General features: G+C 73.4%; 41 protein-coding genes, 2 pseudogenes and 1 riboswitch (1 of these 44 cut by a window edge). Of the genes and pseudogenes, 21 read left to right on the top strand and 22 right to left on the bottom strand.

Annotated features, from left to right (window positions below; translation table 11 throughout):
• Positions 1–163: 163 nt before the first annotated feature.
• A complete protein-coding gene (locus ACFY9V_RS10290) occupies positions 164–805 on the bottom strand; it encodes an LAETG motif-containing sortase-dependent surface protein (protein WP_355347210.1) in 642 nt (213 codons plus the stop codon).
• A 281-nt stretch (positions 806–1,086) separates the two neighbouring features.
• Between ACFY9V_RS10290 and ACFY9V_RS10295 the strand changes: the two genes are divergently transcribed.
• The gene (locus ACFY9V_RS10295; protein ID WP_391160700.1) at positions 1,087–1,767 is read left to right on the top strand and encodes a hypothetical protein; all 681 of its coding nucleotides are present in this window, start codon (positions 1,087–1,089) and stop codon (positions 1,765–1,767) included.
• Positions 1,768–1,775: 8 nt separating this feature from the next.
• Here the strand turns inward: ACFY9V_RS10295 and ACFY9V_RS10300 are convergent, their stop codons facing one another.
• From ACFY9V_RS10300 to ACFY9V_RS10310, 3 genes and pseudogenes are all read right to left on the bottom strand, one after another.
• Positions 1,776–3,008: a VWA-like domain-containing protein gene (locus ACFY9V_RS10300; protein ID WP_391161367.1), complete on the bottom strand. Its 1,233-nt coding sequence runs from the start codon at positions 3,006–3,008 to the stop codon at positions 1,776–1,778.
• Positions 3,009–3,229: 221 nt separating this feature from the next.
• Entirely contained in the window at positions 3,230–4,537 is a 1,308-nt protein-coding gene (locus ACFY9V_RS10305) for an AAA family ATPase (RefSeq protein WP_391160702.1), read from the bottom strand.
• Between the two features lie 122 nt (positions 4,538–4,659).
• Positions 4,660–6,020: pseudogene (locus tag ACFY9V_RS10310) on the bottom strand (hypothetical protein).
• A 458-nt stretch (positions 6,021–6,478) separates the two neighbouring features.
• On the opposite strand from ACFY9V_RS10310, the pseudogene ACFY9V_RS10315 reads away from it, so the two are divergent.
• The 4 genes and pseudogenes from ACFY9V_RS10315 to ACFY9V_RS10330 form a co-directional block, all read left to right on the top strand.
• A pseudogene (locus ACFY9V_RS10315) lies at positions 6,479–8,872 on the top strand (discoidin domain-containing protein); the annotation flags it as partial.
• Between the two features lie 150 nt (positions 8,873–9,022).
• Complete coding sequence (locus ACFY9V_RS10320) at positions 9,023–9,382, top strand: discoidin domain-containing protein (protein WP_366823767.1); 360 nt, start codon at positions 9,023–9,025, stop codon at positions 9,380–9,382.
• Between the two features lie 111 nt (positions 9,383–9,493).
• Complete coding sequence (locus ACFY9V_RS10325; protein WP_355347198.1) at positions 9,494–10,498, top strand: aldo/keto reductase family protein; 1,005 nt, start codon at positions 9,494–9,496, stop codon at positions 10,496–10,498.
• A 159-nt stretch (positions 10,499–10,657) separates the two neighbouring features.
• On the top strand, positions 10,658–11,365 hold the full coding sequence (locus ACFY9V_RS10330; protein WP_391160704.1) for a phosphatase PAP2 family protein: 708 nt from the start codon (positions 10,658–10,660) through the stop codon (positions 11,363–11,365).
• Here ACFY9V_RS10330 and ACFY9V_RS10335 read toward each other — a convergent pair.
• Positions 11,347–12,666: a transglycosylase family protein gene (locus ACFY9V_RS10335; RefSeq protein WP_391160706.1), complete on the bottom strand. Its 1,320-nt coding sequence runs from the start codon at positions 12,664–12,666 to the stop codon at positions 11,347–11,349. The two genes, ACFY9V_RS10330 and ACFY9V_RS10335, sit on opposite strands and share 19 nt — an antisense overlap.
• A gap of 163 nt (positions 12,667–12,829) precedes the next feature.
• Here ACFY9V_RS10335 and ACFY9V_RS10340 point away from each other — a divergent pair, with 163 nt between their 5' ends.
• The 8 genes from ACFY9V_RS10340 (at position 12,830) to ACFY9V_RS10375 (ending at position 25,211) form a co-directional block, all read left to right on the top strand.
• Positions 12,830–13,855, top strand: a complete 1,026-nt coding sequence (locus tag ACFY9V_RS10340) for an MsnO8 family LLM class oxidoreductase (protein WP_391160708.1) — start codon at positions 12,830–12,832, stop codon at positions 13,853–13,855.
• Between the two features lie 23 nt (positions 13,856–13,878).
• Complete coding sequence (locus ACFY9V_RS10345) at positions 13,879–14,775, top strand: MBL fold metallo-hydrolase (protein ID WP_391160710.1); 897 nt, start codon at positions 13,879–13,881, stop codon at positions 14,773–14,775.
• The gene (locus ACFY9V_RS10350; RefSeq protein WP_391160712.1) at positions 14,772–15,845 is read left to right on the top strand and encodes an inositol-3-phosphate synthase; all 1,074 of its coding nucleotides are present in this window, start codon (positions 14,772–14,774) and stop codon (positions 15,843–15,845) included. Before ACFY9V_RS10345 ends, ACFY9V_RS10350 begins: the two co-directional genes overlap by 4 nt.
• Before the next feature lie 170 nt (positions 15,846–16,015).
• Positions 16,016–17,362 carry a D-alanyl-D-alanine carboxypeptidase gene (locus tag ACFY9V_RS10355; protein ID WP_391160714.1) on the top strand — a complete coding sequence of 449 codons (1,347 nt, stop codon included), beginning with the start codon at positions 16,016–16,018 and terminating at the stop codon, positions 17,360–17,362.
• 135 nt (positions 17,363–17,497) lie between these two features.
• Complete coding sequence (locus tag ACFY9V_RS10360; protein ID WP_391160716.1) at positions 17,498–19,621, top strand: restriction endonuclease; 2,124 nt, start codon at positions 17,498–17,500, stop codon at positions 19,619–19,621.
• Between the two features lie 376 nt (positions 19,622–19,997).
• Complete coding sequence (rho, locus tag ACFY9V_RS10365; RefSeq protein WP_355347174.1) at positions 19,998–21,152, top strand: transcription termination factor Rho; 1,155 nt, start codon at positions 19,998–20,000, stop codon at positions 21,150–21,152.
• Between the two features lie 134 nt (positions 21,153–21,286).
• Positions 21,287–22,129, top strand: coding sequence for a phytanoyl-CoA dioxygenase family protein (locus tag ACFY9V_RS10370; RefSeq protein WP_391160718.1), 843 nt, complete (start codon positions 21,287–21,289; stop codon positions 22,127–22,129).
• Positions 22,130–22,139: 10 nt separating this feature from the next.
• Positions 22,140–25,211 (top strand): AAA family ATPase, encoded by a 3,072-nt coding sequence (locus tag ACFY9V_RS10375; RefSeq protein WP_391160720.1) that lies wholly within the window; start codon positions 22,140–22,142, stop codon positions 25,209–25,211.
• Between the two features lie 180 nt (positions 25,212–25,391).
• Here ACFY9V_RS10375 and ACFY9V_RS10380 read toward each other — a convergent pair whose 3' ends face one another.
• The 3 genes from ACFY9V_RS10380 to ACFY9V_RS10390 form a co-directional block, all read right to left on the bottom strand.
• Positions 25,392–26,363, bottom strand: a complete 972-nt coding sequence (locus ACFY9V_RS10380) for a peptidoglycan DD-metalloendopeptidase family protein (RefSeq protein ID WP_355347168.1) — start codon at positions 26,361–26,363, stop codon at positions 25,392–25,394.
• Positions 26,364–26,366: 3 nt separating this feature from the next.
• Positions 26,367–26,582, bottom strand: a riboswitch (cyclic di-AMP (ydaO/yuaA leader).
• A 325-nt stretch (positions 26,583–26,907) separates the two neighbouring features.
• Positions 26,908–27,924 carry a GNAT family N-acetyltransferase gene (locus ACFY9V_RS10385; RefSeq protein WP_391050649.1) on the bottom strand — a complete coding sequence of 339 codons (1,017 nt, stop codon included), beginning with the start codon at positions 27,922–27,924 and terminating at the stop codon, positions 26,908–26,910.
• A gap of 97 nt (positions 27,925–28,021) precedes the next feature.
• Positions 28,022–28,666, bottom strand: a complete 645-nt coding sequence (locus ACFY9V_RS10390; RefSeq protein WP_391160722.1) for a uridine kinase — start codon at positions 28,664–28,666, stop codon at positions 28,022–28,024.
• Between the two features lie 247 nt (positions 28,667–28,913).
• Here ACFY9V_RS10390 and ACFY9V_RS10395 point away from each other — a divergent pair, with 247 nt between their 5' ends.
• Together ACFY9V_RS10395 and ACFY9V_RS10400 are read left to right on the top strand one after the other, a co-directional pair.
• On the top strand, positions 28,914–29,108 hold the full coding sequence (locus tag ACFY9V_RS10395) for a hypothetical protein (RefSeq protein WP_188279792.1): 195 nt from the start codon (positions 28,914–28,916) through the stop codon (positions 29,106–29,108).
• Between the two features lie 192 nt (positions 29,109–29,300).
• Positions 29,301–30,929, top strand: a complete 1,629-nt coding sequence (locus ACFY9V_RS10400; protein ID WP_391160724.1) for a hypothetical protein — start codon at positions 29,301–29,303, stop codon at positions 30,927–30,929.
• Between the two features lie 213 nt (positions 30,930–31,142).
• Here ACFY9V_RS10400 and ACFY9V_RS10405 read toward each other — a convergent pair whose 3' ends face one another.
• Positions 31,143–32,654, bottom strand: coding sequence for a PLP-dependent aminotransferase family protein (locus tag ACFY9V_RS10405; RefSeq protein WP_355347155.1), 1,512 nt, complete (start codon positions 32,652–32,654; stop codon positions 31,143–31,145).
• 64 nt (positions 32,655–32,718) lie between these two features.
• Between ACFY9V_RS10405 and ACFY9V_RS10410 the strand changes: the two genes are divergently transcribed.
• Complete coding sequence (locus ACFY9V_RS10410; protein ID WP_391160727.1) at positions 32,719–33,549, top strand: YitT family protein; 831 nt, start codon at positions 32,719–32,721, stop codon at positions 33,547–33,549.
• 256 nt (positions 33,550–33,805) lie between these two features.
• Entirely contained in the window at positions 33,806–34,180 is a 375-nt protein-coding gene (locus ACFY9V_RS10415) for an RNA polymerase-binding protein RbpA (protein WP_093713023.1), read from the top strand.
• Between the two features lie 173 nt (positions 34,181–34,353).
• Here the strand turns inward: ACFY9V_RS10415 and fxsA are convergent, their stop codons facing one another.
• The 6 genes from fxsA to ACFY9V_RS10445 all read right to left on the bottom strand — a co-directional run bounded on the left by fxsA (position 34,354) and on the right by ACFY9V_RS10445 (position 41,952).
• Positions 34,354–34,956: an FxsA family membrane protein gene (fxsA, locus tag ACFY9V_RS10420; RefSeq protein ID WP_355347151.1), complete on the bottom strand. Its 603-nt coding sequence runs from the start codon at positions 34,954–34,956 to the stop codon at positions 34,354–34,356.
• 152 nt (positions 34,957–35,108) lie between these two features.
• A complete protein-coding gene (locus tag ACFY9V_RS10425; RefSeq protein ID WP_355347148.1) occupies positions 35,109–35,873 on the bottom strand; it encodes a polyprenol monophosphomannose synthase in 765 nt (254 codons plus the stop codon).
• A complete protein-coding gene (lnt, locus tag ACFY9V_RS10430) occupies positions 35,873–37,486 on the bottom strand; it encodes an apolipoprotein N-acyltransferase (RefSeq protein ID WP_355347145.1) in 1,614 nt (537 codons plus the stop codon). Before lnt ends, ACFY9V_RS10425 begins: the two co-directional genes overlap by 1 nt.
• Positions 37,487–38,402: 916 nt before the next feature.
• Positions 38,403–40,058, bottom strand: a complete 1,656-nt coding sequence (locus ACFY9V_RS10435; protein ID WP_391160731.1) for an amidohydrolase family protein — start codon at positions 40,056–40,058, stop codon at positions 38,403–38,405.
• Between the two features lie 106 nt (positions 40,059–40,164).
• Positions 40,165–40,605: an Lrp/AsnC family transcriptional regulator gene (locus tag ACFY9V_RS10440; RefSeq protein WP_355347139.1), complete on the bottom strand. Its 441-nt coding sequence runs from the start codon at positions 40,603–40,605 to the stop codon at positions 40,165–40,167.
• Between the two features lie 90 nt (positions 40,606–40,695).
• A complete protein-coding gene (locus ACFY9V_RS10445; RefSeq protein WP_391160732.1) occupies positions 40,696–41,952 on the bottom strand; it encodes an FAD-binding protein in 1,257 nt (418 codons plus the stop codon).
• A gap of 332 nt (positions 41,953–42,284) precedes the next feature.
• Here ACFY9V_RS10445 and ACFY9V_RS10450 point away from each other — a divergent pair, with 332 nt between their 5' ends.
• On the top strand, positions 42,285–42,737 hold the full coding sequence (locus ACFY9V_RS10450; protein ID WP_391160734.1) for a hypothetical protein: 453 nt from the start codon (positions 42,285–42,287) through the stop codon (positions 42,735–42,737).
• Positions 42,738–42,788: 51 nt separating this feature from the next.
• Here the strand turns inward: ACFY9V_RS10450 and ACFY9V_RS10455 are convergent, their stop codons facing one another.
• Complete coding sequence (locus ACFY9V_RS10455) at positions 42,789–44,000, bottom strand: acyl-CoA dehydrogenase family protein (RefSeq protein ID WP_391160736.1); 1,212 nt, start codon at positions 43,998–44,000, stop codon at positions 42,789–42,791.
• 1,043 nt (positions 44,001–45,043) lie between these two features.
• On the opposite strand from ACFY9V_RS10455, the gene ACFY9V_RS10460 reads away from it, so the two are divergent.
• Entirely contained in the window at positions 45,044–46,717 is a 1,674-nt protein-coding gene (locus ACFY9V_RS10460) for a protein kinase (RefSeq protein ID WP_391160738.1), read from the top strand.
• A 15-nt stretch (positions 46,718–46,732) separates the two neighbouring features.
• On the opposite strand, the gene ACFY9V_RS10465 is transcribed toward ACFY9V_RS10460, so the two are convergent.
• The 6 genes from ACFY9V_RS10465 to ACFY9V_RS10490 all read right to left on the bottom strand — a co-directional run bounded on the left by ACFY9V_RS10465 (position 46,733) and on the right by ACFY9V_RS10490 (position 55,709).
• Positions 46,733–47,989, bottom strand: coding sequence for an SLC13 family permease (locus tag ACFY9V_RS10465; RefSeq protein ID WP_391161368.1), 1,257 nt, complete (start codon positions 47,987–47,989; stop codon positions 46,733–46,735).
• Positions 47,990–48,141: 152 nt separating this feature from the next.
• Positions 48,142–50,331, bottom strand: coding sequence for an EAL domain-containing protein (locus tag ACFY9V_RS10470; protein ID WP_391050625.1), 2,190 nt, complete (start codon positions 50,329–50,331; stop codon positions 48,142–48,144).
• A complete protein-coding gene (locus ACFY9V_RS10475; protein ID WP_391050623.1) occupies positions 50,328–51,143 on the bottom strand; it encodes an SAM-dependent methyltransferase in 816 nt (271 codons plus the stop codon). The genes ACFY9V_RS10470 and ACFY9V_RS10475 overlap by 4 nt, the downstream gene beginning before the upstream one ends.
• A 353-nt stretch (positions 51,144–51,496) precedes the next feature.
• A complete protein-coding gene (locus ACFY9V_RS10480; protein WP_355347117.1) occupies positions 51,497–52,747 on the bottom strand; it encodes a carbohydrate-binding protein in 1,251 nt (416 codons plus the stop codon).
• Positions 52,748–53,009: 262 nt separating this feature from the next.
• On the bottom strand, positions 53,010–54,419 hold the full coding sequence (locus ACFY9V_RS10485; protein ID WP_391160740.1) for a C39 family peptidase: 1,410 nt from the start codon (positions 54,417–54,419) through the stop codon (positions 53,010–53,012).
• A gap of 147 nt (positions 54,420–54,566) precedes the next feature.
• Positions 54,567–55,709 carry a Xaa-Pro peptidase family protein gene (locus tag ACFY9V_RS10490; protein ID WP_355347111.1) on the bottom strand — a complete coding sequence of 381 codons (1,143 nt, stop codon included), beginning with the start codon at positions 55,707–55,709 and terminating at the stop codon, positions 54,567–54,569.
• Between the two features lie 121 nt (positions 55,710–55,830).
• Here ACFY9V_RS10490 and ACFY9V_RS10495 point away from each other — a divergent pair, with 121 nt between their 5' ends.
• Both ACFY9V_RS10495 and ACFY9V_RS10500 read left to right on the top strand, forming a co-directional pair.
• Positions 55,831–56,430 (top strand): uridine kinase, encoded by a 600-nt coding sequence (locus tag ACFY9V_RS10495; protein WP_391160742.1) that lies wholly within the window; start codon positions 55,831–55,833, stop codon positions 56,428–56,430.
• Positions 56,431–56,877: 447 nt separating this feature from the next.
• Positions 56,878–57,671: the start of an AAA family ATPase gene (locus ACFY9V_RS10500; protein ID WP_391160744.1), read on the top strand. 1,099 nt of this gene lie beyond the right edge of the window; 794 of the gene's 1,893 nt are visible here — the first part of the coding sequence; it begins with the start codon at positions 56,878–56,880; its stop codon lies beyond the right edge, outside the window.

The following is a 57,671-nucleotide window of genomic DNA, read 5'->3' on the forward strand; positions in this document are numbered from 1 at the left end:
CCGGGGGGCGGGGCGCCGCCCTGGGTGGGCCGCCGGCCCGGGGGGGGCCCGGCCCGGGCGGGGGGGGGGCCCCCCCCCCCCGGGGGGGGGGGGGCGGGGGGGGGGCCGGCCCCCCCCGCGCCGGGACGCCGCCCGTGGGACGGGCGGCCGGTGGTGCGGCGGATCAGCGGTGTGCCGCGCCGCGCCTGCGGTTGAAGACGAGCAGGCCCGCGCCCGCGGCGACGACGGCCGCGGCGATGCCCGCGATCATCGGCGTCGAACTGGAGCTTCCGGTCTCGGCCAGGTCACCGGAGGCCGGGGAGGTGCTGGCCTGCACGACCGGGGCGTTCGAGGTCGCGGTCGTCTCGGGGGTGGTCGGCGGGGCGGTGGGCGTCTCGGACGCCGGGGTGGTCGGCGGCGCGGTGGGCGGCGGCGTCTCGGGCGTGGTGGGCGGCGGCGTGGTCGGCGGCTTCTCGCACGGCTCGGACGTCTTGTACTCGTCCCTGCCGTACTGCTTGCCGTCGCCCGCCTTCACGACCAGGTGCACCTTGATCGCGGTGCTGTGGTCGGGCAGCGCACCCGTGAAGTCGTAGCTGCCGCCGAACGACTCATTGCTCGCGAGCACGGCGCCGCCGTCCACGGAGACGGTCACCGAGTTGGTGACCCGGGCGTTGTAGGCGGTGAGGTGGACCGAGACCGAGTCGCAGTCCACCGACCAGTTGGGGGTGTGTGCCGATGCGGGCGCGGCCAGTACGGCCGACCCGATGAGCGCCGCCATTCCGGCGCCCGCTATGACACCGGAGCGCCTGCGGCTCTGGCGCGTCATTTGCATGAATCCTCCCTGAATTTCGCTGTGTTCTCCGACTCCCTGGCGACGCCCCCGTCCGCCATAACTACGGGGACCGGGACCCTACACCCGGCGGAATTCCGCCCGGCGACCGCCCCCCACCATTACGGAGGCCGTATCAATTCACCTGCAATTCCAGGGGATTCGATCACCGGGCGCCGGTCCGGGGCCCGCTGGTCGCGGCGCGCGGGGAGTGTCGGCCGCGGGCGGTACCGTGCGGCAGACAGCACGGGCACGTCAGGCGGAAGGAGGCAGGTCGCGTGGCCAAGGCACTGACCCCCGCTCAGCGGAAGGCGGTCGCCGGCTCCGATCCGTCGACCGGCCGGCTCTCGGCGCGCGCCGACGTCTGCGCGGCGCTGGTGGCGGCGGGTCTCGCGGTGCCGCACGGCCGCAGCGGCCACCCCGCCTACTACCTGTCCCAGGAGGGTCTGCGGCAGCGCGCCGCGCTGGCGGCGGCCGAAGCGGCACGGCAGGCGGCGCGGGAGGCGGAAGCCGCCGCGGAGCCGCCCGCGGTCCCCGTCGGCACCTTCACGGCCGACGACGGTACGGGGACGGTGACGCCCGGCCGCGGTCCCGCCCGCGCGGCCGAGGTGGCCGCCGCGTGGGAGGGCCTGCTGGGCATCCGGGCGGTGCTCCTCGACGGCGTGACCGACGTGCCCGCGCCGTGGGAGCGCGAACGGCTCGTGCACGCCGTGTCGTTGGCCCTCGAAGCGGCGGGCTGTCCGCCCGCCCCTGACGGTTATACGGTCACGCCTTCCGCGCAGGACGGCGCCGTCGAGGTGTCCTGGCGGGGCGCTGCCGCCCCGGACGAGGCCGCCGGCCACCTCGGCCGGTGCGCGGCGCTGCTCGAAGCCCGCGGCTGGCAGTCCACCCGGCACCGCGACCGCGCCGCCCGCCCCTTCCTTCTCACCTCCCCCCGGCGGTCGGCGCCCCGCCGCTGAGGTGCCGCTCAGCCGATGGTGACCACACGCGCCCAGGACGGCGGGGAGTCCGGGACGTACTCGGCGTCGTCCTCGCGCACGGCGCGCGAGGGGCGGGGGAAGAGGCCGACGACGGTACGGCAGGGCGGCTGCTCGGACGGCCACGGTGTCTGACCGTCCGTCAGGGCGACGACGACGTCCGGGCGGGGCCGGGAGCGCAGGGCGCGGGCGAAGCCGGAGCGCAGATCCGTACCGCCGCCGCCGATCAGCTCGATGCCCTCGGCGCGGCAGATCGGTACGGCCACACCGGCCGCGACATCGCAGGAGATCACCGAGACCAGGTCGCGCCGCCCGCCCACCGCCCGCGAGATCGCGGCCACCTCCAGCAGCGCGGCGCCCAGTTCGGCGTCGCTCACGGAGCCGGACGTGTCGATGACGACGCAGACCCGCGGCGGTGTACGGCGCAGGCTCGGCAGCAGCACTCCGGGGACGGCGGCCGAGCGCCGTGAGGGACGCCGGTAGCTGTGGTTCTCGCCCGCACCCGGCGCGCCCGCCGCCGAGCGGACCGCGGCGCCGAGCAACTGCCGCCACGGCTGCGGGGGATGGAACGCCTCCTCGGCCCATCTGCGCCAGCCCTCGGGCGCCTCCCCCGGCCGCCCCTTGATCCCCTCGGCGACCCGGAAGCGGACCGCGTCCCGCTGCTGCCTGCTCAGGGCGTGCGCCCCGTCCGGTCCCAGCTCCCACGACCTGGCCTGCCCGTCGGCGCCGCTGCCGCAGTCCAGCCAGGCCAGGTCCCCGACGAGCCCGGACATCGACGCCGTCCGCAGATACTCCTCCATCAGCAGGCCGTCGGGCAGCCGCAGCAGCGACGGCAGCACGGCCCCGGCGGGCCGGGGCAGACCGTCCCCGTAGATGTCGTCGTTGATCTCGAAGTCGGCGGCGATGTTGCGCCGCAGCCTCTCCCGACCCTCGGACGGGGGCGTTCCCGCCCCCTCCCGCCCGCCCGGACCGGGCTCTTCGTGCTCCCTGGCGTACCGCTCGCCCCGCGCGTGGTGGTCCCTGAGCAGGTGGGAGACCTCGTGCACCCAGACGCCGGCCAGTTCCTCCGTCGGGGTGCGCGCGACGAAACCGGGCGAGACGTAGCAGCGCCAGTACGCGTCGACCGCCATCGTCGGCACCGACCGGTCCTCCACCACGTGCAGGGCGAAGAGGGCGCTGGCGAGGTAGGGGCGGACCGTGACCGCGTGGAGCCGGGCCGCCATCAACTTCTCGGTGTCGAGGGGCAGTCCGGGAGCGTACGGCTGGTCGGCGGGGCGCTGCCGCCTCGGCGCGAGAGGCCGTACCGGGCGCGGCGGCGCAGGCGGAGGCATCGGGCGCGGTCGCGCGGTGACCGGCCGTTTCCCGGTGACCGCCACCGGCTCCTTCGCGGTGACCGCCACGGGCCCCTTGGCGGTGTCCGTCATCCGTCGCTTCGCCGTGTCCTTCATCGGCCCGTCCTCTTCGTCCGGGCCGCCTCGGCGTCCGCGACCCGCGCCACCGACTGCTCGGCGCGGCGGGCGAGGCCGATGACCGAGACCAGCCGCTCCACCGCGGCGGGCACCTCCCAGTCGTCGCGCCGCAGTCCGGCCAGCGCGGTGGCCGGGGCGACCAGCAGGTCGGGGGCGCCGGACTCCAGCGCCCTGACCAGCACCGCCCAGCCCGCCTCCCACCGCGCCCGCTCCGGCCGCGCGCCGACCGCGGCCACCACGCCCTCCAGCGCCGCCTGCCGCAGGTCGCCGCGCTCGGGCAGTTCCGCGGTCGGCGGGTCGGCCATCAGCGCCTCGGGGTCGGGCAGGTCCATCCGGTCCAGGTGGGCGAGGAGTTCAAGTCCCGGCCCGTCCCCCACCGCGCCCCGCACCAGCAGGGCCAGCACCTCGCGGGACGCGGAGGCCGCCGTACCGAACGCCAGCAAGGTCAGCGCGGCCTCCCAGCTCCGGGGCGAGGGCCACGCGCCGCCGCGCCGCGTCTCCGTGCTCGGCAGCCGGTGGATCAGCGTCGGCCTGGCTTCGAGGAAGCCGCAGACGGCGCGCCGCGCGAGGGCCACGGCCTCGGGCAGCGACTCCGGTACGAGCCTGGGCAGTTCCGGGCGCGGCCAGACGCCGCCGAGGCCGCGTACCACCACCTCACGGTCGTGCACCCAGAACAGATGGACGAAACGGTTGGCCAGCGGCGGGCTCAGCTCCCACCCGTCGGCCGCGGACGCGCGCGGGTTGGCGGCGGCCACGATCCGTACGCCGGGCGGCAGTTGCAGGGCGCCGACCCGGCGCTCCAGCACGACCCGGAGCAGCGCCGCCTGAACGGCCGGTGTGGCCGTGGACAGTTCGTCGAGGAAGAGCAGTCCGCGCCCGGCGCGGACCAGTTCCACGGCCCACTGAGGCGGCGCCATCGGCACACCGCGTACCGCGGGGTCGTCACCCAGGACGGGCAGCCCGGAGAAGTCGGTCGGCTCGTGGACGCTGGCGATCACGGTCGTCAGCGGCAGGTCGAGGGAGGCGGCGAGCTGGGTCAGCGCCGCGGTCTTCCCGATGCCGGGCTCCCCCCACAGCAGTACGGGCAGGTCGGCCGCGACGGCCAGGGCGAGCGCTTCGAGCTGTTCGTCGGGGCGCGGTTCCGTGGTGCTGGTCCGAAGGAGCGTCAGAAGGTCGTCGGCGACGGCGAGTTGGGGGTCGCTCACGGGGGCGGAGGCAGAGGTCAAGGCGGTCGTGGGAGCGGTCGTGAAGGCGGTCGTGGGCAGGAGGGTGCTGGACGTCATGGGCATCACCTGGGGTTGGTCAGGGGAACGGGACGGCCCGCTCCGAAGGGTTTGTGAGGCAGGGCGGCGCTCAACGCGCCGTGCAAAAAAGGGACCTGACGGTTGATCAGACGACGGAGGGGTCAGCGGGCCGTTCCGGTGCGGGGCCTGGCCCGGCTGCTGCGCTTGGCGCGAATGTGCCGCGGCGTATGGCGGACGAGGCGCGGACGGCGCTGCGCCGAGGCCGGGTGTTCCGCGACGAGTCCCGCGCGGAAGACGCCGTGGTCGACGCGGCGGACGGCGGCCCGCTCCAACTCCTCGCGGAGCGGCCGTCGCGGAGTACCGCGCGCGGCCCGAGCAGTCCTTCGACGACGGCCAGCGCCCCGGCCATGTCGCCGTGGCGCAGCCGTTCCCGTACCGCGGGCAGTGCCTCGGGGTCGCGGTGCACGGCGTCGATCGCCCGCAGGCAGGGCAGCGCCGGTCCGCCGAGGGCCACCAGCAGGTCCTCGCGGCGCAGTTCGGCCGGGTCGTGGTCGACCGCCGTCAGCACCCCGTCCCGCGGCGCGATCCGGTGGATCTCGCCGCGGCACTCCACCCGGTGCGGATCACCGGGCTCGGGGCCGTGACCTGCGGCCGGGGCGGTGTCGTACGACGCCAGCGCCGCGGCGACCAGCGGGTGCAGCCGGTCGGCCGTGATCAGCCCGGCCCGTAGCAGTTCCAGGTCCGGCAGGACGCGGGCCGCCGCTTCCGGCAGTACGGGCAGCGCCGCGATGTCGTGCGGTCGCAGCGGTTCGCGCAGCGGCCGGCAGGTCGGGGCATGGCTGTCGTCGGGGGCGACGAGTTCGAACGCGGCGCGGTCGCGCGCGCCCAGCCGTACGGCGAAGGCGCCGCGCGGGCGGCCTTCGGCTCGCAGCAGCAGTTCGGCCTCCGCGGCCCACCGCCCCGACGCCCACGGACCCTCGTCCGCGCCGCAGCGCCGCGCCAGTTCGCCGCTCCGCCCGGCGTCCCAGAGATGCCGGTGCAGGTCGAGCCGGAAGCGCCGCTCGGGATACGGGTGCGGGTGGATTCCGGCGGCGCCGTGCCCCGGCTCCTGCCACAGCGCCAGCGCCATCCGCTGCCCCGCGTCGGCTCTGGCCGGCGGTGTCCGTACGACCAGGTCGACCGGCGGACCGGCCGAAGCGCCGTACCGCGCGAGGAGGATGGTCACACCGGGCCGCAAGCGGCCGTCCGGCGCGATCCTCGGCATGTGCCAGCGCAGCAGATCGGGTGCCAACCGGCGCAGATCCGCCCGGAGTCGGGCGGCCAGTTCGGTGCCGTGCCGCGTGCGCACGGCTCGCAGATCGAGATCCGCGTCGACCCGGGCCGCGGCGCACGCCCCGGCCCAGTCGCCGACGGCGCGCCGCGCGGTGGCGGTCTCGATCATGGACGGTGGCACGGCGTACTCGCGTACGCGGCGCCACATCAACACATGGGCGGGAATCTCGTCCGTGAGGTGAGGTGCCATCAGCACTCACCCTGGTCGAACGATTCCCCCATTCCGTACGAGAAGGAGTTCGTCATCACGCCCATCATAGGCACAGCCGCCGCCCGGACTCCATCAACGGGTGAGCCTCCGTCAGACGGCCGGGGAGCCGGCGGCTCCGACGGACGGAGAGCGGACGGCGAGCGCACGGCGAGCAGACGGCTCCGGCGGACGGAGAGCCGGTGACGCCGACCGCCGGGCGTGACGGCCTCGGATGTGTGGAGCATCGGGAATTATCGGATTTTGGAGCCGTCTATGACGGTCAGGTGTCGTGAATATTGCGAGGAGCCATCGCATTTTTGCGCAGACTCATGGACTTACTGCGACCCGCCTCGTAGTCTCTCCACGCCTGGCCGGGTGTTCCCCCCTAGTTCCACCCCCTCACCCCCCTCGACGCGCAAGGACGTGTGCCTGTGTCGCACTCATTGCAGAGCCATGAGTTGAGTCCTCAAAGAAGCCGCAGAGTCAGACAGCGCGGCGCCGCCGCGGTGCTGTCGTTCGCCGTGGCCGCGGCAGCCGCGCTGACCGCCGTGACCTTGGCGAACGCCCCCGCCGCCCACGCGGCAGGCGTACCCGCCCCTTCACCCGTCGGCATATCGGGCCGCGGCGCGAACGTGCCGTTCAAGGAGCTCGAGGCCGAGTACGCCAACACCAACGGCGCGCTGATCGGCCCCGACCGCTACTACGGCCACCTGCCGTCCGAGGCGTCGGGCCGTCAGGCCGTCACCCTGAGCGCCGCCGGACAGTACGTGGAGTTCACGCTGACGGCGCCCGCGAACGCGATGTCGCTGCGCTACAGCCTCCCGGACACCGCGGACGGCAAGGGCAGGGACGCCACGCTGGACGTGCAGGCCAACGGGACCTCGATCAAGACCCTGCCGGTGACCTCGAAGTACAGTTGGTACTACGGCGGTTACCCGTTCAACAACAACCCGGGCGACACCAACCCGCACCACTTCTACGACGAGTCGCGGACGATGTTCGGGACCACGTACCCGGCCGGCACCAAGATCCGCGTGCAGGTGACGTCCACGGCGCAGTCCCCGACGTTCACCATCGACCTGGCGGACTTCGAGACGGTCGCGGCCCCGATCGCCAAGCCCGCGGGCGCGCTCGACGTGGTGACGGACTTCGGCGCGGACCCGACGGGTGCCACGGACTCCACCGCCAAGTTCCAGGCGGCCGTGGACGCGGGCAAGGCGCAGGGCAAGACCGTATACATCCCGCAGGGCAACTTCACGCTGTACAGCCACGTCATCGTCGACAAGGTCACCCTCGTCGGCGCCGGCCCCTGGTACAGCGTGCTCGGCGGCCGTGACCCGGTGAACCGCTCCAACGCGGCCGGTATCTACGGCAAGTACACCAACCAGGGCGGGCCGAGCACCAACGTCAACCTCAAGGACTTCGCCATCATCGGCGACATCCGCGAGCGCGAGGACAACGACCAGGTCAACGGCCTCGGTGGCGCGATGTCCAACTCCACCGTCGACAACCTGTGGTTGCAGCACGTCAAGTGCGGTGCGTGGATGGACGGTCCGATGGACCACTTCACCATCAAGAACAGCCGCATCCTGGACACGACGGCCGACGGTGTGAACTTCCACATCGGCGTCACCAACTCCACGGTCACCAACACCTTTGTGCGCAACACCGGTGACGACGGTCTGGCGGGCTGGCCGGAGAACGTGCCGAACGTCAACGACAGCTTCGACCACAACACGGTCGTGCTGCCGATCCTGGCGAACAACATCGTCACGTACGGCGGCAAGGACTTCAACATCTCCGACAACGTGATGGCCGACACCATCTCCAACGGCGGCGGCCTGCACATCGCCAACCGCTACCCGGGGGTCAACGCCGGTTCCGGCACCGCGGTCGCGGGCACCATCACGGCGGCGCGCAACACGCTGATCAGAACCGGTAACAGCGACTTCAACTGGCAGTTCGGCGTCGGCGCCATCTGGTTCGACGGCCTCCAGGGCAAGGTCGACGCCAACATCCAGATCACCGACACGGACATCCTCGACAGCTCCTACGAGGCGATCCAGTCGATCGAGAGCGGCGTCACGGGCGTCACGTTCAAGAACGTCAACATCGACGGCGCGGGCACCTACGCGATCCAGGCGCAGGCACCGGCCGACATGACGTTCATCAACGTCAAGGCGAAGAACATCGCCCAGTCCGCCACCCCGATCCACAACTGCGTCGGCACCGGCCTGAACATCATCGACGGCGGCGGCAACTCCGGTATCACCGGGCAGACCTGCACCGGCACCTGGCCGACCCCGATCTGGACCAACGGCGGCGTTCCGACCGGCGGTGGCGGCGGTACGACCACGCCTCCCACCACCCCGCCGACCACGCCCCCGACCACTCCGCCCACCACTCCCCCGACGACCCCGCCGACGACTCCGGCCAACGGCAACCTGGCGCAGGGCCACCCCGCGACCGCCTCGTCCGCGGTGCAGAGCTACTCGGCGGCCAACGCCGTCGACGGCAACGCGTCCTCGTACTGGGAGAGCAACAGCAACGCCTTCCCGCAGACGCTGACCGTCGACCTCGGCGCGGCCAAGTCGATCGGCAAGGTCACGCTCAAGCTTCCGCCGTCGGCGGACTGGGCGACCCGTACCGAGACCCTGTCGGTGCTGGGTTCGACGGACAACAGCTCCTGGAGCACGCTGAAGGCTTCGGGCGGCGTCTCCTTCAACCCGTCGTCGGGCAACACGGCCACGCTGACCTTCAACGCGGCCACCGCGCGGTACGTCCGGCTGAACATCACCGGCAACACCGGCTGGACCGCGGGCCAGATCTCGGAGTTCGAGGTCTACGCGGCCGACGGCACGCCGACCACGCCGCCCACGACTCCCCCGACCACCCCGCCGACGACCCCGCCGACGACTCCTCCCACCACGCCTCCCACGACCCCGCCCGCCAACCCGAACCTGGCGCAGGGCCGTACGGCCACCGACACCGGTCACTCCGACATCTACGTCGCGGCCAACGCGGTGGACGGCAACGTCAACTCCTACTGGGAGAGCGCCAACAGCGCCTTCCCGCAGTCCCTGACGGTCGACCTCGGCTCCGCCAAGACCGTCGGCCGGCTGGTGCTGAAGCTGCCGACCAACTGGGGCACCAGGACCGAGACGCTGAGCGTCCTCGGCTCCACCGACAACAACACGTACAGCACGCTCAAGGCGTCCGCGGGCTACACCTTCACCCTTGGTACCGACACCGCGACCGTCACCCTGACCCCGACCACCACCCGCTACCTGCGGCTCACCTTCACCGGGAACACCGGCTGGCCGGCGGGCCAGCTCTCCGAGCTGGAGGCCTACGCCTCCTGATCCGGTGACCGCACCGACTCCCCGCCCCGGCGGCCCCGTAGCTCAGGGCCCCCGGGGCGGGGCATTCGCGCCGGTCGCGGCGGTACGGGCGGGCGATCTAGAGTCGGTCCCATGGAATACCGTCACCTTGGCCGCAGCGGCCTGATCATCAGCGAAATCGCCTACGGAAACTGGCTCACCCACGGCTCCCAGGTGGAGGAGGACGCGGCGACCGCGTGTGTGCGGGCGGCGCTGGACACGGGGATCACGACCTTCGACACCGCGGACACGTACGCGCAGACCCGCGCGGAGTCGGTGCTCGGCCGGGCGCTGAAGGGCGAGCGCCGGGAGGGTCTGGAGATCCTCACCAAGGTCTTCTGGCCGACCGGTCCCGGACGCAACGACCGGGGTCTGTCCCGCAAGCACATCATGGAGTCGATCGACGGCTCGCTGCGACGGCTCCAGACGGACTACGTCGACCTCTACCAGGCGCACCGGTTCGACCGGTTCACGCCGCTGGAGGAGACGATGGAGGCGTTCGCCGACGTCGTGCACTCCGGCAAGGCGCACTACATCGGCGTCTCGGAGTGGACGGCCGACCAGATCCGCCGCGGGCACGCGCTCGCCCGCGAGCTGCGCATCCCGCTGGTCTCCAACCAGCCGCAGTACTCCGCGCTCTGGCGCGTCATCGAGGCCGAAGTGGTGCCCGCCTGCGAGGAGTTGGGCATCGGTCAGATCGTGTTCTCACCGATCGCGCAGGGTGTGCTGACCGGCAAGTACGTGCCGGGGCAGCAGCCGCCCGCCGGTTCGCGCGCCACCGACGCCAAGGGCGGCGCGAACATGATCGACCGCTGGATGAACGACGAGGTGCTGGGGCGGGTGCAGCAGCTCCACGCGCTCGCCGCCGACGCCGGTCTGACGATGGCTCAGCTCGCGGTCGCCTGGGTGCTCCAGAACCCGAACGTCTCGGCCGCGATCGTCGGCGCGTCCCGCCCCGAGCAGGTCGCGGAGAACGTGAAGGCGGCCGGCGTGACCCTGGACGCGGGTCTGCTGGCGAAGCTGGACGCCGTCCTGGAGCCGGTCGCGGTCACCGACCCGCTGAAGACACCGCAGATCACGCCCGCCGCGCGGCCGTAGGGCCCGAGGCACACACCCGCGGAACACGGTCCGATCCATCGCGCCGAGGGGAAGCCCGCCCGGCCGCCGCGTACAGTATGTCTACGTGCCTGTAGACGAAGCTGACGCCCGCGGCCGGGCGGACCTTTCGCGTACCGAGCGAGAAGGGCCGCTCCCCCGGTGACCGCCCGCGCGCCATGGCGCCGCGCACTGCTCCCGGCCGCCTTCGCCGCCGCCTTCGCGGTGCTCGCCTGGGTGGTGCTGGCCAGGCACGGCACGCCGTACGCGGTGGACACCGGGCCGCACCGCTGGTCGGTGGAGCACCGGCCGCACGCCATGGTGACCGTGGCCCGTACCGTCACCGACCTCGGCACCGGCCCGTTCCCGTATCTCGCCGCCGTGCTGGGCGGCTGGCTGGCGGGCGGCGGCGGTGTGGGGCGCGGCGCGCTGCGGACCTCGCGCGGTGTGCCCATGGCGCTGCTCGCGCTGGCCGTGCTGCTCGCGGGCCAGGCGGTACGCACGCTGCTGGTCATGGCGCTGCACCGGGCCAGGCCGCCCGCGGCGGACTGGGCGACGCACGCCTCCGGCTACTCCTTCCCCTCCGGGCACACCGCGTCCAGCGCGATGGCCGCCGGGCTGCTGGCCTGGGGGCTGCTGCGCTGGCGGCCGGGCCGCACGGGGCGGCTGCTCACCGCGCTGTGCGCGCTCGTCGCGCTGGCCGTCGGCTGCACCCGCGTGTATCTGGGCGTGCACTGGCCGACGGATGTCGTCGGCGGCTGGCTCTTCGCCGGTTGCTGGCTCGGCGCGGCGCTGCCGCCGCTCACGACGTTCGCCGGCCGGAGCGGGCCGGGCGGACCCGGCCCGTCCGATCAGATCGAGACGCCGTGAGCCCGCAGGTAGTGCAGCGGGTCGATGTCGTCGCCGTATTCGGGTCCCGTCCGCATCTCGAAGTGCAGGTGCGGTCCTGTGACGTTGCCGGTCGAGCCCGAACGCGCTATCCGCTGGCCGGAGGTGACCTTCTGTCCGACCTTGACCGAGATCTGCGACAGGTGCGCGTACTGGCTGTAGTCGCCGTCCGCGTGCCGGATGACGATCTGGTAGCCGTAACTGCCGCCCCAGCCCGCCGTCACCACGGTGCCCGCGGCCACCGACTTCACACTGGTGCCGGTGCCGACCAGGAAGTCCACACCTGTGTGGTAGCCGCTGGCCCAACTTGAGCCGGAGGCGTGGTACGGCGTGCCGATCGGCGCGCCGCTGACCGGCAGGGTGTACGCGGTGTGGGTCGGGGCCGCGGCGGGCTTCGTCGTACGGTCCAGCGTGCGGGTGCCCGCGGGGGCCACCGACTTCTTGGGCATGGCCTTCGGGGCGGCCTTGGGCGTCGGCTTCGGCTGCGCCTTGGGACGGGTCGTGGTGTGCGGCTCGCGCTGCGTCGTGTGCTGCGGGTGCGCCACCGGGGTCCGCAGGTCGAGCCGCTGGCCGGGGAGGATCAGGTCGGGGTCGTCGCCGACCACCGAGCGGTTGTCGGCGTAGAGCCGGGGCCAGCCGCCCGCCACATGGTGGTCGTCGGCGATGCCGGACAGCGTGTCGCCCGACCTCACCGTGTAACGGTCCTTGCCCGGGGCCGACTTGGGCTGCGCGGTCTTCGGCGTGGTCTTCTTCGCGGGCGCCTTGGCCGGGGAACTGGCCCGGGCCTTCGCGGTGCTCTTGGTCTCGCTCCTGACCGGGGCCTTCGCGGGCGTCCTGCGCGCCTGGTCGGACGCGGTCCGCACCTTCGCGGCGGGCACCTCGACCTTGTGGGAGGCGGTGGCGGCGGTACGGGTCAGCCCGGCGCGTACCGAGCAGACCGGCCAGGCGCCGGGGCCCTGGCTGTGCAGCACCTTCTCGGCCACGGCTATCTGCTGGTTCTTCGTGGCGAGGTCGGCGCGCGGCGCGTAGGCCGTACCGCCGAAGGACTTCCAGGTGCTGGAGGCGAACTGGAGCCCGCCGTAGTACCCGTTGCCCGTGTTGATCTGCCAGTTGCCCGAGGACTCGCAGTTGGCGACCTTGTCCCAGGTGCTCTCGGCGGCCGCGTGGGCGCTGCTCAGCCCGATCAGCGGCAGGGCGAGACCGGCGCCGCCCGCGGTGACGGTGAGGGATGCCTGCGATACGCGGCTGGGGCGGTATCGGCGGTGACGTCCGCGTAAGGGCATAGCACGAGTCCTCTCCAGGACCGGCCCGTGGGGCCTGGGCTGCCGTACGCCCGAATTGCCGGGCGGGCCAAAGATAGGGCCCGTACACACTCGGCCACAAGGGGTGACGACAAGTGTTCGGTTTCGGGCGGTTCGGGAATGACGGAGTCCGGTACGCGTTGGAATGAACGTGAGCTCTCCGCTGCGCGACACCCCGTTCTCCGTCCTTGACCGCTCCCGCACGAGGGAGGGCCAGGACGGCGCTCAGGCGCTGCGCGACACCGTGGCGTTCGCGCGCGAGGTCGAAGCGCTCGGCTACCACCGCTTCTGGGTCTCCGAGCACCACAGCGTGCCCGGCGTGGCCGGTTCCGCGCCGACGGTGCTCGCGGCGGCGGTCGCCGCGGCCACCTCGCGGATCAGGGTCGGCACCGGCGGCGTGATGCTGCCCAATCACCAACCTCTGGTCGTGGCCGAGCAGTTCGGGGTCCTGGAGGCGCTGTTCCCGGGCCGGATCGACATGGGTCTGGGGCGGTCGGTGGGCTTCACCGACGGCATCCGCAAGGCACTGGGCCGCGGCAAGGAGGCCGCGGGCGCGTTCGACGCGCAGATCGACGAACTGCTCGGGTACTTCACCGGCACCCAGCGGGTCCACCCGCAGGTGCACGCCTGGCCCGCCGAGGGGCTGCGTCCGCCGGTGTTCCTGCTGGCCGTCGGCAGCGGCGCGGACCTGGCCGCCGCGCACGGCCTGCCGCTGGTGATCGGCGGTGTGCGCGGCGAGGACGCGATGCTGCGCGCGGTGGACCGCTACCGCGCCGCCTTCCGTCCCTCCGCGTGGTCGGCCGCCCCCTATGTCGTGCTGTCCGGCACCGTCGCGGTCGCCGACAGCGGCGAGCGGGCCCGCAGGCTGCTGGTCCCGGAGGCGTGGTCGACGGCCTGGTCCCGCACCCGCGGCGTCTTTCCGGCCCTCGCGCCGTACGAGTCGACGGCCGCGCGCACGATGACGGGTCCGGAGCGCGAACGCTTCGAGGAGGCGATGGCCGGGCATCTGCACGGCACGCCCGAGGACGTCGCGAAGGCGCTGGAGTCGCTGCTGGAGCGCAGCGCGGCCGACGAATTCCTCGTCACGACCAGTACGTACGACCGCGCGGAGCTGCTGGAGTCCTACCGGCTGCTGGCCGCGATCACCTCGGGAGATCCGGCCGCCGCGTGAGAGCGCCGGGTTAGGGTCACCGAGTGAGCGAACAGATCATCGAACCGGTCTCCGGCGACCTCGATGTCCGCTGGCACGCGGGGTGGCCGTCGGCCAAGCACGACCCGGCGCCGGAGATCCAGGTGCACGCGTACGACGAACACACCCTGATCCTGCGGCAGAACATGTCGGTGCACTTCGAGGCGCCCTTCCTCTTCCTGCTCCTCGGCGCCGAGCGCGCCCTGCTGTTGGACACCGGCGCCACCGCCGACGCCCGCCACTTCCCGCTGCGCCGCACCGTGGACGCGGCGATCGAGGCGTGGCTGGCCCTCCAGCCGGGCACCGAGCCGGACGCGTACGAGCTGGTGGTGGCGCACACCCACGGCCACGGCGACCACATCGCGGGCGACGCCCAGTTCGCCGACCGGCCCCGTACCGTCGTGGTCGGTCCGGATCTCGACGCGGTGACCGCCTTCTACGGGCTGCGGGACTGGCCGCGGGGCACCGCCACGTTCGACCTCGGCGGCCGGGTCCTCGACGTGCTGCCGGGCCCCGGGCACGAGGCCGCCGCCACCGTCTTCCACGACCGGCGCACCGGAATCCTGTTCACCGGCGACACCCTCTACCCCGGTCATCTCTACGTCCGCGACCCGGCCGCCTACACCGCGACCGTGGACCGGCTGCTGGCCTTCTGCGAGCGGCACCCGGTCACCCATCTGCTCGGCTGTCACATCGAGATGACCACCACGCCCGGCGACGACTACCCGCGCGGCACCACCCACCAGCCGGACGAGCCGCCGCTCCAGATGGACGTGGGCCACCTGCGCGTCCTGCGCGCGGCGCTGACCGCGGTCGACGCCCGCCCCGGCGTCCACGGCTTCGCCGACTTCCTCGTCCACATCGAACCCCGCACCGAACCTCTCGACCCGGAGCGCGCATGAGGACCGTCAACGTCGGCGTCATAGGCGTGGGGAACTGCGCCTCCTCCCTGGTCCAGGGCGTGGAGTTCTACGCGTCCACGGCCGGGAGCGGCGACGGCCCGGAAGCGGGCCCGGCGGGCCTGACCCACCCGGTGTGCGCGGGCTACGCCGTCTCCGACGTGCGGTTCACCGCCGCCTTCGACGTCCACACGGCCAAGACCGGCCGCGACCTGTCCGAGGCGATCTGGGCGCCGCCGAACAACGCGCGGGCCTTCGCGAAGGTGCCGCACCTCGGCGTGGAGGTGACCGAGGGCGCGCTGAGCGACGGCGTCGGGCGCAGCGCCGCCGACCAGGTCGACGCGCGCGGTACGGCCACCGTCGACGACATCGCGCGGCGGCTGCGGGACAGCGGCACGCACGTCCTGGTGAATTTCCTGCCGGTCGGCAGCCAGGCCGCGTCCGAGCTGTACGCGCGGGCCGCGCTGCGCGCCGGGTGCGCCTTCCTCAACTGCATCCCGTCGGTGATCGCCCGCTCCCCGCGGTGGGCGGGCCGGTTCGCCGAGGCGGGGCTGCCGCTGGCCGGTGACGACCTGAAGAGCCAGTTCGGCGCGACGCTCGTGCACCGCGCGCTGGTGGACGTGCTCACGCGCAACGGCGTACGGCTGCGGAGCACGTACCAACTGCTCGGCGGCGGGAACATGGACTTCCTGAACATGCAGGACGCGGAGCGGATGGCGAGCAAGAAGGCCACCAAGACGCAGGGGATGTACGGGGGTTCGGGCGAGGCGGCGCCGTCGCACGTGGGCGCCGACTTCATCCCGTTCCTCGCCGACCGGAAGGTGGCCTTCATCCGGGTCGAGGCGGAGGGCTTCGGCGGCACACCGCTGGAGATCGACCTGCGGATGGAGGTCGACGACTCGCCGAGCGCCGCGGGGAACGTGCTGGACGCCGTCCGCTATCTGAAGGCCGCGCTCGACCGCGGTCTCGGCGGCGTGGTGGACCCGGTGTCGGCGGCCGTCATGAAGGCCACGCCCACGCCGCTGGACGAGGCCGCGATCGAGGCGGGGCTCGCGGCGCTGTCCGACGGGTGATCAGCGGGCTTCGGGGACCGGGGATGTGACGGCGCGTCGGATTCGGTAGCCGGCCGGTGAGCGGCCGTCAGCCGGTCGGCCCCCGGGCGTCACGCCGGTGGCGGCGGTGTCTCATCCTTATGGGTCACGTCGCCGCGCCGACCCGGCCGCGGCGTTCCTACGGTGACGGCATGAACGTCTTCCGCGCCTCGTCGTGCCGCCACGACCGTCCTCGTAAGACCGCCGCCCCCGCCGTCGCGGCCTCGGTGGCCGCCGCCAGGTGTCTGGCCGTCGGCTGCTGCCTCGCCGCCGCGACCGCGCTGGCCACCGTGTCCGCCGCCGCGACCGCCGCCGCGGCGGCCCTTCCCGCGGACGGCGGGCGCGGCTCGTCGGGCCCCGGCGCCGCGACGGTGGTCGCCGGCGGTCCGCTGCTCGCCGGGCACGGGGTGCTGGTGCAGCCGCACGCCGGGTCGCCGCGGCTGCCGTCCGGGCTGTCCGCGCTGTCGTGGACGGTCTCCGACGCGCGCACCGGCCAGGTGCTGGCCGCCAAGGACCCGCACCGCAGGCTGCCGCCGGCCAGCACCCTGAAGACGCTGTTCGCGGTCACCGTGCTGCCGCGCTTCCCCGGCGACGCCACCCACCGCGTCACCGACTCCGACCTCACGGGGATCGGCGCGGGCAGCAGCCTGGTCGGGATCCAGGCCCGGCAGACGTACACCGTCGCAGACCTGTGGCGCGGTGTCTTCCTCAGCTCGGGCAACGACGCCGTGCACGTCCTGGCGCACATGAACGGCTCGGTGCCGCTGACCGTCAGCCAGATGCAGGCCAAGGCCGAGATGCTGGGCGCGGACGACACCCATGTGGTCTCCCCCGACGGCTACGACATGCCGGGCCAGGTCTCCTCGGCCTACGACCTGGCCGTCATCGCCCGCGCGGGCCTGGCCATGCCGGATTTCGCGACGTACGCCTCCACCCGGTGGGCGCAGTTCCCCGGCGGCTACGACGCGCACGGCAAGTACGTGAAGTCGTTCGGCATCCAGAACACCAACCGGCTGCTCACCGGCGCGGACGGCGTCAAGCGCTACCCCGGCGTGATCGGTGTGAAGAACGGCTACACCACCAACGCGGGCAACACCCTGGTCGCCGCCGCCAAGCGCGGGGACCGCACACTGATCGCGACCGTGATGAATCCGCAGTCCGGGCTGCCGCAGGCGGTCTACCACGAGGCGGGCGCGCTGCTGGACTGGGGCTTCTCGGCCGCGGGCCGTACCTCGTCGGTCGGCACGCTGAACACGGCGACGACCGCGTACCACGACGATTCCGCGCACGCCTCACAGGAGGCCGAGCGGCCCGCGCGGCAGCCCGCCCAGGAGCCCGCGCGGCAGGAGCCGAAGCCCGCCCCCGCGCCGCAGGAGCCCAGCACCGCGGACGCCGCGTCATCGTCGCCTACCACCTGGTACGTGGGCGGCGCGCTGGCGCTGGGCGCGGCGGGCTCGGTGGTCGTGCTGCGCCGCCGGTCCGCGGCGAAGGCGCGCTGAGCGAAGGGCGCCGACTCGGGCCACGCTGTGGTCCGGAAGCGGTGACGACGCGCTGGCCAGGGGCGTACTCTCAGTTGCCGGGCAGGGGGCACGCACGGTGTCCGCAGCGCCGCGCCGAGAGGGAGCCGTACCCGCATGAGCCGCCGTACTTCCGGTCCCGTATCCACCTGGGCCGAGGTCCAGCGGCAGCGCCAGCGGCAGCAAGAGGCCCAGCAGCGCGCCTGGTTGCAGGCGCGGCGGGAGACCGAGCGGCAGCAGCGCGCGGCGGAGCGGGCCGCCTCCCGGCGCAGCCGTGAGCAGCAGGCCGCGTACCGCGCGAGCCGGGAGGCCGACGCGCGGCAGCGGACCGACGACCTGGAGCGCCGGTTCGCCGAGCTCCAGGGCCTGTTGGCGGCCGGCTGCGCGGCGCCCGTCTTCACCCCCGCGGCGCTGCTGACGCCTGAGGTGGTCGAGCCGTTCGCCCCCGGACGGCTCGCCGAGCCGATCCCGATGCCCGACCCGAACGCGTACACGCCCCGGCAGGGCGGCGGTTGGGGCGCGGCGCGGCACGAGCGCGAGCGGGCCCGCACGCTGTACGAGAACGACCTGCGGGCCGCGCAGGCCACCGAGGCGTTGCGGCAGCGCCAACTCGCCGACTACCAGCGGCAGTACCGGCAGTGGGCCGATCAGCGGCTGGCGGAGATCCGGCGGCAGAACGCCGAGGTCGAGACATCCGTCGCCGCACTGCGCGACGGGGACCCCGAGGCGGTCGAGGACTATCTGACGGCGGCCCTCTACGCGTCCGCCGCGTGGCCGCACGGCCTGCCCCGGCAGGTCTCGGCGTCCTACGACCGGGCCGACCGGCAGCTCGTGCTCGACTGGGAGCTGCCCGCCTTCTCCGTGGTGCCCGAGGCGTCGCTGGTGCGGTACATGCCGGGCGCCGACCGGGACAAGGAGGTGGCGCGCCCGGTCGCCGAGCGCCGCGCGGCCTACCGGGACGTCCTGGCCCAGTGCCTGCTGCTCGTGCTGCGCGAGCTGTTCGGCGCCGACGCGCACGACGTCCTGGACTCCGTGGTGCTCAACGGCTTCGTGGACGACACCGACCCGGCCACCGGCCACCGTACGAAGACCGTCGTCGCCTCCGCGCTGGTGTCGGACGCCGCCTTCGCGGCGGTCAACCTCGACCGGGTCAACGCGGTCGACTGCTTCACCGAGGCGCTGAACGGCCGGCTCTCCCCCCGCCCGGACAAGCGCGCGGCCGTCGAGCCCATCCGGCTGCCGGGCGAGGCGGGCCGCACGATGGTCTCGCACGGCGGCGAGGAGGAGCCCGACCTGCTGGCCATGGACCCGCTGGAGTTCGAGGAGCTGGTCGCGCGGCTGTTCCGGGCGATGGGGATGAACGCGGTCACGACGGTGCGCTCCGGCGACGGCGGTGTGGACGTCGACGCGCTGGACCCGGACCCGATACGCGGCGGCAAGATCGTGGTGCAGGTCAAGCGCTACCGCAACACGGTCTCGCCGAGCGCCGTACGCGACCTGTTCGGCACGGTGCAGAGCGTCGGCGCCAACAAGGGCGTGCTGATCACCACCTCCGGTTTCGGGCCGACCTCGCACGCCTTCGCCAACGGCAAGCCGCTGACGCTGGTGTCGGGCCCGGACCTGGTGGACCTGTTGCACAGCAACGGGCTCGGCGGCCGTCTGGGCCCCGCCCCCGGCACCGTCGAGCGCACCCCGACGCTGGTCTCGACGGTGCTGCCCGGTATCGACGCCGACGCGGACGCCGACTCCGAGGCGAGCGTGCTCGGCATGTGGTGGGCGGGCGGTGTGCGGCTCGACGTCTGCGCGCTGGTGTGCCGGGGCGGCCGGGTACTGGACGACGACCACTTCGTCTTCTTCAACAATCCGCGCACGCCCGACGGCAGTGTGCGGATGATGCCCGCGCTCGGCGGGGACAAGGCCGCGATCTGGGTGAGCTTCGACCGGCTGCCCGCCCGCGCGGACCGGGTGGTGCTGGTCGCCGCCGTCGACCCGGAGGCCGATCCGGACGCCGATCTGACCGGATTCACCGACGCCCGGATCAGGCTCACCGACCCCAGCGGAGCCGAGGCCGACCGCCTCGAGGTCTCCGACGGCAGGCCCGGTGAGACGGCGCTGGTGCTCGGCTCCTTCTGCAGGAGCGGTACGGGCGCCGACTGGCGCTTCGTGGCGGGCGGCAAGGGCTACGCGGGCTCGGGCGGGCTGGTGGCGCTGGTCGGGGAGCACGGGATCGCGGTCGACTGAGCGGCGGGTTCCCGCCCCGGATACGGGTTCGGGAACATCCGCCGACCCCGCCGTGTTATGGTGTGTGTGCAGCACATGTCTGCGCCCCTTCTTGCGGCGCCGGTGCTCGTTCTGAATGACAGCTCCTCGCGGTGACGCGCCCCAGGCCCCATGGCTCTGGTCCCGGTCCCCACGGAGTTCTCGAATCACCTGACGGTCGCACGACGGCCCTGTGGTGATCTCTGCGGTACGTGGAGCGTGTTGTGCCCGCTCGCGCCGAAATCCCTTTCCGGCATGCCCGTTTGACGCATCACACGCCAGACCCGCCGCACCCCGTACTCGCACGGCGACCTGCCGCGCACACGACATTCCTCTCGTCCGAGAAAGGACGACTCCCATGACTGACATCCTTGAACGCCCTCCCGTCCGGCAGGAGACGCCGGTTCGAGTGGCGGGCGTACTCGACATCCACGGCGGCCAGGGCCGCCTCCGATCCGCCGGGCTGCTGCCGACACCCGACGACGTACACGTACCGCAGGCCCAGATCCGGCAGGCCGGACTCAGGAACGGCGACCTCGTCGAGGGCACCCTCGGCGGAAAGCCCGGCACGCTGGGCGGCGTCGACCTGGTCAACGGCGTCCCGGCCGAACACCTGCGCGGGCGACCGCACTTCAGGGACCTGACGCCCCTTCACCCCCGGCAGCGGCTGCGGCTGGAGAGCCCGGCGCTGACCGGCACCGGCGCGCTCGCCGGACGGGTGATGGACCTGGTGACCCCGGTCGGCAAGGGGCAGCGCGGCCTGCTCGTGGCCCCGCCCAAAGCCGGAAAGACGATGCTGCTCCAGAGCATCGCGACGGCCGTCGCCGAGAACCACCCCGAGTGCCACCTGATGGTGGTGCTGCTGGACGAACGCCCGGAGGAGGTCACCGAGATGCGCAGAACCGTGCGCGGCGAGGTGATCGCCTCGACCTTCGACCGTCCGGCCAAGCAGCACATCGCGGTCGCGGAACTCGCCGTCGAGCGGGCGAAGCGGCTGGTGGAACAGGGCCAGGACGTGGTAGTCCTGCTCGACTCGCTGACCCGGCTGTGCCGGGCGCACAACTCGGCCGCCTCCACCGGCGGCCGCACGCTGACCGGCGGTGTGGACGCCGCCGCGCTGATCGGCCCCAAGCAGTTCTTCGGCGCCGCCCGGCTCGCCGAGGAGGGCGGGTCGCTGACCATCCTGGCCACCGCGCTGGTGGACACCGGGTCGCGCGCCGACGACTACTACTACGAAGAGCTGAAGAGCACCGGCAACATGGAGCTGCACCTGGACCGCTCCCTCGCCGAGCGGCGGATCTTCCCGGCCGTGGACGTCGGCATCTCCGGCACCCGCCGCGAGGAACTGCTGCTGCCCGGCCCCGAACTGGCGGTCGTACGCGGCCTGCGCCGGGTCCTGCAAGGGCGCGGCACCCAGTCCGGCCTCGAAGTCCTGCTGGACAAGATCCGGCAGACCCCGGACAACAACGCCTTCCTGCGGCAGATCCGGAGCACGGTGCCCGGCGAGGTCTGAGCCGGCCGGGACCCGGACCCGGACCGGGCACGAGCCCGCGCCGGTGCCCGTATCCGCACCCGTATCCGCACCCGCACCCGCACCCGGAGAAAATCCGGTGGCCGTCGCACATCGCGCGACGTGATGATCGGGGGATGGACGACGCCACGGACAGCCACGCCGACGACGCGTGGGAGCGGGCCTTCCTCAGGGACGGCTTCGTGAGGATCGAGGGCGCGGTACCCGCCCCGACCGCCCGCGCCTGCGCCGATCTCCTGTGGAAGGAGACCGGCTGCGACCCCGCCGACCCCGCGACCTGGACACAACCGGTGCACTGGGTGGGCGGCATGGCCCAGCCGCCGTTCGCCGAGGCCGCCAACACCCCCGTCCTGCACGCCGCGTTCGACCGTCTTGTCGGCGCCGGACGCTGGTCGCCGCGGTACTCCCTCGGCTCCTTCCCGCTGCGCTTCCCGCACCCGGACGAGCCGGACGACGCGGGCTGGCACATCGAAGGCAGCTACGAAGTCCCCGGCGAGCAGTGGTACTTCGCCAACGTCCGCTCCCGCGACCGCGCGCTGCTCATGCTGTTCCTGTTCACCGAGGTGGACGAGGAGAACGCGCCGACCCGGATCCGCGTCGGCTCCCACCTGGACGTGCCCGCGGTCCTCGCCCCGTACGGCGAGGCCGGCGCCTCGATCCTGGCGGTCTCCGAGCAGATCGCGGCGGCCACGGAACACCGCCCGCTCGCCCTCGCCACCGGCTCCCCCGGCGACGTCTACCTCTGCCACCCGTTCCTCGTGCACGCCGCCCAGCCGCACCACGGCAGCCGTCCGCGTTTCATGGCCCAGCCGCCGCTCCTGCCCGCGGCGCCGTACGAACTGGAGCGGGCCGACGGCGGCTACTCGCCGGTCGAGACCGCGATCAGACGCGGCCTCGGCATGGAGTCCGCGCGGGTGCCCTCGGGGAGGGAGGCGGACTCCCGGCCCGTGATCGGTTAGCGTGCCCGGCATGTTGTACGGACGGGACACGGAGACGGCCGCGCTGGAAGAACTGCTGGCGGGGGCGAGGGCGGGCCGCAGCGGAGCGCTCGTGGTGCGCGGTGACGCCGGGATCGGCAAGACCGCGCTGCTGGAGCAGACCGTGGCGGCGGCGGGCGACCTGACGGTCGTCCGCAGCTCCGGCGTGGAATTCGAGGCCGAACTCCCCTACGCGGGGCTTCAGTTGCTGCTGCGCAGGGCGATGGGTTCGCTGGACGCGCTGCCCGTGCCGCAACGGCGGGCGCTGCGGGCCGCGTTCGGCCTGGAGGCCGACGCCGCGAGCGAGCCGATGTTCGTCGGCCTGGCCGTGCTGTCGCTGCTGTCGGACCACGCGGGCGAGGGGCCGCTGCTGTGTGTCGTGGACGACGCGCAGTGGCTGGACCGGGCGTCCACCGACGCGCTGGTCTTCGCGGCGCGACGGCTCGACGCCGAGGGCGTGGCGATGGTCTTCGCCGTACGTGACGGCGCCGGGTCGTTCACCGCGCCCGGCCTGCCCGAACTGCGGCTCGGCCCGCTGCCCGAGGACGCGGCGCGGGCGCTGCTCGCCGACCGCGGCGGCGCACCGGCCGACACCGTACGCACCCGCGTGCTCTCCGAGGCGCGGGGCAATCCGCTGGCGCTGCTGGAACTCCCGCTCGGACCGTCAGCCGACGCGCGGGGCGCGGGCGGTTCCGCCGCGGCCGGCGGCGGGCTGCCGCTGACCACGCGCCTCCAGATGGCCTTCCACGGCCAGGTCAGCCACCTGCCGCCCGGCACGCAGACGCTGTTGCTGGTGGCCGCGGCCGACCACACCGGCGACCCCGACATCCTGGTACGCGCGGCGGCGGTGCTGGGCGTCGGCGTCGACGACCTGCCGCCCGCGGAGGAGGCGAACCTGGTCTACGTGGACGACGAGGACATGCTGCGCTTCCGGCACCCGCTGGTCCGCGCCGCGATCCATCAGCGTGCCGCCCTCCCCGACCGTCTCGCCGCGCACCGCGCCCTCGCCGAGGCCGCCGACCCGGTACGCGACCCCGACCACCGCGCCTGGCACCTGGCCGCCGCGGCCACCGGCCCCGACGAAGCCGTGGCCACCGCCCTCCAGCGGACCGCGGGCCGCGCCCGCGAACGCAGCGGCCACGCGGCGGCCTCCGCCGCCTACGAACGCGCCGCCCGCCTCAGCACCGACCCCGTCGCCCGCGTCGAACGCCTCCTCCTCGCCGCCGAATCCGCCTCCGAAGCGGGCGACATCCCCCGCGCCCGCGCCTTCGCCGACCAGGCGACCCGCGCCGCCGAGACCGAGGCGGAAGCAGCGGCCGTACGAGGCGGCGCGGAGCCGTCGTCGGCCCCAACGGCCCACGCGGAGCCGGGCACTTCACCCCGCGCGTCCACGCCGGGCGGTCAGGCACCCGCCGGATCGACTTCCGGTGTCGACGCCGCCGTCGGGCAGAGCGCTCCGCCCGGCTCGTCCGGACCGGGCGGCCCCGCACCCGGCGATCCGGCGTCCACCGCCGACACCGGCGGCGTCGGCGGGCCCGTTCCGCCGCACCCGTCCGGGCCGGGCCGCCCGGCGCCCACCGAAGCCGCGTCCACCGCGGCGCGGGGCGCGGCGAACCCGTTGTCCGCCGTGCGCGGCAGAGCGCTCTATGTGCGGGCGCTCGCGGACTTCTGGGAGGGGGATTTCGGCGCGGCGCATCAACTCCTTTTGGAAGCGGCGGATTTGCTGGCGGAGGCGGATTCGGCGGCGGCGGCGCGGATGCTGGTGCAGGCGACGCATACGGCCTGGTACCTCGGCGACGACGAGGTGGCGGGGACGTTGGGGCGGCTGGCGGCGCTGGAGCTGCCGCCGTGGGCGCCGATCCGGCCGGTGGCGGAGTTCCTGGTGCGGGCGATCGGGCCAGGCAGCGCGGCGGCCGGGCCGCCCGACGTGGCCGAGGCCGCGGCGGCGTCACGGGCCGCGCGCGGCGGCCGGGTCGATCCTCGGGACCTGGTGATGCTGTGCGGGGTGGGCCTGGCGCTCGGGCAGGACGCGGCGGCGTACGACCTGGCGACGACGCTGGCGGCGGAGAGCCGCGAGAGCGGCGGTGTCGGCAGGCTGACGACGCTGATGTTCTTCCGCGCGGAGGCGGAGCTGTTCGACGGCCGCCTCGACGAGGCCGTCGCCACGGCGTCCGAGGGGCTGCGGATCTCACGGGACACCGGACAGCGGCAGTGGGTCAGCCAGTTGAGCAGTGCGCTGGCGCATGTCGCGGCGCTGCGCGGGGACGAGGACGAGTGCCGCCGGCTGGTGGACGAGGCCCTGGCGGGCGGCGCGGGCACGGCGATGGCGCCGGGCGCGCCGTGGGCGTACTGGTCGCAAGGGCTGCTCGAACTGGGCCTGGGCCGTACGCAGTTCGCGCTCGACCGGCTGTCGCTGCTGACCGAGCCGACCGTACGGCACCACATCTCCGCGACGCGCGGCGTCCCCGACCTGGTGGAGGCGGCGGTGCGACTGGGCGTGCCGGAGCGGGCGGACGAGCCCGTGGCCAGGTTCGAGGCGTGGGCCGCGCGTTCCGGGCAGGACTGGGCGCGGGCGCTGGTGGCGCGCTGCCGGGCGCTGCGGGCCAAGGACGCCGACGCGGAGGCGTACTTCATCGAGGCGCTGGCCCTTCACGACCCGCACCGAAGGGTGTTGGAGTCGGCGCGTACGGCGCTGCTGTACGGCGAGTGGCTGCGCAGGGCCCGTCGCAAGAGCGAGGCACGCGGACACCTGCGGGCCGCGCTGGAGACCTTCGAGCGGCTCGGCGCGCGCCCGTGGGCGGACCGGGCGCGCAGTGAACTGGGCGTGTCGGGAGCGTCGGTGACGGTGGGTCAGGACACGGTCAGGTCGGTCGCGGACGAGGCGGGGCTGACGCCGCAGGAGTCGCAGATCGTCCGGCTGGCCGCGCTCGGGCTGACCAACCGGGACATCGCCGCGCAGCTCTTCCTCAGCCCGCGCACGGTCGGCCACCACCTCTACAAGGCGTATCCGAAGCTCGGCGTGGTCTCGCGCGGCGAGCTGGCCGCGCTGTTCCCGGACACGTGAGCGCGTAACGACGTCACCGCGTAACGACGTCACCGCGTAACGACGTCACCGCGTGACCACGTCACCCGCGTGACCACGTGGACTCGCGGCCCGTCACGCGGGTGTGCCCGCCCGGTGGTGAGGAACCGGGCGGGCACGGATGCCGCGAGGAGCCGCCACAGCGGCTGTGGAGCGGGTGGGTCAGGAAACGGTGACGCCGTGGGAGGCCAGGTAGGCGACCGGGTCGATGTCGGAGCCGTAGTCCGGGGTCGTGCGGACCTCGAAGTGCAGGTGCGGGCCGGTCACGTTGCCGGTCGCGCCGGAGACGCCAATCTGCTGGCCCTCGGTGACGGTCTGCCCGGCCGAGACGAGCGCCTGGGTCAGGTGGCCGTACAGCGTGTACTTGCCGTCGGCGTGCTTGACGATCACGTCGTTGCCGTAGGCGCCGTCCCAGCCCGCGGAGACGACGGTGCCCGCGGCGACCGACTTCACGCTGGTGCCGGAGCCGACCAGGAAGTCCACACCGGTGTGGTAGCCGCTGGACCAGTTGGCGCCGGAGGCGTGGTACTGGGTACCGATCGCCGCGTCCCCGACCGGCTTGGTGTAGCCGGAGGAGCTGGCGGCGGTGGTGTCGGCGGACTTGGTGGTCGTGGTCGTCGTGTCGGACGACTTCGACGGGGCGGTGGTCTCGGCGGGCGCCGGGGTCGCCTTCTTGGCGGGGGCCGGGGCCGACTTCTTCGGCGCCGGGGCGGACTTCTGCGCGGTGGCGGGCTTTTCGGCGGAGGCGCCGTTCAGCGTGAGGTGCTGGCCCGGGTAGATCAGGTTCGGGTTGGAGCCCACGACCGACTTGTTGTCGGAGTAGAGCTGCTGCCAGCCGCCGTTGACGTGGTGGCTGTCGGCGATCTTCGACAGCGAGTCACCGCTGACCACGGAGTACTTGGTGGTCTTGGCCTTGGCGGCCTTGGGCGCGGCGCTCTTGTCCGCCACGGTCGTCGCCTTGACGGCGGAGGTGTGCGAGGCGGTGGCGGGGGCGCTGTGGGCGGGCTCGGCCGCCGAGGCGATGCCCGCGCCGACCAGCGGCAGGGCGATGGCCACGCCACCCGTGCCCGCGGCGATGCAGATGCGGGTGAGGCGGCTCATACGGGTCTTGCGGTGCTGTCCCTTTGCGGGCATGGGGGATTTCCTCTCCTACGCCTACGAGGTGAGCTGTCGGGTTCGGGCAGGAGATGCCCGGTCACGTGGAAATGCCGTTGCGTGTACGCAAGGCGCCGCGACTTCACCCCGAGCCGTCCGGTACTGCTGGACGGCGACTTACCTGGGTCCCCCGCCCCTGCCGTGTGTGATCAAAGATCCAGGAAACCGGGCGGCGGCAGGATTCGGCGTTCCGCCCGACGGACATTCGCAATTCGCGGGCATCCGGCCCGCAGGAGGCGAAGCTAAACGACCGGCCGAGCGGCGGGCAACCAACCGTGATCGTCGTCGGGCGCACCGCTTGGAGCGCGGTCACTCCCGGTCGTCCGCCGTCACCGCTGCGTGTGCGAGCCGCTCACCGTCCGTGCCTCCGTGACCGATTCCTGGTGACAAACCGCCCGGATCGGGAACAGTGGGTACATCGGGGGAATCGGACCGTGTTCCCGAGGTGATGCCGCTCACTGCGGACCGGCCGAGTGAGCCGCATCACGCCTAAATGCCCGATTTAATACGCTACTTGGGGATATCAGTAGCTGCCGGGCGAGCCGCCGATCCGGCCGTCGAGCGACCTGCTGAGCCGGTACGCGACCGGCCGGAAGCCGACCGCGGGCCAGTGCCCCGCCGCCAGCGGTGAGGCGGAGTGCCAGCGGGCCGACATGTAGCGGTGGCCGTGGTCGTACGCCCAGGCCAGCGCGGTGGCGAGCAGGACGCGGCTGACGCCCTCGCCGCGCGCGGAGGGTTCGACGTACGCCTCGGCCAGCTCCACGCAGGACTCGGGGATCACCGGGTCGGGCGTGGCGGGGACCAGCAGCACCATGCCGATCTCCTCGCCCCTGCGGGAGGCGATCCAGGCGCCGCTGCGCGGGTCGCCGAGCGCGTCGGCGTAGTAGACCCGCAGGGCGGCGAGCGCGCGTTCCGGCTGGGGCTGGAACACCGCGGACTCGCGCTGCCTGCGCGAGGACTCGGCGGCCATCCGGCCGATCTGCGGCAGGTCGCCGACGCCCGCGCGCCGGATGCCGAGCCCTTCGACGCCGCGCGGCTGGCGCCCGCGCGCCTTGACCGCCATCAGACCGTGCACCAATTCGCGGCCGAAGCCGAGGTCGGCCCAGGGCAGGGTGGCGGTCTCCCCCGCGGGCACGTCGACGTAGTGGACCAGCCGTCGCTCCGCGACGAGCCGGGCCGCGACGCGGGCGTACAGCGCGCGCAGCACCTCCGACTCGCGTCCGCCGGGCAGCGCGTGACCGCCGTGCGGGACCAGCGCGGAGTGCGGGTGGCTGCGCAGCCCCGCCGGGTCGTCCTGGGTGAGGTCCACCGGGACGGCGGCGAGGTGTCCGATCAGGCCGCCGTCGCCGTCGAGCGCGCGGGCGGCCTCGAGACCCGGAACGCCGATCAGCTTGCCCAGCAGTTCCTCACCGCGCACGGGGCCGTCGGCGAGCCACGAGCGTTGCGACGGCGGGCGGCGGGCGCGCGCGAACCAGCGGTCGTAGCGCTGCACGGCCTGGGGTATGTGCTCGGTGGTCAGCGGCGCGATGGCGACAGTCATGGTGGATGGGGACGCTAGCGGGGTGCGCGGTCCCACGGCAAGGCGAGGCCGGACCGGCGGCGGCCGGGAGGTCAACGGGCTTACGCGCGAGGGTCGTTCAGCCTGTCCAGGCGGGGTGTCGCGGGTCGTCGGCACGTACCAGGACATCGGCGGCCTGTTCCGGCATCGCCTCCCGGTCGTAACGGTCGAATGCGGGCAGCGTCCACCGGTCGGCCTGCGCCGTGCGCCGCTCCAGCGCGGCCGGGGACAGCCGCAGATGGACCGTCAGATCGAACGGCAGCCCCTGCCCGAGGAGCAGCGGCCCGTCGAGTACGAGGACGCCGCCGGGCGGCAGGCGCACGTAGTCGGCGCGCGTGGCGCGGTCGGTGGCGGCGTCCCACAGCGTCGGCAGGACGCGGCCCGAGCCGCCGGTGCCGAGCGGGTCGAGCACTTCGCGGCGCAGCGCGCCGGTGTCCAGCCAGAGCTGGTAGTACGCGTCGGCGTCCTGGTGGCCGTACTCGTAGCGCAGGGACGCGGGCCGCAGGAAGTCGGCGGCGCGCACCCGGAGCGCGCGGCGGCCGAGAGCGGGCAGCGCGGCGGCGACGGCGTCCGCCAGATCGCCGGGGCGGGCGGCGTCCGCGCCGTCCACGGCCACCCGCCACCAGGGCCCCGGCCCGTCCGCGCTCACCCCCGCGGTCGCGTCCGCGATCCGCTCGGCGAGGGTGTCGGCCAGCCGTGACCAGGTGATCGGGGTGAGCTGCACACCGGCCATCCTGCACCGCCGTCACCCGTTCGGGCGACTTCACTGCGCCAGGAGCGGGGCGGGGGGCGCGGTGGGCACATGAACCGGTCCTGGCGGGCAATGCTCGCGCCGGGCACCGTTCGCCGCCTCCCCCCACATGGTGGAAATTCGCTACAAATCACTCATTTGCCACCGTGCGTGATCTATTACTTTTTGTGAGCCTGGAAGAACTCATGGTGACCGTCCCCATCACCCAGGAGAAAGCCCAATGATCCTGTCGATCTCCGGCGTCGTCCTTCTCGGCGTCATCTGCTTCCTGTTCTTCCGCAAGGACGGGCTGAAGGTGTCCCACGGCCTCGTCTGCGCCCTCTTCGGCTTCTACCTCGCGGGCACGGCCATCGCCCCGAGCATCAAGGCGGGCGGCGCGAGCCTGGCCAGCCTGCTGGGCGGGATCAAGGTCTAGGGCCCCGGCCCGGGACCTGGCCGTCGCCGGCGGGCGGCCACTCCAGTACGGGCCCGGCGCGGTCGTCCGCTCCGGGCCCGTGTCCATTCCGGCCGCCGCCCGTCCCCCCGCCGCACCCTCAGGGCGCCGCCCTTCCCCACGCGGCCCTTCCCGCACCCGAAGCCCGAACCCGAACCACCCATGGAGCACCCCGTGGCCAGGCGTCCCCTTCCCAGCATTCTGACCAGCCGACCCGCGCTCGTCCGCGGGCGCGATCTGGCGCGTACCGCGGCAGACAGCGCCACCGACGTGCTCCATCCGGTCATCACCATCGCCCGCGGCATGCGCAAGCAGGTGCTGTGGGCGGGCGGCTGGTGGGGCCGCACCCCCAAGGACCGCCGCGGCCCCGCGCTGCTGCTGGCCGCCGCGGGCGTGGTCGTCGTCGTGATGATGCCGTACGGCCCGCTGCTGGCGATCGGCGCGATCATGGCGTCCGCCGCCTGGATGGGCCGCGACCGCACCCCCGCCGCCCCGGCGGGCCCGAGCGAGGCCGAGACCGGCCGGCTCCAGGCGCTGTACGAGGCGCTGGTGCCGTACCTGTCGGACGCCGGGGACCCCGCGCCGCTGTACGCGCACGAGGGAAGCTGGGAGAAGGTGTTCAGCGAGTACGAGTTCCAGGGCGGTCGGCTCGCCCGGCTGCACCTGCGCTACCCGGCGTACTTCACCGACGGCGAGGCCGAGTCGCGCGCCCGGGTGGAGCAGCTTCTGCACGCCAAGGCGGGCCGGGGCCGGGAGTACCGCTTCGACTGGAACGAGGAGGAGAACCACCTCACCCTCACCGCGCTGGCGCCGCTGCCGACCGACATCGTCGCGCAGCGCTTCATCACCTCGCCCGGCGAGACGGTCCTCGGCTTCACCGACGCCGGTGCCGTCCAGCGGACGGTGCCGGTGACCGGCGGCGAGGGCACCAGGGACGCCCCGCCGGTCGTCTGGCGCACCGGCCCCCGCTCCACCGAGCCGCACCTGCTGGCGCTCGGCCAGCCCGGCACCGGCACCACCAGCCTGCTGCGGTCCATCGCGCTCCAGGCGCTGGTCCACGGTGACGTGGTGGTCGTGGACGGCAGCGGCACCGGTGAGTACGCGTCGCTGATCGGGCGGCCCGGCGTCCTCGCCGTGGAGGGCGGCCTGTCCGGCGCCTCCGCCACCCTCGAATGGGCCGCGCACGAGACGGAACGGCGGCTCATCGCCGTCAACCGGGCGCGGCAGAACGGCGATCCGGTCTCCGAGGACGTACGCCGTCCGCTGTGGATCCTGGTGGACCGGCCCACCGCGCTGACCCAGCTCGCCCTCGCCGAGGGGCGGCCCGATCCGCAGACCCTCCTCGACGTCCCGCTGCGGCACGGGCGCGCGGCCAATGTCGCCGTCGCCGTCGCCGACCAGCTCGACGCCACGGAGGCGCTGGCGCCCGTCGTGATCGCCCAGACCCGGGCCCGGGTCGTCCTCGGGCCGCTCGCCCCCGAGCACGTCGAGGCCGTTCTCGGCGCCCCGCAGCGCACCACCCCGGCCGCCGATGTTCCCCCCGGCCGCGGGTACGCCCGGCTCGGCACCGGGCCCGTCCTGCGCCTCCAGGTGCCCTCCACCCCCGACCCCTACGACGACGAGTGCGCCCAGTCGCACCGCGACGCCGTCCTCGGCCTCCTCCCCACCACCTCCGAAGCCGACTCCGACTCCGTCGAGGTCCCCGAGCCCGAGGAGTCCTCTCCCGCCGTCCTCGAACCGGCCCCCATCGCCCTCCGCAAGGACGCCGTCGTCCGCACCGTCGCCGACCTGGAACTCGGCTAGCCCCTAGCCCCTAGCCTCGCGGCGGGACGTGCCCCGTAGGGGCGCGGGGAACTGCGCAACCAGCCGTCGCGGCGGCGAGCTGTGAGAACCGGCCCCGGCGGGGCAGTCGCTGTCGTGTCCGGGCTGACAGCCCGTCGTGGCTGGGCGCGCAGTTCCCCGCGCCCCTGAAAGAGCGGCGCGCCGCCCCGGCGCAAAGGGGGCCGCAGAGGGGCCCTAGGCCACGAAGAGGCCGGTGGTTTCGCCGTCGGCGGCGCCGCCGGAGCGGACGACGTGGGCGGCTTGGGCAAGCCGGGCGGCAGCCTCAACGGCGGCGGCCCCGCTGACGGTGAAGGGAAGCCGGATGTACGGCTCAAAGGCGCCGTCGACGCCGAAGCGCGGCCCGGACGGCACGCGGACACCGAGCCGTTCACCGGCGACGGCCAGCCGCGAGCCGGACACGTCACCGGTGTGGACCCACATGGTCATACCGCCGCGGGGCACCGCGAAGTCCCAGTCGGGAGTGTGCTCACGCAAGGCGGCGACGAGGTCGTCGCGACACTCGCGGGCCCGCTCGCGGCGAGCCGCGAGGGCCAGGTCCCAGCCGCCACCGCGCAGCAACCAGGCGACGGCGAGCTGGTCGACGACGGGCGAGCCGATGTCGAGGTAGGCGCGGGCCGAGACCAGGCGGCGTACGACGTCCGGGGTGGTGCGGACCCAGCCGATCCGCAGCCCCGCCCAGACCGCCTTGCTGGCGGAGCCCACGGTCATGACGGTGCCGCCGCGGTCGAAGGCGGCCATCGGCCGCACCCCCGACTCCTCACCGTCCAGGACGAGTTCGGCCATCGTCTCGTCGGCCACGACGACGGTGCCCGCCGCGCGCGCGGCCTCGACCAGGTCGCGCCGCTGGTCCTCCCCGATGAGACTGCCGGTCGGGTTGTGGAAGTCCGGCATGACGTACGCCATGCGCGGCGCGGCGTCCCGCAGCACGCGCCGCCAGGCGTCCATGTCCCAGCCGCCGAGCCCCTCGCGCAGCGTGACCGGCACGAGCCGGGAGCCGGTCTCGCGGAAGAGCTCCAGCACATTGGCGTAACTGGGCGACTCGACGGCGACCCGTTCCCCGAAGCCGACCAGCCGCCGGGCCGCCGCCGCGATGGCGCCCATCGCCCCGGTGGTCACCATGATCTGCTCCGGCATGGTGGGCACACCGCGCGCGGTGTAGCGGTCGGCGATGGCCTCGCGCAGCACCGGCAGCCCCGCCGGGAAGTCGCCGTGCGTGGCGGCGTAGGCGGGCAGTTCGGCGAGCGCGCCCTCCATCGCGCGGGTCAGCCACGGCTCGGGCGCGGGCAGCGAGGCGCAGCCGAGGTCGATCACGGACCCGGCGGCGTCCGGCGGCAGCGGCTCCAGGCTGCGCGAGGGCAGCACATGGCCGTCGGGGATCGCGGTCCAGCTTCCGGCGCCGCGCCGCGAGCGGGCGAATCCCTCGGCGCGCAGCGCCTCGTAGGCGGCGGCGACGGTGGTCCGGCTGACGCCGAGCGCGAGAGCCAGTTCCCGTTCCGCGGGCAGCCGCGCGGCGACCTGTACCCGGCCTTCGAGCACCAGCAGCCTGATCCCGTCGGCCAGCCCCCGGTAGGCGGGCAGTTTGCGCCCGTGGCCCGCCGCCGCTCCGGCGCCGCGGCCGCTTCGCGGGCGCGGTTCGAGAAGCCGGGCGAGGTGCGCGGCGCCGACCGTCGCAGTCCACTGGGACACAGAAATCAGTCCACCTTCCACAGATTGGCCGTGGATCCGAAGCACTTACAGGCCACAGAGTGGCATGTGCGCCAACACGTCCGCCAGGGGGGTTCCGTTGTTCTCGTCGTTCCCGCACCCGTCGCTCTCGCCGGTCCCGTACCGCCGCCTCGTCCGTCTCTACGTCGGGCTGGTCCTGTACGGGGCCAGCTCAGCGCTGATGATCCGCGCCGCGCTCGGCCTGGACCCGTGGGACGTCTTCCATCAGGGGCTGTCCCGGCTGACCGGACTGAGCATCGGCGTCGTCTCCATTGTCGTCGGTGCGGCCGTTCTCCTCCTGTGGTGGCCGATCCGGCAGCGCCCCGGACTCGGCACGGTCTCCAACGTCTTCGTCGTGGGCCTGGCGATGGACGGGACCTGCCGCCTGGTGCCGCACGTGGAGGCCCTGGCCGTACGCGTCCCGCTGCTGGTGGCCGGGGTGGCGCTCAACGGCCTGGCGACCGGCCTCTACATCACCGCCCGTTTCGGCCCCGGACCGCGCGACGGCCTGATGACCGGCCTGCACCGCAGGACCGGCCGTTCCGTACGGCTGGTGCGTACCGGCATCGAGGTGACCGTGCTCGCCGCCGGTTTCGCGCTGGGCGGCGGCGTGGGGGTCGGTACGGTGCTCTACGCGCTGGCCATCGGCCCGCTCGCGCAATTCTTCCTACGGATCTTCGCGGAACCGGAGGGAGCGCCGGGTCCGGGCGTGGTCAAGGACGCGAACAGGGACGGGGCCACGGACGCGACCAGGGACGGGGAGGTGAATTCGGATACGAATTCGGGTGCTGACGCGGGCTCGACCCCGGACGTAATGCCCGCTTCTGCGGTGATTCGTCGGGACGCGCCCGAACGCGCTGCGGTCGATCCGATTTAGCCGGAGGCGGTGCGGACCGGTAGTGTACGCGGTTGGCCCAGCAGCTTGACCGTTACTGCACGCAAAAGATATGACGACACCGGGTGACATCTCCGCTCAGATGTGACAAACCGGGCACCGGTGGGTACAAACAGGGGCGACACGACGGGCGACGCATCTCCCTAAACGGGAATCTTCACCGCCGACCGGACGTTGACCGGATGACGACGACAGCGACACCTGTCCTGTGGGCGACCAAGCCCGGGAGGCACGATTCATGAGTGAGCGAGCTCTCCGCGGCACGCGACTCGGGGCCACCAGCTACGAGACCGACCGCGGTATCGATCTGGCCCCGCGCCAGACCGTTGAGTACGCATGCCGGAACGGACATCGATTTGAGATGCCGTTCTCGGTTGAGGCCGAGATTCCGCCGGAGTGGGAGTGCCGCGCCTGCGGCCAGACCGCCCTGCTGGTGGACGGAGAGGGCCCGGAGGAGAAGACGACCAAGCCCGCGCGCACGCACTGGGACATGCTGATGGAGCGGCGCACGCTCGAGGAGCTGGAGGAGGTGCTGGCCGAACGGCTGGCCGTCCTGCGCTCCGGAGCGATGAACATCGCCGTGCATCCGCGCGACAACCGCAAGAGCGCCTGACAGCGCGGGCTCACCCATGGGGGCGCCCCAGGGATCACCTCCCCGGGGACCAAGGCCCCCCGACACTTCCCCGCCGGGGGCGGAGCACCTGCTCCGCCCCCGGCGGGTTTTTGCGTGGCACGGCGCTGATCCCGAGATCCGCGGGGCGCGGACCGCCGGACCCGCGCGCGTGATCAGTCCCGGTGGTCGACGACCTCGCCCTGGATGACCTTGCCGTCGGGCTTGTGGATCCGGATCTGCTCGTTGGCGTCCCGCGCCTGCTGGAAGAGGTCGCCGACGGAGCCGGGCTCCCCGGCGGCGGGCCGCGCCGCGAGGGCGCGGGCGTTGAGCCGGTCGACGCCCTTGCCGATGAGCCTACGGGTCGGCGGGAAGAGCAGGAACAGCGCCACGGCGTCGGAGAGGAAGCCGGGGATGATCAGCAGCAGGCCGCCGAGCATCGCCAGTCCGTTGCGCCCCTTGCTCTCGGCGGGCGGGGTCGGGGCCGCGTTCGGGTCCCGCGCGGCCTGCGCCTGGGCGGCCTGCACCTGCGCGGTCAGATTCCGCCACGCGCTGCGCCCGGCCCGCTTGACCGCGCTCGCGCCCAGTATCAGCCCGGCGACGATCAGCAGGAAGACCGTCAGCCCGCTGGTCGCCCCCGCCACCACGATGAGCAGCCAGATCTCCAGCACCGCCCAGGCCGCGACAGCCAGCGGCAGGATGGTGCGGACGCGCGAACGGCGCCGTCGCCGCGGGCCGGGCTGCTGCGGACGGACAGAGGGCGGAGTGCTCATCGTCATAGCTCAAGTGTGCCAAAGATCAGGTAAAGACCGGATCGGTGGACGCTTCCCTCTTCGGGTTCCGCGGGGGATTCCCGCGGTCGCCCGTGCGCACGTCCGCGCGTCCCGCCCCCGCATGCCCCACGAAGGGGCTCAGGGGGCCGTGGGCGGCCTTACGCCTTGCGGCCGACGATCTTGCCCGCCCGGGAGCCCACGCCCCACGCGGTGACCCGCCACAGCGCCTCGACCACGATGTTGCGGCTCATCTTGCTGTCGCCGCGCTCGCGTTCGACGAAGGTGATCGGCACCTCGACCACGTGGAAGCCGCCCTTGACCGCGCGCCAGGCGAGGTCCACCTGGAAGCAGTAGCCGGCGGAGGCGATCTCGGCCATGCCGAGACCTTCCAGGGTCTCCTTGCGGAAGGCGCGGTAGCCGCCGGTCACGTCACGGATCGGGACGTCCAGCAGGAGCCGGGAGTAGGTGCTGCCGCCGCGCGACAGATACTCGCGGGACTTCGGCCAGTTGACGACCCGTCCGCCCGGGATCCAGCGCGAACCGAGCACCAGGTCCGCGCTCTTGAGCGCGGTCAGCAGCCGGGGCAGTTCCTCCGGCTGGTGGGAGCCGTCCGCGTCCATCTCGACCAGGACGCCGTAGCCGTGGTCGATGCCCCACTGGAAGCCGGCGAGGTACGCCGCGCCCAGGCCCTCCTTGCCCTGCCGGTGCAGGACGTGGACCTGCTCGTCGGCGCCCGCCAGCTCGTCGGCGAGCTTCCCGGTGCCGTCCGGGCTGTTGTCGTCGGCGACGAGGATGTGGGCGTCGGGTACCGACGTGCGCACCCGCTGCACGATCGGCTTGATGTTCTCGGCCTCGTTGTAGGTCGGGATGATGACCAGAACCTTGCCGAGCGGCCCGAAGCTCCGCTGCTCGCCGTCGTTCACTACTGCCCCTTTGCCATGCCCATGCGTGTGCGGTCGCGCCTGCCGAGCGCGAAGGCGACCGCACAGGACAGGAGCCCAACAATAGCGAGTGACCACTCAGGAAACGTACCGACGCGGTCGGCGAGAGTGATCTCGTCGCGCAGCGGGATGTCGGCACTCAGCACCTGCTGGGTGAACTCCGCGCTCTGCTGTTCGATCTTGCCATCAGGAGCGACGATCGCACTGATTCCGCTGGTCGCGGCGGTGACGATGGCGCGGCCGTGCTCGACGGCGCGCAGCCGGGACATGGCGAGCTGCTGTTCGGGCTGGCCGGTGCGGCCGTAGGTGGCGTTGTTGGTCTGGACGACCAGGGCCCGCGCCCCGGCTTTCACCGTGTCGCGCACAATGCCGTCGTAGGCGACCTCGAAGCAGATCACGTCGCCGAGTTCGGCCGGACCGATCCGCATCACGCCGGTGCCCTTGCCGGGGTAGAAGTCCCGCGGGATCTGGTTGAGCATCGGGACGACCTTGGTCAGCGCCTTGCGGAAGGGCACGTACTCGCCGAACGGCACCGGGTGCTGCTTGGTGTAGTGGGCGCCGGGGCCGGTGACCGGGTCCCACACGATGCCCTCGTTCTGCACGTGGTCCTCGTCCGGGCCGTCGACCAGGGCGCCGACCAGCACCGGCACGCCCACCGCCTTCACGGCCTCGGTGATCTTGTCGTACGCCTCCGGGTACGTGAAGGGGTCCAGGTCGGAGGAGTTCTCCGGCCACAGCACGATGTCGGGCTTGGGCACCTTGCCCGCCTCGATGTCGGCGGCGAGCTTGAGGGTGGCCTGTACGTGGTTGTTGAGGATCTGCATCGGTCGGCCGAGGAAGTGCATGCCGGGCTGCTGCACATTGCCCTGGACGACGGCGACGCGCACGTGGCCGACGGCATTGGTGTGCACCGGCACGAGCAGGCCGGACAGCAGGACGGCCACCGACAGGGCCAGGGCGGTCACGCCCGGCAGGACGGCGGCGCGGCGGGCTTTGTACGCCCGGTACCCGGCCAGGGCCGCCGCGGCCAGCAGCGTGCCGCTGAGCGCCACCGCGAAGGTCACCAGCGGGGCGCCGCCGAGCGCGGCGAGCGGGGTGTACGGGGAGGCGGTGTTGGCGAACGCCAGGCGCCCCCACGGGAAGCCGCCGAACGGCAGCCGATCGCGTACCAGCTCCTGCGCGACCCACAGGCACGCGGTCCACAGCGGCCAGCCGGGCAGCCGCCGGGCGAGCACGATCAGCGCGGCCATCAGCACGAGATACGCCGCCTCGACCGCCGACAGCAGCGGTACGGCCAGCCAGATCACCGAGCGCAGCCACACCAGGAGCCACAGGAAGAAGGGGAACGCGAAGGCGAAGCCCAGCCAGGCCGCCTGGCGCACCGTCCTGCCCTCGAGCACCAGTGCCAGGGCCGCCACCGCCACCACCGACAGCGGCCACACCCCGTACGGCGGAAACGCCAGCGCCAGCGCGCAGCCGCTCACCGCGGCCACCGCCGACCTGGGCGCGGCCGCCCGCGCCGCCGCCGCGAACCGCTCGCGGCGCGACGCCTTCCCCTCCGCCCCAACCCCTGGCGCCGCTGACGGCTCCGTCAACGGCTCAACCGCGGTCGCCGCGGAAACGGTGTCGGGTCGCGGGCGCACGTCGCGGCCTTTCTTGCAGGTGAAGTGGTGATGAAGGCGACGGTACCCCGCCCCACCCGCCTGGGGGCACCCCCGGACGAAGTCTGGGGACCCCCAGGCCGCGGAACAGAGAGCGGAAGGGCAACGGAACGGGCCCAGGCGCCCTTCGGGCCGACGCGGGACCCTCCCCCAGACTCCGTCCGGGGGGACCCCCAGACTGCGGAAGGGCAACGGAACGGGCCCGGACGCCCATCGGGCCGACCTGGGACCCTCCCCCAGACTCCGTCCGGGGGGACCCCCAGACTGCGGAAGGGCAACGGAACGGGCCCGGACGCCCATCGGGCCGACCTGGGACCCTCCCCCAGACTCCGTCCGGGGGGACCCCCAGGCCGCGGGAGGGCAACGGAACGGGCCCGGACGCCCTTCGGGCCAACGCGGGACCCTCCCCCAGACTCCGTCCGGGGGGACCCCCAGACTGCGGGAGGGCAACGGAACGGGCCCGGACGCCCTTCGGGCCGACCTGGGACCCGCTGGCTGCGGGTCAGTACCAAGGCCGTTGTCTACTGGGCGTCCGGGCCCTTCCCGGGTCACACCTGCCGACCGGGGCGCGTACGCGTTCCGGCGCCGCTGACGCTGGACCTGGCTGCCAGTGGCGGCGTGCACGTGCGGCGCGGCGCCCCATGGCCCAGCGGCGGTCGACAGAACCGCGGAGGGCCCCCGGTCCGACGTCCTGTGGTGGACTTGGCCGAACCTACTCGCCTCCGACCATCGGCTGTCAACACCCCCTTGACCTGCGGGGTTTCGCCAAATCAGCAGGTCAGTGCGGGGCCCTGCGACACGCCGCGACAGGCCGAGGGCACACCGTTCGGCCGCATGTGCCGAGCGATGCTCACCCGTTCGGCCGCTCGAAGACGGTACGGCCGCCGACGACGGTGCGCAGGGCGGACGGAAGCGGGCGTCCGGGGGTGAGATCGGGCAGGCCCGGGGTGCCGGAGCGCGGGTCGGTGGACCAGTTGGCGACGCGTTCGTCGGGGGCCTGGACGACGAGGTCGCCGCTGTCCCAGACGGCGTAGTCGGCGGGGGCGCCGGGGACCAGGACGCCGGTGTCGTCCCGCCCGATGGCGCGCCAGCCGCCACGGGTGTGGGCGTTGAAGGCGGCGCGAGCCGAGACGCGGTGCTCGGGGGTGCGGTGGAAGGCGGCGGCGCGGACGGCGCCCCAGGGGTCGAGCGGGGTGACGGGGCTGTCGGAGCCGAGGACCAGCGGCACCCCGGCACGGGTCATGGCGGCGAAGGGGTTGAGGTCGCGGGCCCGGTCGGCGCCGAGCCGGTCGGCGTACATGCCGTCCTCACCGCCCCAGGCCGCGTCGAAGGCGGGCTGCACGGAGGCCACGAGGCCGAATTCGGCGAAGGCCGCGATGGTGTCGGGGGTCATCAGTTCGGCGTGCTCCACGCGGTGCCGCAGGGCCCTGACGCGTTCCAGGCCGACGGCCGCGGCGGCGGCCCGTACGCCGTCGACGACCGCGCCGATCGCCGCGTCCCCGATGGCGTGGAAACCGGCCTGGAGGCCCGCTTCCGTGCACAGGGTGAGGTGGCGGGCGATGGTCTCGGCGTCCAGGTAGCTGACGCCGGTGTGCGGCGCGTCGGCGTACGGGGCGTGCAGGCAGGCGGTGTGGGAGCCGATCGAGCCGTCCACGAAGAGGTCGCCGCCCGCGCCGATCGCGCCGAGGTCCCTGACCCGGTCGAGGTCGGCGGGGTCGGACGCGGCCTGCGCCCAGTAGCCGAAGACCCGCGGCCCGGCGTCGGCGGCGGCCAGCGCGAGGAGGCCGGTGAGGTCGCCCTCGGAGGAGATGTCGGGGCCCGCGCACTCGTGCAGCGCGCCGATGCCCTGTTCCGCGGCGTGCAGCAGCGCGGCGCGCTGGGCGGCGGCGCGCTGGGCGGGGGTGACGGCGGCGTACGCGGCGCGGCGTACCGCGTGGTGCGCGTCGCGGGTCAGCGGCGCCTGCGGGTCGAAGCCGGGCTCGTCCCGGACGCCGGGCACCAGGTCGAGCAGCGCGGTGCTGACGGCGGCCGAGTGGACGTCCGTACGGGTCAGGTAGAGGGGTCGTCCGCCGACCGCCTCGTCCAGCTCCGCGCGGGTTGGTGTGCGCCGCTCGGGCCACCGGCTCTCGTCCCAGCCGTGGCCGAGCAGCACGCGGTCGGCGGGCCGCTCGGCGGCGTACGCGGCCGTACGGGTCAGCGCGTCGGCCAGCGACGCGGCGCCGGACAGGTCGAGGCCGATGAGGGCGAAGCCGGTGGCGGTGGTGTGCACGTGCGCGTCGGTGAAGGCCGGGGTCACCAGCGCCCCTTCGAGCCGGACGACACGGTCCACACCGTCCGCGAAGGAGTCCGCGGCCCCTTCGGAACCGACCCACGCGACGGTGCCGCCGTCCACGACCATCGCGGTCGCGAAGGGGTCGGCGGGGCTGTAGACGGCGCCGCCGCGGAGCAGGACGGTTCCGGTCGGCGCGGGGGCGGCGGGGGGCTGCGGAGAGGAGGTGCGGTGCATGGGCACAAGTCTCCCCCGGTCGGGGCGCGCGCCGGACTCCGGGGTGGCGCCCCCGGCGCCTGCGCGCCTCCCGTGACGGCGGGTCCGCGGCGGCCGGACTCACGCCTCAGACGCGCGGCGGCCTGGCCTCGTACGCCGTGGACAGGACGACCGTGGTGCGGGTGGAGACGCCCGCGAGGGTGCGGATCCGGGTCAGGAGGTGTTCCAGCTCGATGGGGGCGGAGACCCGCACCTTGAGGATGTAGTTCTCGTCGCCCGCGACGCTGTGGCACGCCTCGATCTCGGGGACCTCGGCGAGGCGGTCCGCGATGTCGTCGGGGGCGCTGGGGTCGAACGGTTTGACGGAGATGAAGGCCGTCAGGGACAGGCCGACCGCCTCGGGGTCGACGATGGCCGCGTAGCCGCGGATCACCCCGCGCTGTTCGAGCCTGCGCACGCGCTGGTGCACCGCCGAGGTGGACAGGCCGGTGGCCTTGCCCAGGTCGGTGTAGCTCATGCGCCCGTCGGCGACGAGAAGTTCCACGATGTGCCGGTCCAACTCCTCCATAGCGGATGACCTTACCCATAGGCACAGCGCCGCGTTACGTATGCATGTGCACGGTTCGGTCACATCCCGCGCCGGGTGTCGCCGTCGCGCTCACGCGGGCAGCAGCCGGTCCAGGTGGGCGCTGCTGAAGGTGCGGCCCGGATCCACCTCGGCGGCCAGCGCCCGGAAGTCCGCCATACGGGGGTAGCGGGACCTGACCTCGGCGGCGTCGGCGACGTAGACCTTGCCCCAGTGCGGGCGCGGCGCGTACGGCGCGAGGCGCTGTTCGAGGCGGGCGAGGACGGGGAGGACGGCGGCGGTGTCCGGCACCCAGGTGAAGTGGAAGGCGACGCAGTCGTGCCCGTAGGCGGGGCTGAGCCAGAGCCGGTCGGCGGCGACGGTCCGCACTTCGCAGATCTGGAGCAGCGGCGCGATGTCGGCGCCGAGCCCGGCGAGGGCGTGGAGCGCGGGCAGGGCGTGTTCGCGGGGCAGCAGGTACTCGGACTGCAACTCGGCGCCGCTGCTGGGGGTGAATCCCGGCCTGAAGTGCGGCAGTCGCTCGTGCCAGGGTCCGGCCACGCCCTGCTGCGCGGTGCAGTTCACCGGGTCGGCGCCGGGGACGGGGTGCATCGGCCCGGTGGCGGGCGCGGCCCAGGGGAATTCGGGCGCGGGCGCGTCGGCGAGCTGCTTGAGCCAGACCTGCCCGAAGCGCGGCGCGCGCCAGTCGGTGAACATGCTGACGCTGTACGCGGCCCCGGTGATCGCGTCGAAGTGCCCGTCCAGGTCGGCCAGTTCGAGCCCGGTGAAGACATGCTGGCGGAGGGCGAAGTCGGGGACCAGGTCGAGGGTGAGGGCGGTGACGACGCCGAGCGCGCCGAGCGAGACCACGGCGCCGTCGAAGCGGTCGCCGTCCTTGTCCCGGCTGAGCACGGCGACTTCACCGTCCGGGGTGACGAGTTCGAGGGCGCTGACGGAGGTGCCGAGGCCGCCGTTGGCGTTGCCGGAGCCGTGGGTGCCGGTGGCGACGCTGCCCGCCACCGAAATGTGCGGCAGCGACGCCATGTTGGGCAGCGCGAAGCCGGACTCGTGCAGCCGCTGGGCGAGTTCGGCGTAGCGGACGCCCGCGGCGACGCGGACGGTGGCCGCGGCCGTGTCGATGTCGATCTCCGGTGGCAGGCCGGAGAGTTCGACGAGGGCGCCGTCGGTGTCGGCGATGTCGTTGAAGGAGTGGCCGCTGCCCAGCACCCGCACGCGGCGGCTCGCGGCGACCAGGGAGCGCAGGGCGCCGGTCGACTCCGGGCGGTGCACCCGTTCCGCCGAGAAGGTGATGTTCCCGGCCCAGTTGGTCCGCATCCCACCGTCACGCATTACGCCGCCACCCGTCACGCATCACGTCGCCACGCATTCTGCCGAGCCGCTTCCACCGGTCGGCGGGGCCCTGCCCGGCCACGCCCGCTCGCACCTTATCCGGCACTCCCGCAAGATGCCGCGCGGGGGCACGAGGGGTGCGCGGAGGCATGGCGAGGGCGCATGGACCGGCCAAAAGGCGGGATGTGACGAAGGCCACACCCCATGCATCCCTATGAGGTCGATGGCGTGATTACCCGCGTAGCGCGGCGGGAAGTGCTCGCTATGGCCGCGGGATTGACGCCGGGCCGGCCCGATGGAGGGCACATCCGTCCGATGGGGGAGACGCGAATATGCGTAACCATGTGCGCCACAACCGCAGTGAGCGGACCCAGCCGGCGCCCGAGGAGGGGCACGAACGCGAATTCGCGCTCGCGCTGCTGCCGGGACTGCCGGACGACGACGACACGGATGACTCGTTCGAGGACGATCTCGACCTGGTCCGGGTGGACTGCCCGGAGTGCGCGCGGCCGATCGCGGTCTTCGCCGACGAGGACCGGCTTCCGGAGCACGCCCTGTGCCCCACGCCGTGGAACCCCTTCGGCCTGACCGTCTGCTCCGGCTCGGGCCGCCCCGTCGAGGAGGCCCGCCCCCTCGACGGCTCCCTGCCCGGCGAGGTCCACGACCTCGACCTCGGCACCCTCCTGGTCCTGCCCGACACCCTGGACTGGCGCACCCAGCCCTTCTCGCACGTGGGCGGCCCCGGCTCGCGCCCCTTCCGGGTACCGGCGCCCCGCGCGGCCTGATCCGGCGCCCCGACCGGGGCGCCGGGTCACCGCCCGCCGCCGGGCGACCGCTCAGCTCCGCGACTCGGGGCCCGCCACGTGGCGCGCGATCACCATGCGCTGGATCTGGTTGGTGCCCTCGACGATCTGCAGCACCTTGGCCTCGCGCATGTACCGCTCCACGGGGAAGTCGGCCGTGTAGCCGTAGCCGCCCAGGAGCTGGACGGCGTCCGTCGTCACCTGCATCGCCGCGTCGGTGCAGAAGAGCTTGGCCATGGCGGCCTGCCGGGAGAAGTCGAGACCGGCGTCGCGGGTCCTGGCCGCGGCCAGGTACAGGGCGCGGCCCGCCTCGATCTTGGTGGCCATGTCGGCGATCATGAAGCGCAGCCCCTGGAAGTCGGCCAGGGGCCGGGCGAATTGGCGCCGCTCCTTGACGTACGCGAGCCCGGCGTCCAGCGCGGCCTGGGCGAGGCCGACGGCGCAGGCGGCGATGCCGAGCCGCCCGGCGTCCAGCGCGGCCAGCGCGATGGCGAACCCCTGGCCCTCCTCGCCGATGCGGCGGCTGTCGGGGACGGTCACGCCGTCGAAGTGCACCTGCGCGGTGGGCGAGCCCTTCATGCCCATCTTCCGCTCGGGCGCGGCGGCGCTCAGGCCCGGCGCGTCGCCCGGCACCAGATACGCGGAGATGCCGCGCGCGCCGTCGCCGCCGCTGCGGGCCAGGACGGTGTAGAAGTCGGCGACCCCGCCGTGGGTGATCCACGCCTTGGTGCCGTCGATCGTCCAGTTCCCGCCGTCGCCGTCCGCGCCGCCCCCGTCCGCGCCGCCGCCGGTACGTACGGCGCGCGTCCGCAGGCTGGCCGCGTCGGAGCCCGCGGCGGGCTCGGAGAGGCAGTAGGCGCCGAGGAGGCTGCCGCCGAGCATGGCGGGCAGGTGCTCGGCGCGCTGTTCCTTGGCGCCGAAGTGCGCGAGCGCGTGGCAGGCGAGGGTGTGGACGCTGACGCCGAGGCCGAGGGTGAGGCGGGCCGCGGCCAGTTCCTCCAGCACCTGGAGGTAGACCTCGTACGGCTGGCCCCCGCCGCCGTGCTCCTCCGCGTACGGCAGGCCGAGCAGTCCGGTCTCCCCGATCAGCGCGAAGGTCTCACGCGGGAAGTGGCCCGCGTCCTCCTCCGCGGCGGCCGCGGGCGCGATCTCCCGCTGGGCCAGGTCCCGGGTGAGCGCGAGCAGATCCCGCGCCTCCTCGGTGGGCAGGTGGCGGACAACCGGCTGCGGGCCGTGCTGCGACATCGCGGCACGCTCCTCCCTGTCGGGGGCGTCGGCGGCACGCCCTGGGTGTGGCGGCGCCGTCGGTGGGCAGTGCCCATGAACCGATGGTCCCCTGCCGGGTCGCGGCACGCGGTGATCAGCGGTTCTGGCGCGTTGGAGTATGCCTGATCGGACGCGCCACGTCACGGGCGCGAGTGTGTCTTGTCTTTCCCGCCCGCCCACCCGTGCAGGTGCTTTCTCCGTCTGCGGGTGCCGCCTGTGCCTGGTCGGTGCCGGTCCGGGGCACCTCCTCGAAATCCGTACCACCTGGCCTCTGCGAATCCGGCACCCGGCCGTCAACGTATTTCTGCGGGGGCACCCCGCCCCGTCCCCTCCTCGCCCATCGGCGTCCGCCTGCCGGTGGGGGTTGCCGGGGAATGGGGGTGGGTGGGGGCTCGGCCCCTGCGCCCCCCGACCCGCCCGCGTAGGCGGGAGGGGGATGGATGGGCTCGGGCACATCGGCGTCCGACGGTCCACTGTGGCTGAGGAAGGTCCCAAAGACCGGCGACGGCGCCCGGCCGTTCCTCCACCGTGGAATCGACGGAGAGCGCCCTCAGGGCGGAAGACACCCGGGGCACCCTCACAATCTTGGACACCCACCCCGGCCCCCCACGGACAGGCGGACGCCGACAGACCCGAGCCCACCCACCCCCTTTCGCCCACCCCGCCGGGCGGTCGGGGGCGCAGGGCCCCGGCCCCCACCCACCCCCCTCCGCCACCCCCACCGGACAGGCGGACGCCGACGTACCGGGAGGGGACGGGCCGGGGTGCCCCCGCAGAAATGCGGTGACAAGAAGGGTGCCGGATGAGCAAAGAGCAGGTAGCCGCATTTCGAGGAGGTGCCCCGGACCGGCACCGACCCAGGCACAAGCGGCACCCGCAGACGAAGAAAACACCCGCACGGGTGGGCGGGCGGGCGGGAAAAGAAGCAAGACACGACTGGAGTGACAGGTGAGTACGGCGACGGAGGCGGATGAGTACGATCACGCTCCCACGGGGCCGCGAGCGGCCCTACGCTGCTGCCCATGGAGAGCTTGGACGCCACGGATCCGCGCACAGTCGGCGGATACCCGCTGTTCGCGCGGCTCGGCGCGGGCGGCATGGGACAGGTCTATCTGGCGCGCACCCCCGCCGGGAGGGCACTGGCGCTGAAGACCGTACGGTCCGAGTTCGGACTCGACCCCGGCTTCGGGGAACGGTTCGCGCGGGAGATCCGCCACGCGGACCGCGTGCGTTCGCCGTGGACGGTGGCGGTGGTGGACTACAGCCCGCCCGGCACCCGCCCCCCGTGGCTGGCGACGGAGTACGTGGCGGCGCCCTCACTGGCCGAGTGGGTCTCGGCGCACGGCCCGCTGCCGGAACCGGCCCTGGCGTCGCTGGCCGCCGAACTCTGCGAGGCGCTGCGGTCGGTGCACGCGGTGGGTCTCGCGCACCGCGACGTGAAGCCGTCGAACGTACTGCTCGGCCCTGACCGGCCGCTGCTGATCGACTTCGGTATCGCGCGGGCCGCGGAGGACTCCCGGCACACCAGGACCGGCGGGGTGATCGGCTCCCCCGGCTACATGGCGCCCGAGCAGGCGACCGCGGGCGCGTCCGCCGAGCCCGGCGACCTGTTCGCGCTGGCGGCCGTACTGGTCTACGCGGGGACCGGGCACGGCCCGTTCAACCGGCCGGGCGAAGAGCCGTCGACGCCCGCGCTGATGTACCGGATCGTGCACGAGGACGGCGACCTCACCGGGCTGCCCGACGCGGTGGCGCCGCTGGTCCACGCGTGCCTCGCCAAGGAACCGGCCGACCGGCCGACCGCCGAGGAGGCGCTGGCGCTGCTGCGGGAGGCGGGGCACCGTACGGGCGTGTGGCACGAGGTCCCGCCGCCCGGCCTCACCGACGAGCTGCGCGGCCGAGAAGCGCGGGTCCGCACGCTGCTGGCGGACCCGACGGCCGCCGTGGGGCCGTCGCCCTACTCCCCCACGGCGCCGCTGACCGCGCCCGGCCGCGGCCCCGGCTCCGGAGGCCAGACCCCCGCTCCCCCGCACGCCGCGTACGCGCCGCCGCGTACACCGTCGCCCGTGTCGGGCCCCGTCCGGCCCACCGGGCCGTACTCCGGGCCGCAGCCCGCGCCGTGGGGTGCCGCGCGCCGCGCGCCGGGGATGGGCCGCGGTGCCCGCGTCGGACTGGTCGTCGCGGGCATGCTGGCCCTGTGCGTGGTGGTCGGCGTGATCCTCGACCAGCAGCGCGGCTCCGGCGACGACAACAACGGGAATCCCGGCCCGAGCACGAGCACCCACACCTCCGCGCCCGCCGACGCGCTGCCCGCCTCGTGGGTCGGCACCTGGGTCGGTACGGGGCCCGGCAATCCGAGCGGCAGCGGCGGCCAGCCGCGCAGCGACCGGTTCACCGTCACGCTCACCCTGCACGCGGGAGCGCGCGGCGAGGCCGTCGGCCAGGACGTCAGCAACATCCCCGAGGCGGGCACGGGGGCGGAGCGGGGCTGTACGGAGGCGCTGTCGCTGGCGCAGGTCCGGGGGAACACCATGACCTTGCGGGTCACCGCCGCCGAGCCCACGGACCCCGACTCGTCGCTGACCTGTCTGACAGGGCATGAGTACTCCGTCTCCATGACGGACGCGCGCACCCTGCGGATCGAGGCGGGGCCGCAGGCCGAGGGCGCCCCGAGCACGCTCACCAAGCGGAGCTGACGGGGAAGGCGCCGGTCAGGTTCCGGTGAGCCGCAGGCCCGCCCAGAGCGCGACCGTGGAGGCGATGAGCGTCGGCGGCACCGTGAGCAGCCCGAGCCGGGTGAAGGTGCCCAGGTCGGAGTCGGTGCCGTGGTCGCGCAGCACGCGCCGCCACAGCAGGGTGGCGAGCGAGCCCGCGTAGGTGAGGTTGGGGCCGAGGTTGACGCCGATGAGCACGGCGAGCACGGGGCCGGGGCCGCCCGCGGCGGCCAGCGGGAGCAGTGCGAGCACGGCGGGCAGGTTGTTGATCAGATTGGCCAGGACGGCGGCGAACGCGGCGGTCCCGAGCAGCGCGAGCAGGCCGCTGCCGTGCGGCAGCACCCGGTCGGCGGCGTCGGACAGCCCGTTGTCGACCACGGCCTTCACCACGACGCCGAGGGCGAGCACGAACAGGCAGAACAGCGGCCCGGCCGCCGCGACCAGGCCGCGGACCGTCGCCCGGCGGCGGCGCAGCGCCCGTACGCCCAGGACCAGCGCGCCCGCGAGCGCCGCCCAGGCGGGGTTGAGGCCGCCGAGCGAGGTGACCGCGAAGCCGGCCAGGGTCAGGCCGAGGACGACCAGCGTGAACACCGGTACGGCCGGCGGCTCGCCCTGCTCCGGCGGGTGCTCGCGGACGGCGAGGTCGGCGGCGAAGTAGCGGCGGAAGACGGCGTATTCGATGCCGACGGACAGCAGCCACGGCAGGGTCATCAGGAGCGCGAAGCGGGTGAAGGACACGCCGGCGGCCGTGAAGGCCAGCAGATTGGTGAGGTTGGAGACCGGCAGGAGCAGGGAGGCGGAGTTGGCCAGGTGCGCGGTCGCGTACAGGTGCGGGCGCGCCTTGGCGCCCGCCCGTGCGGCCGTCGCGATGATCACCGGGGTGAGCAGGACGACGGTCGCGTCCAGGCTGAGCACCGCCGTGACCAGCGCGGCCACGACGAACACCCCGGCCAGCAGCCGTTTGGGCTCGCCCCGGCAGGCCCGCGCGACCGCGTCGCCCGCCGCTGTGAACAGACCGTCGTCGGCGCACAGTTCCGCCAGGACGAGCACGGCCGCCAGGAAGCCGACGACCGGCAGCAGTTCCCTGGTCTCGTGCCAGGCGGCGGACGGCGTCACCGCCCCGATGCCGATGAGCAGTCCCGCGGCGGGCACCGCGGCCACCGCCTCGGGCCAGCCGCGCGGGCGCAGGACGGCGAAGCCGAGGACCAGCAGGAGAGCGAGGGCGGAGATCGTCTCCGCGACGGCGGTGTTCAGGGGGCTCTCCTCGGACGGACCACGGGCTCGCGTACCGCCTGATTCCACCACGTGGGCCGCGCGGCTCCGCCCCGACGCCCGCCCGACGCACTCAAGTGCGTCGTTTCTCACGGCCCCGCGCGCTGGCGGAGCCGTGACGGCGGACCGGGCGGCTAGCTGGCGTCGGCCAGCGACAGGGTGTGGAGCCGTTCCGGCGGGCCGGGGCGGGCGTAGTACCAGCCCTGGCCGGTGTCGCAGCCGAGGGCGCGCAGATGGTCGGCCTGGGTGCGGGTCTCGACGCCTTCGACGGTGACGGTCAGGTTGAGGGCGTGGGCGAGCGAGACGATGCCGCCGACGATCTTGAGGTCGACGGGGTCGGCGGCGTGGCCGCGCATGCCGCGGGTGAAGGAGCGGTCGAGCTTGAGGACGCTGACGGGGAGCCAGCGCAGGGAGGACAGGTTGGAGTAGCCGGTGCCGAAGTCGTCGAGGGCGATGGAGACGCCGAGGTCGACTATCTGCCGCAGGGGCTTGAGGGTGTCCTCGTCGGCGCCGATCAGAGCGCTCTCTGTGACCTCGAGGCAGAGCGACGCGGGGTCGAGGCCGGTGTCCTCCAGGACGCGGGAGACCTCCTGGACCAGCTCGGGGTGGTGCAGCTGGATCGGTGAGAGGTTGACGTTCACCCGTGGCGGCGGACCGCCGCCGATGTGCTCGCTCTGCCAGGCGTACGCCTGGCGGGCGGCCCGCTCCAGGACCCAGCGGCCGAGCCCGACGATGTGTCCCGTGCTCTCGGCGAGCGGGATGAACTGGTCGGGCCCGAGTATGCCGTGGGTGGGGTGGCACCAGCGCACCAGCGCTTCGGCGCCGTGCACGGCGCCGTCGTCGAGGCCGACGAGGGGCTGGTACTCGATGAAGAACTCGTCGTGTTCCAGGGCGCTCGGGAGCTGGTTGGTCAGGCCGTGCCGGGTGATGGCCCGGGCGTCGGCGACCGGGTCGGCGACCTCGTACCGGTTGCCGCCCTGTTCCTTGGCGCGGTACATCGTGATGTCGGCGCTGCGCAGGACGTCGGCGGCGATCCGGGACTCGACGGGGCCGTGGACGATGCCGATGCTGCCGTGGACGGGCAGTTCGCGGCCGTCGAGCAGGACGGGGGCGGACAGCGCGTCCAGGATGCGTTCGGCGAGCGCGGTGACGGCGGCGAGGCTCGGCGGGTCGGTGTAGAGGGCGACGAATTCGTCGCCGCCGATCCTGGCGACGAGCTGGTCGGGCGAGGTGACGCAGGACTGGAGGCGTTCGGCGACGGCGACGAGGAGCTGGTCGCCCACCGCGTGGCCGAGGCTGTCGTTGACGGCCTTGAACCCGTCGAGGTCGAGGTAGCAGACGCCGATCCGGCTGGTGCCGTTGGCGGGGTCGGCGTCGAGCGCGGCGTCGAGGCGTTCGAAGAACAGGGCGCGGTTGGGCAGTCCGGTGAGCGCGTCGTGGGTCGCCTGGTGGCGCAGTCGGCGCAGCAGTCCGCGCCGTTCCGTGACGTCCTCGACGAGCGCGAGCTGGTACTGCGGGCGGCCGGTGGCGTCGCGCAGCAGGGACGCCCGGACGTTGGCCCACAAGATGGTGCCGTCGACCCGCTGGTAGGCGCGCTCGACGTCGTACGTGTCGCGTTCGCCGCGTACCAGCTCGCCGTTGAGCCGGCGGGTGCCGGTGCCGGTGCCGTCGTCCTTGTGGACCCACTCGGTGACATTGCGGCGCATGGTCAGGGATTCGCTGCCGAACATCCGGGTCATCGCGTCGTTGACCTCGAGGACTTCCCCGTCGAGGTCGGCGATGCCGATGCCGAGGGCGGCGCCCTCGAAGACGGCGCGGAAGCGGGCCTCGCTGGCGGCCAGGGCGCCTTCGGCGTCGCGCTGGGCGTCCAGGGCGGCGCGGATGATGGACTCCTGCTCGCGCAGGGTGCGTTCGCGCAGGGCCCGCGAGAAGCCGACGGCGACCGCGTGCTGGAGGCGTGAGCAGCGGGCCCGGCAGTCGTCGGTGTCGAGGCCGGGGCCCGGCGGGCAGTACAGGACGAGGTAGGCGTCGATGACGCCGAGGATGCTGGGCAGCGCCTCGGGGTCGGTGCAGTGCGCGGCGACCAGGGCGGTGCCGACCTCGGCGGCCGGGCGGGGGTCGAACGGGCGGCCCCTGAGGGTGTCGCTCAGCACACGGGTGAGCGGCACCAGGTGGTCCTCGAACTCGGCGCGGGTCATCGAGGTGACCGTCACCGGGTAGATGGCGCGTGCCCAAATGGCGGCGAATCTGCGCAGATTGTCGCCGGGGCGTGCGCCGGGCGCGTGCGCGCCCTCGTTTCCGGCCGCGGCCGGGAGCGCGGTCACGCTTTCAGCCCCACACCGGCGAGACCGTGGAGTACGGCGGGGTCGTCGTCGTCGCTGAGCGGGGCCTCGGGGCGCCAGTGCGGCAGCGGGACGACGCCGGGCTCGACGAGTTCGAAGCCGTCGAAGAAGCGTTCCACCTCTTCTTTGGTGCGCATGATCAGCGGGGTGGCGGTGCGCTGGTAGACGGCCTGGACGCCGCGCTGTCCGGAGGGGACGGGGCCGAACTGGAGGGTGGCGTGGGTGACGACCAGGACGCTGCCGGGGGCCAGCGCGTCGCGCAGCGCGGCGACGACCTCGTTGGGATGGTCGGCGTCGGACAGGAAGTGCAGGACGGCGACGAGCAGCAGGCCCATGGGGCGGTCGAAGTCCAGCAGCCGCTTGGTCTCGGGGTTGTCCAGCACCGAGCCGGGGTCGCGGAGGTCGGCGGCGGCGATGGTCGCCTTGTCGTTGCCCTCCAGGACGGCGCGGCTGTGGGCGACGGCGACCGGGTCGTTGTCGACGTACACCACGTGGGCGTCGGGGTTGGCCCGCTGCACCACCTCGTGCACATTGCCGAAGGTGGGGATGCCGGAGCCGATGTCGAGGAACTGGTCGATGCCGCGGTCCATCGCGAAGCGCACGGCGCGGTGCATGACCGCCCGGTTGGCCTGGCCGATCTTGGGCGCCCCCGGCATGGCCCGCATGGCCAGCCGCGCCGCCTCCCGGTCCACCTCGAAGTTGTGCGAGCCACCGAGGAAGTAGTCGTAGATCCGGGACACGCTGGGCACCGTCAGGTCGATGCCCTGCGGGGCCCAGGAAGGACGGTCGGTCACGGTTGCTGTCTCCAGGTCATCGGGCTCAACGGGCGCGTCGCACACGGTGGTTCGGCCGACGGGCGCGCACCTGTCTACCCTGTGAGGCTACTGATCACGTGTTCGGAGTGAAACACGCGACCGGAGATCCAGGGTCCGTTTTTGGTCAACAACCACCAGCATGTGCATATGCGAAAACGCGCAGATGCGGACTCGCGCACACACCAGCGCGGGTCCGCTGCCGGTGACGGCCGCGGACCCGCGATAGATTTTCGGACAGCATCAGACCAGTTCAGACCAGTTCGACCGACAGCGGTTCGGCGGCCTGTGCGGTCGCCGCCCCGGAACGTCGGACGGTCGCGGCCGGCGGCCGGTCAGCAGGTGCCCTCGTCCTGCCACACGCCCCACTCACCGGTGGTGCCGGGCTCCTCGTTGGTGGTCCACCACTTGGCCTTCCACTTGTGCCCGTTGTGCGCCACCTCGTTGCCGCCGACGTAGACGGCGGAGGCGGCCCACTGGGCGACCGTGCAGGTGCCGCCGCCGGGCGGGGTGGTCGGCGGTGTGGTCGGCGGCGTCGTGGGCGGGTTGGTGGGAGGCGTGGCGCCCGCGAACTTCACCGAGTACTTGGCGAAGTCCCAGGAGTTCTGCGCCACGCTGCTGCACGTGCCCGAGGTGCTGCCGTTGTTGTCCGGCGGGCTGCACTGGCGGTCGCGGTTGAGCGACCAGAAGGTGAAGCGGCCCATGCCGTGGCTGGTCGCGTAGTCCAGCACGGTCTGGAAGTCGGCCTGGTAGAAGAACTCGCCGGTGTCGCTGCGGCCGTTCATACCGGAGAAGCCCTCGTGGGCGTACGCGGTGGCGGTGTCCCAGCCGAAGGTGGTCTTCAGCAGGCCGTTGAAGGCGGTGAGCGCGCTGGTCTGCGACGCCGCCCCGTTGAAGCCGCCGTCGAAGGGCATGATCGAGAAGTTGTTGGGGGTGAAGCCCTGCGACTTGGCCTCGTTGAGCATCTGCTGGCCGAACCAGCCGGTGCCCGCTGCGGTGCCCGCCGTGGTCACCGAGATGAACAGGCCGGGGTTGTTCTGCTGGAGGATCTTGGCCGCGCCGATCTCGCGCGCGACGGCCGCGGTGTTCTCGTACTCCGGCTCCTCCAGGTCGAAGTCCATCGCCTTGAGCTGGTACTTGGTGATGACCTGCTGGTACGCGGCGGCCGTGGACGCGGCGTCGGAACACGCCTGGCCGAGCTTGGTGCCGCCGTAGCCGCCGATGGAGACGGACACGTCTCCGCCCTTGGCCCGGATCGCGGAGATCACGTTCGCCACCGCGGTGTCGGAGGACACCGCACTGGTCCCGTCCCATGTGGGGCTGCACCCACCGCCGTTGGGGGCGAGGATGAAGGCGAGCTGGAACGCCTTCAGGCCGGTCGCGTCCATGATGGCGGTCGCGCTCGGCGGGTTGTTGTCGTTGGGCATCAGATACGGGGCGGCGGCGTACCAGTTGTTGGTCAGGGCGTTCGTCGAGACCGTGGCTCCGCTGGCCTGACTTGGGCCGAGAGCGGCAACGGTACCGAGCCCGGCCACGGCCAGGGCGACGGCGGCCACGCCCGAGCCGATTGCTTTGAGACGGTTCACGTCTAGCCTCCTGTGGGGGAACGTGGCAGACAGAATCCTGCGGTGACGCGAACCCGTCAATAGTTGGTCCAGACCTTTGGACTAAACCACGAATTGGTCTCTACCACTTCGAGTCCAATTCCCCACGTGCGACGGCCTGTCCACCCCCGCACGCACCCGGCCCCGCCCCTCGCGTACGAGGAGCGGGGCCGGGCCGGAAACGGCCGGTCGGCCGGTCGGAGAGATGACCGGAGACGACCGGAGACGACCGGACGGACGGATGTCAGACGATGCCGACCGCCGCCAGCGCGCGGCGCTGGCCGGGGCTCGGCTGCGCCGGGAAGTAGACGTAGGCGACACCGCCGGTGCCGCCGCTGACGCCGCCGGTGGCGTTGATCCGCTTGGTCCTCAGCCAGATGGTCTCGAACTGGGCGCGCTTGTAGACGTTGCGCACCGCGTCGTCACTGGAACTGGCCGGGTCGTTGGCGACGACGTCGCCGTCCGCGGTGAAGCCCGCGATGCACATCAGGTGGCCCGAGGTGCCGTATCCCGCGCCGTCCAGTTCGGTGGCGAGGAAGGACTGCGAGGTGATGACGGGGATACCGGCCTTGATCAGCCGCTCGATGTCGTCGAGCGAGCGCAGCCGGGTGATGACGCCCTGGAGGTCCTTGTACGTGGCCGCGTAGGCCGCGTTGAAGGGCCAGTTGCCGCAGCCCTCGTACTGGTAGTCGTACGTGTAGCGGGCGCCCTGGTCGACCTGGGGGTCGGCGTAGGCGGGGTTCACCCAGGCCAGGTCGGCGGCCGTGGGGCCGCGTCCCCAGTACTCGATGACCATCGTCGAGGAGGTCGGGCTGCACCAGGCCTCGCCGCCGTTGTCGTACTCCGGGTACTCGCCCTTGTGGATGTTCTGCGAGTAGCGCGGCACCGGGAGTTCGACGCCCTTGGCCACGCCCGGCACCGACGCCGGGACGGTGAAGCGGTCCGGGATGTTGGACGCCATCGCGCCGAGCCGCCACACGGTGGGCGTGGCGCGGCTGCCGGGCTTGCGGAAGAGCGTCAGCCGCAGCCGGTACGAGGCCAGCAGCGGCCCGGCGGTGGTGTCGTCGATGGAGAAGGTGTCGGTCCAGATGCTGCTCTTGCCGTCGGTCTGGTCGTCCACCGAGGTGCGGCGGATGTCCTCGGGGCCGTCGCCCGCGGTCCACCGGCCCATGACGTACGCCGGGGTCGCGGTGCCGTCGGTGTAGGTGCCGAGCAGTTCGATCTGGATCCAGGTGCCCGCGGGGGTGTGCGCGTTCCAGGACGCGATCAGCTCGCTCGCGGGGTGCGGCACCCGGCGGACCGGCGAGGTCCAGGTGGCCGACTCCCACGTCGCGGTGGTGCCGGTGTGCGGGTCGGTGTAGTCCAGCGTGCCGGTGGCGCGGCCGATGACCACGCCGGGCCGGCGGCCCGGCAGCGGCAGCGTGCCGCGGTGGGTGCCGAACAGCCAGTCGGGCAGCGAGGTCCAGCCGTGGTAGTCGACGGGGGCGGCGTCGGGCGTGCCGCCGCCTGCCTGGTGTCGCGCGGCGTCGGGAACGGCCGCGCCGGAGGCGGTGGCCGGGGCGGCGGAGGCGGACTGCGCGGACGCGGTCGCGGTGGCCGCGGCCGCCGCGAGCGCGGCGGTCAGTACGGCACGCCGGGGCGCGGGTCTGGTCATGGCGGTGTTCCCCTCGATGTGATCGGGAATTCCTGCCCGCTCCTACGAGTGCATGACAGGTGGCCCCAACTATCGTCGTTCACCGGCGGTTTCCACCAGGGTTTCCGGCCGCGCGCCGGGAACAATATTGGACTGGACCACTGGCGCTCAACAGGGAAGAACCACCAGGTCACGCCCTGTCAGATTGAGCCGCTCGCCACCGCTTTCCGTACAGACGGCAATATCCTCGATGCGGGCACCGAAGGTGTCGGGCAGATAGATGCCCGGTTCCACGGAGAACGCCATTCCCGGCTCGAGGGGGCGTTTGCTGCCCGCCACGATGTACGGCTCCTCGTGGGTGTCCAGGCCGATGCCGTGTCCGGTGCGGTGGATGAAGTGCTCGCCGTAGCCCGCGTCGGTGATGATGTCCCGGCCGACGGCGTCCAGTTCCTCCGCGGTGACACCGGGCCGTACCGCCGCGGTCTGCGCGGTCTGGGCGCGCAGCAGCACGTCGTACAGCTCGCGGAAGGCGGCGGGCGGCTCTCCCACGGCGTAGGTGCGGGTGGAGTCCGAGCAGTAGCCCTCCGCGGTCGTGCCGCCGATGTCGATCACCACCGGGTCGCCCGCCCTGATCACCCGGTCGGACACCTCGTGGTGCGGGCTCGCGCCGTTCGGCCCCGAGCCGACGATCACGAAGTCGACCCGCTCGTGGCCCGCCTCGATGATGGCGTCCGCGATGTCCTTGGCGACCTCGCGCTCGGTGCGGCCGGGCACCAGCCACTCGCCGATCCTGCGGTGCACCCGGTCGATCGCCGCGCCCGCGCGGCGCAGCGCCGCGATCTCCGCCGGGGTCTTGCGCATCCGCAGCTCCGCCAGCACGTCACCGGCGAGGACGGCCTCGGCGTCCGGGAGCGCGGCCCGGAAGGCGAGCAGCTTCTCCGCCCACATGTGGTTGTCGACGGCGAAGCGGGCCACCGCGGCGGGCAGCCGCCGGGCGATGAGCGCGTACGCGTCGTCGGTCTCGTCGAAGCCGACGATCTCGATGCCGAGGCCGCCGGCGGGCGACGCCTGCGCGGCGGGCTTCTCCAGCCGCGGCACCACCAGGAAGGGCTCACCCTCCACCGGCACCACCAGGCACGTCAGCCGCTCCAGCGGCAGCGCCTGATACCCGGTGAGGTAGCGCAGGTCCGCGCCGGGCGCCACCAGCAGGGCCTGGACGCCCGCCGTTTCGGCCTCGGCACGCGCCCTCGCCAGGCGCTCGGAGGTGTACAGCACGGATGCGGCTGCGCCGCCGCTCTCGGAGTGGGTCACCTTCGCACCGTACCGGGGCGCCCCCGGCGGCGCGTGCAGCGGTGGCGGGTCAGCGGCCCCGAGCCCCCGGACACGCGACGGCGCGCGGGCCGCCGGGCGGGGCCCGCCGTAAGGTCGGGGGGTGAACGGACTGACGGTACGGGAGCTGGGGCGGCTGCTCGACGGGGCGGAGCCGTCCTGCGGGCGGACGCGGCTGATCGCCGTGGACGGGCACGCGGGCTCGGGCAAGAGCACGCTGGCCGGGCGGCTGGCGGCGGAGCTGGGCGGCGCGCCCGTCGTCCATCTGGACGACCTGGCCACGCACGAGGAGCCGTTCGAGTGGACCGGCCGCCTGGTCGAACAGGTGCTGACGCCGCTGAGCGGGGGAAGGGCCGCCCGGCACCAGGTGTACGACTGGACGGCGCGCCGTTTCGCGGGCGAGCGGGAGATCCCGCCCGCGCCCGTCGTGCTGCTGGACGGCGTCGGCAGCGGGCGGCAAGCGCTGCGCCCGTATCTGGCGTTGCTGCTGTGGCTGGAGGTGCCGCCGGCGACCGCGCGGCAGCGCGGACTGCTGCGCGACGGACCGGAACTGGCGCATTTTTGGACCGGCTGGACTCGCGCGGAGGACGCGCATTTCGCCACCGATCCGTCCCGCCCCTTCGCCGACCTTCTGGTGCGCCAGACCGACGACGCCGGCGGCTGCCGGGCCGTCCCGAACCCCGCCCGCGATCACCGGGAGTGACGGCTCGGCGGCAGCCCGCCGCCACTCCCCCGCCGCCGGGCACACGTCCGTCAACACCGCTTGACCGGCCGGGTATCCAGCACTTACGTTTTCAACAAGCGGCCGGAGGCGGCCGTTGACAAGACGCGGAGCCCCCGGTTGTTCCCCCGTGACCGGGGGCTCTGCCCTGTCTCCGGGCCGGAATCGGCCCGTCGAGAGCCGGTTTTTCTCACTCACGGTCACCGCCCGACGGCCGTACGTCGGGGCCGAGTTCCCCGCGCTCGCGCGGATTCCCGCTGTCCCGCAGGTCACGGCACCCTACGGCCCGCGGGACATCGCGGGTACGATGCGAAAAGGGCGGACCGGCAGCCGGGGGTGGACTGTCGCCTGTCCCAACTCCCGCCCGGTGCGCACGGGTTGGGACAGCGGGCGACAGTGCGGCGCGGGGGAACGATTGGTGGGGACTTGATGGACTTCGGCACCGAGCGTCCGGGCGCCCCGGCCGATCTCGCCTGGCTGCGCGGCGTCGACGCGTACACGATGGGCGCCTACGTCCAGGCCGAGGAGGAGTTCAGGACCGCGGTCCGGATCGACCCCGGCATGGCGGACGCCTGGCTCGGGCTGCACGCGCTGCGCGCCGACACCGCCACCGCGCTGCTCCAGATGTACCGGCACCGCGACCGCTTCGGCGAGCAGCGGGCCGCCCACCGCAGGACCCTCAACTCCTGGTACTGGCTGGGCTGGTGGGTGCAGCCGGTGCTCGAGACCAGCCGCGACCTGCTGCTGGCGCACGCCTCGCACTGGCTGGACGGCCGCCATGTCGCCGAGCTGGACCGGGCCCTGGCGGACTGCCCGCCGGTCGACACCGACCCGCAGGTCCGCTTCCTGCACGCCTGCCGCGCCTATCTCGTCAAGGACTGGGAGCGGCTGGTCCGGCACACCGAGCCGCTGCTGGGCGATCCCGTACTCGGCATCGAGGCCGGGCTGTTCGGCGGCATGGCCAGGGTCAGGCTGGAGATGTGCGGCCAGGCCGAGCCGCTGCTGGCCGCCGCCTTGATGCGCTGCCGCAGCGAGCAGCCGCAGCGCAAGGAGTTGCGCTACTGGCTGGCCCGCGCGTACGAGGGCACCGGGCGTACGGCGGCGGCCGTGCCGCTCTACCGGGCGGTGCACCGCGTCGACCCCGCCTTCATGGACACCTCCGCCCGGCTGGCCGCGATCCACGAGACCGACGACGGCCTCGACGAGGGCGTGGGGCTGGCGGC

The sequence above is a fragment of the Streptomyces sp. NPDC008317 genome, from assembly GCF_042955955.1.
In the GTDB taxonomy this organism is placed as follows: Bacteria; Actinomycetota; Actinomycetes; order Streptomycetales; family Streptomycetaceae; genus Actinacidiphila.

Coding starts and splice junctions, on each gene's coding strand:
- ACFY9V_RS10290 (WP_355347210.1), bottom strand. CDS start 805: ATGACGCGCCAGAGCCGCAGGCGCTCCGGTGTCATAGCGGGCGCCGGA.
- ACFY9V_RS10300 (WP_391161367.1), bottom strand. CDS start 3,008: ATGGCGGCCCGGCTCCACGCGGTCACGGTCCGCCCCTACCTCGCCAGC.
- ACFY9V_RS10305 (WP_391160702.1), bottom strand. CDS start 4,537: ATGACGTCCAGCACCCTCCTGCCCACGACCGCCTTCACGACCGCTCCC.
- ACFY9V_RS10325 (WP_355347198.1), top strand. CDS start 9,494: ATGGAATACCGTCACCTTGGCCGCAGCGGCCTGATCATCAGCGAAATC.
- ACFY9V_RS10335 (WP_391160706.1), bottom strand. CDS start 12,666: ATGCCCTTACGCGGACGTCACCGCCGATACCGCCCCAGCCGCGTATCG.
- ACFY9V_RS10340 (WP_391160708.1), top strand. CDS start 12,830: ATGAACGTGAGCTCTCCGCTGCGCGACACCCCGTTCTCCGTCCTTGAC.
- ACFY9V_RS10350 (WP_391160712.1), top strand. CDS start 14,772: ATGAGGACCGTCAACGTCGGCGTCATAGGCGTGGGGAACTGCGCCTCC.
- ACFY9V_RS10355 (WP_391160714.1), top strand. CDS start 16,016: ATGAACGTCTTCCGCGCCTCGTCGTGCCGCCACGACCGTCCTCGTAAG.
- ACFY9V_RS10360 (WP_391160716.1), top strand. CDS start 17,498: ATGAGCCGCCGTACTTCCGGTCCCGTATCCACCTGGGCCGAGGTCCAG.
- rho (WP_355347174.1), top strand. CDS start 19,998: ATGACTGACATCCTTGAACGCCCTCCCGTCCGGCAGGAGACGCCGGTT.
- ACFY9V_RS10370 (WP_391160718.1), top strand. CDS start 21,287: ATGGACGACGCCACGGACAGCCACGCCGACGACGCGTGGGAGCGGGCC.
- ACFY9V_RS10375 (WP_391160720.1), top strand. CDS start 22,140: ATGTTGTACGGACGGGACACGGAGACGGCCGCGCTGGAAGAACTGCTG.
- ACFY9V_RS10380 (WP_355347168.1), bottom strand. CDS start 26,363: ATGCCCGCAAAGGGACAGCACCGCAAGACCCGTATGAGCCGCCTCACC.
- ACFY9V_RS10385 (WP_391050649.1), bottom strand. CDS start 27,924: ATGACTGTCGCCATCGCGCCGCTGACCACCGAGCACATACCCCAGGCC.
- ACFY9V_RS10395 (WP_188279792.1), top strand. CDS start 28,914: ATGATCCTGTCGATCTCCGGCGTCGTCCTTCTCGGCGTCATCTGCTTC.
- ACFY9V_RS10410 (WP_391160727.1), top strand. CDS start 32,719: ATGTGCGCCAACACGTCCGCCAGGGGGGTTCCGTTGTTCTCGTCGTTC.
- ACFY9V_RS10415 (WP_093713023.1), top strand. CDS start 33,806: ATGAGTGAGCGAGCTCTCCGCGGCACGCGACTCGGGGCCACCAGCTAC.
- fxsA (WP_355347151.1), bottom strand. CDS start 34,956: ATGACGATGAGCACTCCGCCCTCTGTCCGTCCGCAGCAGCCCGGCCCG.
- ACFY9V_RS10435 (WP_391160731.1), bottom strand. CDS start 40,058: ATGCACCGCACCTCCTCTCCGCAGCCCCCCGCCGCCCCCGCGCCGACC.
- ACFY9V_RS10440 (WP_355347139.1), bottom strand. CDS start 40,605: ATGGAGGAGTTGGACCGGCACATCGTGGAACTTCTCGTCGCCGACGGG.
- ACFY9V_RS10445 (WP_391160732.1), bottom strand. CDS start 41,952: ATGCGTGACGGTGGGATGCGGACCAACTGGGCCGGGAACATCACCTTC.
- ACFY9V_RS10450 (WP_391160734.1), top strand. CDS start 42,285: ATGCGTAACCATGTGCGCCACAACCGCAGTGAGCGGACCCAGCCGGCG.
- ACFY9V_RS10455 (WP_391160736.1), bottom strand. CDS start 44,000: ATGTCGCAGCACGGCCCGCAGCCGGTTGTCCGCCACCTGCCCACCGAG.
- ACFY9V_RS10460 (WP_391160738.1), top strand. CDS start 45,044: ATGGAGAGCTTGGACGCCACGGATCCGCGCACAGTCGGCGGATACCCG.
- ACFY9V_RS10485 (WP_391160740.1), bottom strand. CDS start 54,419: ATGACCAGACCCGCGCCCCGGCGTGCCGTACTGACCGCCGCGCTCGCG.